This window comes from Streptomyces sp. NPDC043738 (assembly GCF_056436545.1).
In genome coordinates this window covers 56707-112914 of record NZ_JBWKCJ010000029.1, presented here as the reverse complement: position 1 = coordinate 112914, position 56208 = coordinate 56707, and the positions used below count along the sequence as shown (strand labels likewise).

The window sequence follows — 56208 nt, the reverse complement described above, 5'->3', positions numbered from 1 at the left end:
TGGCGCCACGGCGACCGGGCTGCCGGTGAGCGTGTACCACTCCTCGGCTCCGGTGTACTGGATGTGCACCGCCACCCGGCCGCCGGGCTGGAGGACGGTGGCGATGGTGAGATCACCGGTGATGACACCCACCTCGTCGGTCATCGCGCCGCCGGGTCCGGCGGTCACCTCGTCGACGTGCCGTCGAGGTCCGGGAGACATCAGGGGCAGGTGTCGAGCATCGAGGCGAGCCGGTCGGCCTCCGGCTGGGTCACCGACAGCTGGTAGATGTGTTTGACGTCCGTCCAGGCGCGGGCGTAGGTGCACCAGTAGCCGTGGCTGGGCGGTCTCCACTGGTCGGGCGACTGGTCGCCCTTGCTCCTGTTGGAGGCGGCGGAGACGGCGATCAGCTGCGAGTGGGCCAGGTCGTTGGCGAACTGCTTGCGCCGGTCCGTCGTCCAGTCGTCGGCGCCCGACCGCCAGGCGTTGGCCAGGGGCACCATGTGGTCGATGTCCACCTGCGACGCCGACGTCAGGGTCTTGTCGTCATAGAGGCTGCGCCAGGAACCGGAGACGGCTCGGCACTGCGCGTCCTGGGTGACGTTCTCGCCGTCACGCTTCAGCACGACCTCACGGGTGTCGCAGTTGTTTCCCTGCTGGCTCCAGTGCGGGAACTTCGCGCGCGAGTAACCGTTCATCGAATGCGGTGCCTCGATGGTCAGGTCCGCGAGCTCCGTGCGGACGACCTCCACCGAAGGCGGCTCGGGCATCTGGGCAGGTACCGCGGCGGCCGGAGTGACGCCGACCGGGCCGAGCACCGCGCCCAGCGCAAGTGTGACGACCCCGACTAACCACCGAACACGTGTATTGATCATGCGTCACAAGTACCGGACGCTCTCCTGCAACGGAGTGCCATCACCCGGTCGGTGGCGTGTCCCCCCTGCGCCGGCTCCGGACCCGGGCCGTGGTGCGGCCGAGCGCGCCTGTGCGCGGACACGCAGTTCGGTGTATGGGCCATGGATAGCCTTCCGGCGGCGGCGTAGCCCGCGCCGCAAGGCCGCCCTGACGCTGCGGGCACGGTCGAGGGCCCGGCTCGCGTGATGCTGAGCAGTTAAGCCGGCAGACGGCGAGCAACCGCCGGAGACGTGATCCTCCACATGGCACATGAGGAGCCCAGCGGTCAAGAGAAGCCGTCGTTTTTTAGGCATGATGCCTCATCGACCGGAGCGCTGAACGCGGCCTCAGTGCGTCTCGTACTACGGGCTACTTGTGCCCGGGCAACACCGGGCGGTCAACTCAGGCCGCCTGGAGTCGCGTTGTACGGGCCTACGGACGAGACCACGGCGATCCCGACGGGGAGACCGCCGGAAGGGAACGAACGACCGTGACAACCCAGCGCACCGCTCGCCTCGCCGCCGTCCTCGCTCTGCCTGTCGCCCTGGCTCTCTCGGGTCTGACCGCCGCTCCGGCTCTCGCCGGGGACAAGGCGTACCAGATCAATCTCAAACCCCTGAACAACTCGGGGAGCCAGGGCACGGTGATGCTCAGCCTCGACGGCGACCGGCTGAACGTGAAGATCGAGGCGGACGGGCTCGTCCCGGGCCAGCCGCATGCCCAGCACCTCCACGGCTCCACCGACGGTCACGACTTCCAGTGCCCGGACGCGAGCGCCGACACGGACGGCGACGGGATCATCAACAACACCGAAGCCACGGTGCATTACGGCGACATCAACATCTCGCTCACCACCGACGGCGACACCAGCCCGGACAGCGGGCTCGCCGTCGACCGCATGCCCAAGGCGGACGCCCAGGGCCACCTCTCCTACGAGCGCAGCATCCCCGTGTCCCAGGACGTGGTCGAGCACATCAAGGACCTCCATGTGGTGGAGCACGGCATCGACCCGAACGGCAACAAGCAGTACGACTTCGGCGTGGGCAAGAGCGAACTCGATCCCAAGCTGCCCCAGGAAGCCACCGCCCCCACGAACTGCGGAATCGTCGAGGGTGCCGCGGTCGGATCCATCCCGGTGGGCGGCGTGGAGACGGGTGGCGGAACGGCCGGGAGTCAGGAGATCCCCAGGGCGTTGGTGGGCGCCGGCGGACTCGCCTTCGTGGCGGCGGCCGGGGCGCTCGTCCTGGGCCGCAGGAAGCGCTCGGCCGCTGCCGCCGAGTCGGCCGGACGGAGCGCCGCGTGAGGAACTGGGGAAGGCGCGAAGCTCTGTCCTGCGCCGCGGCTGCGGCGTTGCTGCTGCTCGGCGGGTGTGCGGGCGGGGACCCCGCGTCGCAGGCACCTCCCGCCGGTAAGCAGCAGCCCGCACAGGGCGGCCAGGCCGCGTCCGGAACGGAGAAGGGGACGGGAGCGGAAGCCGGGAGCGGTCAGGGCGGTGAGGCGGCGACGGGGGGTGCGCGGAAGGCCGCTCCGCAGCGGATCTCCGTTCCGTCGCTCAACATCTCCTCCACCCTCGAGGCGTTGGGGAAGAAGAAGGACGGGACGATGGAGACGCCCGTCGACCCCGACAAGGCGGGCTGGTACACGCCCGGCCCGGCGCCCGGCGAAAAGGGCCCGGCCGTGATCGCGGGCCATGTCAGCTGGAACGGCAAGCCGTCGGTGTTCCACCGGCTGTCCTCCCTGAAGGCCGGTGCGGCGATCGAGGTCGAGCGGGCGGACGGGAAGTCCGCGAAGTTCACCGTCAGCCGTGTCGCGCAGTACCCGAAGAACAAGTTCCCCACCATCGAGGTCTACAAGAACATCGACCACGCGGGGCTGCGCCTGATCACCTGCGGTGGCGACTATGACGCGTCGCAGCACTACTACCCGGACAACGTGGTGGTGTTCGCCGAGCTGAGCCAGGCGGAATAGCACCAACGGGCCGGGAACAGCAGTGAAGTTCGGGGCGACGGCACGGCCGCCGCCCCGGGTGGCCGAGTCCGAGTCCGGCGTCCTAACGGGGCGCCGGGCTCCGGCCGTCCGGCAGTCACTCCGATGTGGGGGCCCGGCGCTCACGCCTGGCCCGGTGGCGGCGTACCGCATCCCGGTTGGCGCAGCCTCGATGAGCACGTCCGCCGTGTACGCCCGCGCGCTGCACGCGGTCTTTCGCACCGCGACAGCCATCGCCCTGGCCGGCGGCCTGGCCGCGTTCCGGCTCCTGGGCCGCCGGCCGGGTGGGGACGTCGGGCGGTGAGCGTCAGCCGGTGAGCGTCACGCAAGGAAGGCCCACGCTCTCGCCGCCGCGGAAGCCTTCCGCGCACAGCCGGGTGCCGGCGGGGAAGTGGCGTTGCGGGTAGGCCTGGTCGCGGTAGGTCCGGAACTTGTCGACGTCCTCGACTTTGGTGCGGGCGCTCCACAAGTCGGCGCTGTCGTTGGTGACCCACACGCGTGCGGAAATCCTGTGCGGCTGGTTGGTGTTGACGACCGACACCTCCACCCTGCCCAGGTAGGTCCCCGTGTCGTAGGTCTCGATGCAGACGGAGTGGTTGCACCACTTGCCGTCGGCGGTCGCGGGCGGCCCCGCGCTGAAGACGATGCCGACGGCCGCAGCCGTCGTTCCCATGGCTGTGACGATCTTCCGAAGGGTAGTCATGCCTGCTCAACGACCGCCCCTGGCCCCTGTTACGCGCGGTCGGCCGCCCCTGGGGACAGGTGTCCGGCCGCCCGTGGGGCGGTGGTTGCCGTGCCGCCGAGAGGGCTGGTCCCCTACTTGTCACGCCTGGGCCGGAGTTCACTCCTCCGAGTGAAGAGCGAGGGGGTGAAGGGAGAAGTGGTGCTCAGGGCTCGTCAGAGGGGCGAGGACGCGCACCGCGTCCCAGGCCAATAGATGGAGACCACATACATGACGCCGTTCTTGGAGTGGACCGGGTACGTCTCGGCCGCCGTGAGCGCGGTGAACGCGCTGGGCACCCTGGTGCGCCTGCGTCGGAAGCGCAGCCCTGACGACGGGGGGACGCCTCGGTCCAGAACGGCCGGGCGTCCGCGAACCATCGTGGGGCGCTGCCGGTGCGCCGCCCGTCCGCCGATCGCGGAGTCGTACACGATCGGGGAGGCCTACGCGATCGGGGAGGCGTACGCGATCGGGGATCACCGGATGACGGTGCGGATCACGATCTGCGCCGATCCCGCCGGCGGCGGTTCGGCGGGCAGGGGGCCGGGCCCGTGGTAGGCGACGGCCTGTCCGGGGAGGTCGTGGCGTTGGGCTCGGACGTGGGTCCGCGGTTGCTGGAGTACTACTCGGACTTCATTGCGACCGAGCCACAGAAGCTGCGGCGCTCCTATCCGGTGCTGTCGCTGGCCGCATGCGAGGACATCGCGCAGGAGGCCTTCCTGCGTGTGGGGTCCAAAGCGGCCGCTGGAGGGCTCGCGGCGGACACGAACATCGTGGCGTATCTGCGGCGCGCGGCCCGGAATCTCGCCGTCGACCGAACCCGCGATCAGCAAGGTGCGGGCCGGCGGCTGGTGTTGATGGGCGGCGATTCACTGGCCGCCGTGCCGGAGCAGCGGGCGTTCGCGGAGGAGGACCGACTGGTCCTGCAGGATCTGGTGCTCCCCGCGATCGAAGGGATGCCGGAGAGCCTGCGGCGGCAGGTGGTGGACCTGCAGAGCCGGGGGCTGAGCGATCCGGAGATCGTCGCCGAGCTCGGTATACCCGCGGTCCGTCTCCACAATCTGCGGAACAAGGCGGTTACGCATCTAAGGCGCACACTCGCCGGGCATATTCGCGAAGGGCACCGAAAGAAGCAACAGCACGGAAAGAAGGACAGGTGAGGGATGTGAGCAGGTACGACGACCACCGCGACGGGGCGGGGCGCCCGGCGCCAGTGGTCCCGTCCGCGCTCGCGGAACTGCTGGACCGGCTCACCGGAGCACCCGACTTCTGGGACCGTCCCTGTGGCGACTTCGGCCCCCTGACCACCGAGTACGCGCTGTCCCTCGAGAAGCGGGCGCACGCCAACTCGCTGTACCGGCTGGGGTCGAAGGCCTTGGCCCGGGACGAGCTGCTGTCTGCCGCCGACTGGTTGGGCGCGGCGGCCGAGGCCGGTCACCCGGGGGCGCTGTTCCGGCTGGCCGCCCTGACCGCGCGGGTGCGTGGTCAGGGACATGAGAGCGTACGGTTCCTGGTCGCGGAGGCCGCGCGGCACGGGCACGGTGACGCCCGTGAGCTGTTGGCGGCGTCAGCACGCCCCACGGGGGCCGAGTCCCCGGCGCATACCGCGCTCGAAGATCCGCAGTTCGTCGACGAAGTGCGCGCCGGACTCGGGTGTGGCTCGCCGGCCGAGCCTGCGACGAAGCAGGAAGGCGTGGGAGCGGGTGAGCGACCCGTGGTGGCAGCCGTGGAGGGAGCGGAGACGGCCGGCACCGATCTGGTCTGGGTACCGGCGACCGGGCTGGGCCGTCAGGGCGCTTCCGAGCGGGTACGGCCGGCGCAGCCTTGGCCGGCCGACGAGACCGTGGTGGCCGAGCAGCCGCGGCGCACACCGGCATGCGGCGCCACGGGCTCCGCCAACGGCCTGCTGCTGCCGCTGCCACCTGAGCAGCCCGTGTGCGCGTCCGCCGCCACCATGCACGACGACGGCGGCGGCGAGATGACGGACGGCAGCGGCTCCATGAACGACGGCGGCCAGGAGGAGCCCTGGTGGTCGGCCCATGCGCTGCGTCCCGCAGTGCTGACGGAGATGGCCCGCCGCACTCCCGTACACATCGACACCCCGCAGCAGTGGCGGGCAGCGGCCCAGGCCTTGGACATCCTCTACCTCGTCGACGCCGCGGGCGGGATCACCACCAGGGCGCTGGCCACCCGGACCCGGCTCTCCCCCGCCGCGGTTGCCTGGCTGCTGCACTGGCTGCGCGGGCAGCATCTGATCTCCACCATCGCCGGCGCGCACTTCCCGGGCCCCCTCATGGCCATGACCCGCCACCCTGAGCAGCGCGCACAGCTGCTCCAACGGACCCTCACCAGCCTGCGGGACCGCCTCGGTGCCGCCGTCTACGTCAGCGGCTACATGTCCGGAGACGTCAGGGTCCTCCAGTCCGCCTATGGCCCGGACGCGCCGGCGGTGACGGAGTACGTCGCCTTCCGCGACACCGCGCACGCCAGCGCCGTCGGCAAGAGCCTGCTGGCCCAGCTCGACTTCGACGGCCGGATGGACCATCTCGCGCGCTACCGGCCGATCAAGCTCACCGACCGCACCATCACCAGTCCCCGAGCCCTCTTCGAGGCCCTCGACGGACACGGTCCGCATGCCGCCCAGTTCGACCTCCTGGAGTACTCCCAGCACGAAGTCTGTGTGGCGTTCCCGCTCGGCATTCCCGGACGCGCCACGTGTGTGGCCCTGTCCCTGCCCGCCGGACAACGCCACCGGCTCCTGTCCACCGCCCATGCCCTCAGCGAGCGCTCCGCGGCACTCCTGCTGACGCTCCTGCTGACCGAGGACCCTGTGACCGGCAGGCAACCACGAGCCACTCGCGCTTCGCCGGAACCCGGCCCGGCCCCCGTGCACTCCGGGGCCCGTGCCTTGCCGTTACTCGCCACCCATCACCGCTGACAACCGCGTTCCTCGTACGCACTTCGTCGAAGCCTGGTGGCCGTTTCGGCCGTCCGCCGCGCGATCCTTTGCGCGGCGGACGGGCTGCCGATGCACCGGCCTTGCCGGCTGCGCGCATCTGCTCATCAGGCCAACAGCGCCAACACCCGGTCGGCTTGCCGTTCCACGGTGCCGGGAGGGTTCCTGGGATGCTCCGCTGCCTCTCTCGCCAACAGGAACAGCCAGACCAGGGCGAGCAACCGGCGGCACTCCTCCAGGCGTACGGTCTCCGCGGGGGAGAGTTCGAATCGCTCCAGGAAGGCCGAGACGTCGAACGGGTTCTGCACCCAACTGCCCACGTGTTCGGTGATTTCCGCCAGCTCGAAGGCCCGATCACTACGGCCCGAGTCCTCGAAGTCGACGACCCGGACTCGGAAGCCGTCCCACAGGTAGTTCGCGAGATTGCCGTCCCCCGGCCCGAAGACCGGTGATCCCTCCCACCGGGCGTCGGCCCCCAGGCCCGACCGGGCCAGCCACTTCAGCCCGGCGTCCATGGCCTGCCGCACCGGGCCGCCGGTCTGGGGACGAACTGTCACGGCCCACTCACCGAGGCGGTCGACGAGCTCGCCTTGGTGTCCCGGCCTGAGCGGGAGCTTGTGTACGACGTCGGCAGGCACGGCCTCGTACAGAGTGGTCACCGCCTCGGCCAAGGCAACGATCTTCTCGCCCTCGACAGCGTCGTCACGCAGGGGAACCCCGGCAAGTCGGGACATCACCACAACCGGCGCGGGAGCTGCGAGGTCGGCCTCACGGGGCTCCGGAGCCAGCCCCGGAGCGTACATGGCCAGCAGGGACAGAGCCCGCCACTCCCGCTCGGCGCGACCACCGTCCTTCCTCGGGAACCGCTTGATCACACGGTCAGCGGTCATCTCGATGGCGTGAGTGCCCCATCGGCCGGCGCTCATGAGCAGGGCTCAACGGATTCGTCCCCGGACACCGGCCCATCCTTCCTGACCCGGCCGCCGACTTCGATCAGGCCTCCCGACCGCGGGGCCGTCAGAATCTGCGAGCCGCGTCCCTGCGCGACGCGCAGGGGTCGGCCCAGGCGTGCGGTCAGCAGCAGTGCCGCCGCGCCGGTTGCCTCGTCCTCGTCGATTCCGTCGCCGCGACCGGGGAATCCGCGGGCCCTGACTTCGCCGGCCGCCTCGTCCTGCCATGCCCACGCGTAGATCCACTCTCCGGGCTCCGGTACGGCCAGTTCGTCGACCTCCGCCGCGGAGGAGTACCGCCGCAGCACGCGCGGTGGCGCCCACTCGGCCCGCGCCTCGACCCAGGTGAAATCGCCTTCGGTCCGGGTCCGCACCACCCCCGCGGGCGTGACCAGGGAGGGCACGCCGAGCAGCCAGGCCGAGCCCACGCACGGGTACCCCGCAAAGGGAAGTCTCGAGGTGGGCGTGTAGATGTCGATGACGCCCCGCTCGGGCTCGTCGATGAACACGGTCTCGCTGAAACCCGCTCTCCTGGCGAAGGCCAGCCGCTCGGCCTCCGTAGGGACGGCGGTTCCATCACGTACGACTCCGAGCGCGTTGCCGTATCGGCCGTCGGCACCACAGAAGACGCGCAGCACGTCACAATCAGTCACCCACGCAGTGAACCACGCCGGTCCCGGTCGGCTGACCGGCCTCTTCAGTTGCGGCGGGCGACCACGCGGTAGGCGTTCGACAGACGGGTGCGCCGGGCGAGCGGCGCAAGGAGCGTGTCGAGCCCGAAAAGGACGAGGAGCAAGGGGGCGGCCATCAGACATGCCAGGGCACGGGTGAGGCGGCCGAGCCGCCCGGGTGCCGCGGGCAGCCAGGGGAGGTCTTCTGGGGGGAGTGCGGAGTTGAGCAGGTTGAGGGCGGCGGCGACGAGGTCGGTGGGGACGTGGGGTGCGCGGCGGTCGACGGCCTTGATGGTGAAGTCGTGCTGTTCCAGCGCGCGGCGGAGGTTGCGCAGCGGGATGAGGTGCAGGTGCTGGGGCTGAAGCCAGGGGACCCACCAGCGGCCCAGTAGCCGGGCCGAGAGGCACTGGGGGTCGGGGACTTCGATGAGGAGATGGCCGCCGGGGCGCAGCGCGGTGTGGGCCGCGGCGAGTTCCCGGCGCGGGTCGGTGGTGTGTTCAAGGTAGTGGTGCATGCTCACCACGTCGTACCGGCCGGCGAGTTGAGCGGACAGTTCGGTGAACGAGCGCTGGTAGGCGTGGCTGATGCGTCCGGTGCGGGCGGCGATCTCGACGCCCTTCCCTCGGTCGAGGCCGTGGAATTGTGTGGTGGGGTGGATCGATCGTGCCTCGGCGCAGAAGTGGCCGTGGCCCGTGCCCACGTCGAGCCAGCGGGAGGGGCGCCCGAAGGGCACCAGTGCCCGGGCTCGGGACCGGTAGAGCTTTCGGAAGATGTGCGAGGACGCGAGCCGGTCCATGGCCCGTTCGTTGAGGCCGTCGTAACAGTCGCGGTAGTAGAACTCCAGGCCCTGCGTGCTCAGCCGGGGGTTTTGGAAGACATGGCCGCAGCCGCGACACTGCTCCAGCGTGAAGGCTCCCGGTTTGTGCTGGATGAGGTCGGTGGTGTGCAGGCGCCGGCGGAGGTCGCGGCAGGAGCACCAGGGGCAGTCTCCTCGGCGGGGCTCGAAGAACCTCTCCAACCCCTGCGCCAGGTCGCGTAGGTACGGAGGCCGTTGGGCGGCGATGCGGGCGCCTTTCGAGGGCATCGGGTTTCTCTCTCCACCTGGCGGACGGCATTCGTCGTGGCACTGGAGTCGGTGGGACCGGAGTCGGTGGGACTCGGGCCGGTCGGGAGCAGGAGTAGATTAACATCCTTTTCGTCCGGTTTTGGGGAGGTGGATTCGTGCGTGCGCAGTCGCCCTCGCATGGATGCAGCAGGCCGGGTTCGAGGCGGCGCGTAGTGGCACGCCTCCGGCCGCGAAGGCGACGCCGATGCGGTGGAGCGAACCGCCGATGACGGGCGGGAAGCGGCACGGTCACGGCGAAGGGGCCGGCTCGGGGCGGCGACGGGCAACGGGTCCCGATACGATCAAGGCCTCCCCGTGGCGCATCGCGCCGCCGTGGACCACGGAGTCCCGGCCCACCCGTGCCGGCCCCGTCAGAACCGCATCCGGATCCGCATAAGGACAACCCACCCGTGAAGAAGAGCGTGATAGCCGGCGTCGGCGCCCTCGGCCTCCTCATGGCCGCCGGCATCTACGAAGTCAGTGCCGCCACCAGCGACCCGCTGACCCTCGCGGAATACTGGAAAATCAAGGCCGGCAGCAGCCAGAAGACCCTCTTGAAGTATGCCAACACATGCCAACAGGAAACCGACGCCGAACCCGCCCAGAACTACCCCGTCACCTGGACCTGCTACGGCGTCGACGGAATCAGCAGTGCGGTGTTCTTCTACTCCGAAGGCGAATTGTTCAGCAAGACGGAGACCGGGCTCCAGTAGGTCGTACTCCCCGGCGGCCGGACCGCCCTCGTCGTCGCCTCGTCGTGATCGTGGCCGATTGCCAGCACCCCGCGCCGCAGGGCACCCTTACGTCATGTCATACGTAAGGCTCGAAGCCTGGATCGGCGGAGAGTGGATCGAAGTGGACGCCGTGAGCGTCAGCCTGACGGAATCCGCACTCACCCTCTCCTTTGAACGCCAACGGTCCGAGGCCGGATACCGGAGCCTCATCTGGGAACCGCTGGAGAACTTCCTCCGGGAATACCGCAACGAGCCGCTCGTCGTCGTCCCGCAGGGACGCAACCTCCCCGTCATGTTCGGCCCCGGCGCCGCGGGGCCCTTCCGGCTCGCGGAGATGCCGGAGGGCTGACCGACACACCGGTCCCACGCACCTCCGGTGGCCGTGGAGTCGGTCGTGCGGCGGTAACAAGCCGTCACCCGATGCGGTCGCCTCCGGCGGACGACGTTGCGGCGACTGGCATCGGCGCCTGTGACGTGATCGGCTGGTCCGCCCGTCGCCGTCGGCCCGTGCCGACAGCAGCGTGAAGGAGGCGGATGATGACCGGTCAGCGCGTTCGATCGTCGGACGGGGCACCGGCGGTCGGACGGCCGGCGCGGTGAGCCGCCGCACCACCACCGCACCGGCCGGGCGGGCGGAGGTCGTCGTGGTGGGGGGCGGTGCGGCCGGGCTGAGCCTCGCGCACTGCTTGACGCAGACGGGTACCACCTCGGTGACCGTGGTGGAGGCGCCCGACGGACCGCTGCGCCCCGCCGAGCGCACCTGGTGCTACTGGGACGACGCGCCCGGGGATTTCGAGGAGGCGGTGGTGGCCTCGTGGCCGCGGCTGCGGGTCCGCGGCCCGGACGGCCGGCATGTCACCACCGACACCGCACCGCTGCGCTACCGGATGCTGCGGTCCGCGGCCTTCGAAGAGCTGGTGCACTCCCGGTTGGCGCGGTACCCGCAGGCGCGTGTTCTGCGGGCGACGGCCCAGGCCGTGCGCACCACCACCGGCGGGGCCGAGGTCCGCTGCGCCACCCCCGACGGCCGGGTCCTCCTCCTTCGGGGCCGGTACGTCTTCGACTCCCGGCCCCTGCGCCGTCTGCCGCCGGCTCGTACGACACTGCTTCAGCACTTCCGCGGCTGGTTCGTGCGCACGGCGGGTGAGTGCTTCGACCCCGAGGTCGCGGACCTGATGGACTTCCGGGTGCCGCAGCCGCGCCACGGGCTCGCGTTCGGCTATGTGCTTCCCCTCGCGCCCGACCGCGCGCTGGTCGAGTACACCGAGTTCTCCCGCACGCCGCTCACCACGACCGCGTACGAGGCCGCACTGCGCCACTACACCGGCGAGGTGCTGCGGCTGGGGGCGCTCACCGTGGAGTCGGCCGAGCAGGGCGTCATCCCCATGACCGACGCACGTTTCCCCCGCCGGATCGGGCCGGCCGTCTTCCGGGTCGGGGCGGCCGGCGGTGCCACCCGGCCGGCGACCGGCTACACCTTCGCCGCCGTGCAGCGGCAGAGCCGGGCGATCGCCGCCGCGCTGCGCGACGGAGGCGATCTCGCGCCCCGTCTCCACGGCCGGCGGGCGCTCGCCATGGACGCCGTGCTGCTGCGGGCGCTGGACACCGGCCGGATCGACGGCCCCGGGTTCTTCACCGAACTGTTCCGTCGTGTCCCGACGGCGCGGCTGCTGCGCTTCCTCGACGGCGCCACCACGCCCTGGGAGGAGTTCGGCATCGGTCTGCGCACGCCCGTCGGCCCCATGCTCCGCACCGCGGCGGAGCTGCCCTTCCTGCCCCGCCGCCCCGTCGCCGGGGTGACCGCGACCGCCCCGTCCGAGGAGAGCCGCCGATGACACTGCTGCACGACCACGACCTCACCCGCGCCTTCGACCACGCGTCCCACAGCTACGACCGCCTCACGGCGCTGAACCCCGGCCACCGGTCCGGACTGCTGCGGTCGGCCCGCCGGCTGTGCCTGCCGCGCGAGGGCGCCGGTCTGCACGTACTGGACCTCGGCTGCGGTACGGGCGCCTCCACCCGGGCCCTGCTGCACGCCGCTCCGCGCGCCCGGGTCACGGCCGTCGACGCCTCCGCCGGCATGCTGGAACGCGCGCAGGCCAAGCAGTGGCCCGCCACCGTCCGGTTCCTGCATCTGACCGCCGAGGAACTGCGCACCGTCGACGAGGGTCCCTTCGACGCCGTCTTCGCCGCCTATCTGCTGCGCAACGTCACCGACCCGGACGGCACGCTCGCCGTCGTGCGGGCCCTGCTGCGTCCCGGCGGCCGGCTGGCCGTGCACGATTACAGCCTCAGCGGATCCCCGCTCCACCGGGCACTGTGGACGGCGGTGTGCCGGACACTGATCATCCCGGCCGGAACCCTGAACGGTGACCGGGCGCTCTACCGCCACCTGTGGCACAGCGTCCTCGCCTTCGACACCGCCCCGGTGTTCGCGGCCCGGCTCGTGCGGGCCGGCTTCACCGGTGTGCGCACCGCCCCCGCTGCCGGCTGGCAGACCGGCATCGTCCACACCTTCCTCGGTCGCAACGGTGCCGCCCGGTGACGGGTCCCGCCGTATGAGCGCCTTCAGGCGCGCCGGGGCCGCCCGGAGGGGCCGCGACCGCAAGGCGCAGGTGCTGATGCCCGTCCCGGGCCGGGCGCGCTTCAGCGACGGCGACGCCCCCCGTGTGGCGGTGGTGGGCGGGGGCATCGCCGGCATCGCCGCGGCCACGGCCCTCGCCGAACGCGGTGTGCGGGTGACGCTCCACGAGCGGGAGGCGTCGCTCGGCGGGCGCCTCGCCGGATGGCGGACGTGTCTGGCGGACGGCTCCGAAGTGACCATGAGCCGCGGCTTCCACGCCTTCTTCCGCCAGTACTACAACCTGCGCGGTTTGCTGCGGCGGACCGACCCCGCTCTCACCTGCCTCGTCCCCCTGCCCGACTACCCCCTGCGGCACAGCGGCGGCCTGACCGACAGCTTCGTCCGGGTGCCCCGGACACCGCCCTGGAGTGCGCTCGGATTCGCCGCCCTGAGCCCGACGTTCGGCTGGCGCGACCTCGCCTCGATGGACCCGCGCGCCGCCCTGCCACTGCTCGACGTACGGGTGCCCGAGGTCTACGGGCGCTACGACGATGTCAGCGCGACCGACTTCCTCGCCCGCGTCCGCTTCCCCGAGGCCGCGCACCATCTCGCGTTCGAGGTGTTCTCCCGCAGCTTCTTCGCCGATCCGCGTGAACTGTCCGCCGCCGAGCTGCTGGTGATGTTCCACATCTACTTCCTCGGCTCTTCCGAGGGCCTGCTCTTCGACGTGCCCGGCGAGCCCTTCCCGCGGGCTCTGTGGGATCCGCTCGGCGGCTATCTGGCGAAGCGCGGGGTCGACATCCGTACCGGCACTCCGGTCGGTGCGGTCCGCCCGGTCGACGGCGATCTGGAGGTCGAGACCGACGGGACGAGGGAGCGGCACCAGGCGGTGGTCCTCGCGCTCGACACGGCGGGACTGCGCGGGATCGTGGCGAGGTCGCCGGGCCTGGGGAGCGCGGGGTGGCGCGACGACGTCCAGGGGCTGCGCACCGCACCACCGTTCCTCGTCTCGCGCCTGTGGCTCGACCGGCCGGTGCGCGAGGACCGCGCCGGCTTCCTCGGCACCAGCGGATTCGGGGGTCTGGACAACGTCGGCGTCCTCGACCGCTGGGAGGGCGAGGCGGCCCGCTGGGCGGCGCGCACCGGCGGTTCGGTGGTGGAGCTGCACGCCTACGCGATCGATCCCGCCGCGGAGCCGAAGCGGGTGCAGGAACGGCTCGTCGACCGGCTGCGCGAGGTCTACCCGGAGACCCGGGAGGCGCGGATCGTGGACGCGCGTCATGAATGGCGGTCCGACTGCCCGCTGTTCGACGTCGGTGGCCACCATCGCCGGCCGCTCGTTCGGACCCCGCATCCGCGCGTGATGGTCGCCGGCGACCTGGTCCGCACCCGGCTTCCGGTGGCCTTGATGGAGCGCGCGGCGACCTCGGGCTTCCTGGCGGCCAACGCCCTGCTCGCCGATTGGGGAGTCCGCGGCCAGGTGCTGTGGACGGTGCCGAGGGCGGGCCGCTCCCGGGTTCTGCGGGCGCTGGCGGGTGCGGCGGCCCGCCGCTGAACGGCCGGGCGGGCCGGGCACGTCCGCTCAGCCGGGGAAGCGCCCGGTGCTCCGCAGGGCCCAGCGGCGCTCGGCGTAGGCCAGGTCGTCGCGCCACAGCCGGCCGGCCGCCCGGCGCATCAGGGGGCGCAGCATCGGTGCGGCGGCGCGCGCCAGGGCGAAGCCGCGCCGGTCCGACGCGGCGACGACGGCCTCGGTCACGGCCGTTCTCGGCTCCGCCGCCGCGCTCGCGGTCAGCGGCGTCGCATGCGTCTCGACCACGGACGTCGCCCCTTCGCCCTCGGTGATGCGCATGACGACGGTGCGCGGTTCAGGTGCGGTGAACTCCGCGCGCACGGGCACCACCAGGCGGCCCGCGACGCGGAACGACACCTCCACGGCGAACGCGTCGTCCTCGTCGTGCCGTGGTACGCGGACCACCCGGAGGTCGACGAACGAGTACGGGTGGAACCACGAGCCGTGCCAGGGGTCGAGCCGGTTCGCGACCACGTCCTGCGGCTCGCACCGTCCCACCGCCGTGCACACCGCCTCCACCGCCCCCGCCGGCGGTCGGGCGGGCACCACGGGGCGCTCTATCGGCTCCTCGCCCCCGACCTCGTCCAGCCGCACCCACAGCAGCACGCCGTCGTCGTGGACCGGGAACGGCTCCCAGCCGGCGAACGGGCCGCCGTCCAGGGCCAGTCCGTGCCAGTGGCACACCAGCGTGCCGCACACCACCCGGCCGTCGCGCAGCGGAGCCCCCAGGTGCGGGCACGCTCCGGGCCCGGCCCGCAGCGCACCCGCCGCGGTCCGCCACAGGACGACCTCCTCGCCGGCCACCGTCCTGCCGCGGGGGCGGCCGCCGGCGGTCACGTCCCGGGAGGCTCCCACGACGAACCAGTTGCCCGACGGCCGCGCGCCGGCGCGTTTGAGGGCGTCGGCGATCAGCGTGGGCCGCGCCGCGCGCCAGGTGGGCGGCTGCGCCTCCCACTTCGGTCCGCGGCGCAGCCGCAGCGGTGAGCTCCAGCCCGCCCGTTCCCTGCGACCGGTCACCGCCGGTCCCCCGCCCGTTGGGGGGCCGGCTCGCCGCGTAGCGGGGCCGTGGGGCGCGGCGGGGTCGTGCGGGCGCGGGCGCCCAGGATGCGTACGATGCCGGCCGCGGCCGTCACCGCCCGGCGCCGGCGCGGCACCACGGAGCGGCGGTGCAGTACGGCGTAGTCGTCGGCGGCGATCGCGTCGAGGATGCCTCCGTACAGCGTGTAGGCGGTACGGATGCAGGGCCGCACCCGGGGGTCGAGCATGGCGATGCCCGGTTCCGCCTCGCGGTACACCGCTCTCGTCAGGGCCTCGGCGGCGGCGAACGCGGCGCGGATCCGTGGGTCGCGGCGTCCGGTGCGGCGGCTCCATTCCAGCAGCGGCCGGTCCGCCCCGTGGGCGGCGAGCAGGTCCGCCGGCAGGTAGACGCGGCCGCGGTCCAGGTCCTCGCCCACGTCCCGCAGGAAGTTGGTGAGCTGGAAGGCCACTCCGAGGGCCGCCGCGTGCGGCGCCGCCGTCTCGCGGGGCACCACGGTCCCGAGGACCGGCAGCATCTGCAGTCCGATCACCGCCGCCGAACCGTGCATGTAGGCGCGCAGGTGCGCGTAGGTCGGGTAGTCGGTGACGCTCAGGTCGTCGCGCATGGAGGCCAGGAAGTCGGCGAACAGCCGGGGTTCGATCGCGTACCGTGCGGCGGTGTCCGCCACGGCCCGCACCACGGGCTGGTCGCCGCCGCCGGTGCGCAGGCCGTGGGCGAGGTCGTTCTCCAGCAGCCGCAGCAGCCGGTCCCGCTCGGGGGGCGTGCGCCGCCGGTCGAGGTCGTCGACGATGTCGTCCGCCCAGCGGGCGAAGCCGTACAGGGCGTGGACGGCGCAGCGGCGTTCGACCGGCAGCAGACGGGTGGCGAGGAAGTACGTCCTGCCGTGGCGGGCGTTGAGCTGCCGGCAGTGTGTGTAGGCCGTGCGCAGGGCGGGGTCGGTGATGCCGGCGGCAGCCAGTTCGCGACGGGTCATCGCGGCCGCCGTTCCTGGCCGGGGCAGCGCGGGGCGGCCGGCACCGCGGCGCCGCGGCGGGCGGGGCGGCCGCCGGTGATGCGGGCGGCGGCGAGCTTCCCGCTGATGAGCACCGTGGGCACCCCGACCCCGGGCGTCGTCCCGCAGCCGGCCAGTACGACGTTGTCGAGGTCGCGCACCAGGTTGCGCGGCCGGAAGGGGCCGGTCTGGGCGAACGTGTGCGAGACCGAGAAGGGCGTGCCCGCCGCGTGTCCCTGCGCGGTCCAGTCGGCCGGAGTCACCAGGAGTTCGTGCTCGATGTGGTCCCCGAAGCCGTGCAGGCCGCGACGTTCCAGCTCGGTCACCAGGCTGTCGCGGTAGCGCGGCCCGAGTTCGCGCCAGGAGGCGGCGGACGGCCCGGTGGCGGTGTTGGGGCAGGGCGCGAGGACGTAGTGCAGATGCCTGCCCGGTGGGGCGAGCCGCGGATCGTGGGTCGTGGGGCGGGTGATGAGCAGGGACGGATCGCTCATCGGCTGCCCCGTACGGGTCAGTTCGTCGAAGGTGCGCTCCCAGGCCGCGCCGAAGGAGATGGTGTGGTGCGCGAGGTCCGGCCAGGTGCGGTCGGTGCCGGCGTGCAGGATCACCGCGGAAGGGGAATGGCGCAGCCGCAGCGGGCGCCGTGGTGCGCGCCCCATGAGTCGGTGTGCCACCGGCAGATCGGGGCTGAGGACCACCGCGTCACAGGCGACGCGTTCCCCGGAGCCGAGGCGCACGGCCCGTACCCGGCCGGCCGAGCGCTCGAGTTCCGTCACCTCGGCCGACCAGTGGAACGTGGCGCCCGCGTCACCGGCCGCATCGGCCATCGCCTGCGGCAGCGCGTGCATGCCGCCGCGCGGGAACCACACACCGGCCACCGTGTCCATGTAGGCGATCACGGCGTACGCGGCGAGCGCCCGGGCCGGGGCCAGGCCCGCGTACAGCGACTGGAAGGAGAAGACCCGCCGCAGGCGGGCGTCGGAGAGGAACCTGCCGATCCGCGGATCGAGCCGGCCGAATCCGCCGAGCGCCGCCAGCCGGGCCAGGTCCGGGTGCAGGAGCTGGCGGGGCGAGTCGAAGTTGGTGTCGATGAAGCGGCGCATCTGGGCTCGGTAGAGCCGTTCGAGCCAGGACCGCAGACGCCGGTAGCCGTCGGCTTCGGCGGCGCCAGCGAAGCGCCGCACCTCCGCCTCCATGGCGTCGCCGTCGGTGTGGACGTCGAGGTGCGAGCCGTCGGCGAAGCGGGCCCGGTAGGCGGGGTGCAGCGGGATGAGGTCCACCCGCCGGTACAGGCTGTCGCCGACGGCGGCGAAGGCCTCGTCGGCGAGGTGCGGCATCGTCAGCACGGTCGGGCCGGTGTCCAGGTGGTACCCGCCGAGTGCGCGCCGGCCGGCTCGTCCGCCCGGCCCGGCGTCCCGTTCGACCACGGTGACCCGGCGGCCCGCCCCCAGCAGGTGCAGGGCCGCGGAGAGGCCGGACAGCCCGGCACCGACGACGACCACGTGGTCGGTCGGCCCCGATACGGTCTTCACACGCGCTCCTTCGTCCGGTCCGGGGGCCGCCGGCCACCCGCGCCGGGGGGGGCCTCGCCAGGGCGTCCCGGACAGCGCCCCCGGGCATGCGGTGATCCCTGCCCGGTAGGAGCCCTCGCCGGAGCACGGCTCACTCCGACGGCTCAGCGCGCGCCGCCGGCCGCCCGTGGCGTGCGCGGTGCGTCAGCCTCGGCCCCGGGCGTGTCGGAAGCGCGCCAGGCCGTCCGCGAGGTCGATGAGCGGCTCGGGGTAGTCCAGGCGGGCGCGTTCGGGCGCGGGGAGCCGCCAGGGTTCGTGGACCGCCTTGCCGTGCACGTCCCGCAGCTCGGGCACCCAGCGGCGTACGTACGTCCCCTGGGCGTCGAAGCGTTTGCCCTGGACCACCGGGTTGAGCACACGGTGGGGGCGGGTGTCGGTGCCGGTTCCGGCGACCCACTGCCAGTTGAGCTGGTTGTTGACGATGTCGCCGTCCACCAGCAGGTCCAGGAAGTGCCGGGCGCCGATCCGCCAGTCCACGTAGAGGGTCTTGGTGAGGAAGCTGGCCACCAGGAGGCGGGCACGGTTGTGCATCCAGCCCTCGTGCCGCAGCTGCCGCATCGCGGCGTCGACGACGGGGTAGCCGGTGCGGCCCTCCTGCCACGCGGTGATCTCCTCGGCCGCCTCGTCCCGCGTCCGCCAGCGGTCGTCGCGTGTGCGGTAGTCGTTCACGGACGAGCCGGGCCGGGCCGCCAGTACCTGGTGGTGGAAGTCGCGCCAGCACAGCTGGCGCACGAAGGCGTCCGCCCCGGGGCCGCCGTGCGCGCGGGCCCGCTGGACGAGCTCGACGGGCGAGAGGGCCCCGAAGTGGAGGTAGGGCGAGAGGCGGGAGGTTCCGTCGCCGGCGAGGTCGTCGTGCCGCTCTTCGTAGGCGCCCAGGCCGGACCGCTTCCAGTTCGAGAACCGCTGTCGGCCGGCGCGTTCCCCGCCTGCGGGCAGGCCCGGTGAGGTGCCGGGCACCGAGTCGCGGGACACCAGCGGCTCGGAGCACAACCCGGCGGGTACCCGCACGGTGCGGGGCGCCGGGCAGGTGTCCCGCAGTCGTTCCGCGGACCAGCGGCGGTAGTAGGGGGTGAAGACGGCGTAGTGGTCGGAGCCGGCCGGGGTCACGGCCCCGGGTGTGAGGGCCGTGATCACCGCGTCGTGCACATGGAGGTCCACCCCGCGTTCCTGGAGCTCCTTGCGGACGCGTTCCTCCCGCCGGTGGGCGTACCGGGTGACACCGGCCGCCATGTGCACCTCGCCGGCTCCGCATGCGGCGGCGATCCGGCCCACCTCCCGCGCCACCTGCCCCGAGCGCAGCACGAGCCGGCCGCCGCGCTCGCGGAGCCCGGCGTCGAGGTCGGCCAGGCAGTCGGCGAGGAAGGCCCGCCGGTTGGGCGCGTCGAAGCCCGCCGCGCGGATGCCGGGGTCGAGGACGAACAGGGGGACCACCTCGTCCGCCGCGCGCAGCGCGGCCCGCAGCGGGGGATGGTCGTGCAGCCGCAGGTCCGCGGTGAACAGGACGACCGCGACGGTCATGGCGCCTCTCCTGGTGTCATGTCGGGGCTGTTACGGGGCACTTCGTCCGCCGCGGGCGTCCGGGCGGTGGTCCGCCGGCGCGGGTGTCCGGTGCGCGCTCATGCCCTTCGCGGCGGCCTGCGAGATGTTGCGCGCCATCCCGCCGAAGACGACGGCGTGGAACGGGGAGACGCTCCACCAGTAGACGTGCCCGGACAGTCCGCGGGGGTGGAACACGGCGCGCTGCCGGTAGCGGGTGCGGCCCTCGCCGTCGTGCTCCGCGTACATCTCCAGCCAGGCCAGGCCCGGCAGCCGCATCTCGGCGCGCAGCCGCAGCAGACGGCCCGGTTCGATCTCCTCCACCCGCCAGAAGTCCAGCGAGTCGCCCACCCGCAGCCGCTCGGCGTCCCGCCGGCCGCGCCGCAGGCCGACGCCGCCGACGAAGCGGTCCAGCCACCCCCGCACCGCCCAGGCCAGGGGGAAGGAGTACCAGCCGTTGTCCCCGCCGATGCCTTCGATCACCCGCCACAGGGACTCGCGCGACGCGGCGACGGTCAGCCGGCGTTCGTCCTCGTACAGGCTGCCGCCGGCCCAGTCCGGGTCGGTGGGCAGCGGATCGCTCGGCGCGCCGGGCACCGAGGCCGACGACCAGCGGGTGGCGACCTGGGCGTCGCGTACCCGGCGCAGTGCGAGCGTCAGCGCCTCGTCGTAAGGCAGCGGTTGTCCGGGGGCGTCGGGGACGTACCGGGCGATGTCGTGCTCGTGGCAGACGACCTCATGGCGCAGCGACTCGGTGAGCGGTCGTGCGATGGATGCCGGTACCGGTGTCACGAGCCCGACCCAGTGGCTGGACAGGCCCGGGGTGAGCACCGGCACGGGCACGATCAGCCGGCGGCGCAGTCCGGCGACGGCGGAGTACCGGCGCATCATGTCCCGGTAGGTGAGGACATCGGGGCCGCCGACGTCGAAGGTGCGGTTGACGTGGTCCGGCATCGCCGCGGAGCCGACCAGGTACCGGAGCACGTCGCGGACTCCGATGGGCTGGATGCGGGTGCGCACCCAGCTCGGGGTGACCATCACCGGAAGGCGTTCGGTCAGGTAGCGCAGCATCTCGAAGGACGCCGAGCCCGACCCGATGATCACCGCGGCGCGCAGCACCGTGGCGGGCACCGGACCGTCGAGGAGGATGCGCCCCACCTCGGCCCGCGAGCGCAGGTGCCGGGACAACTCCCGTTCCGGTACGCCTTCGGGCGTCAGACCGCCCAGGTAGACGATCCGCCGCACCCCTGCGGCGTGCGCCTGCTCGGCGAAGATCCGCGCGGCCGTGCGGTCCTTCTCCTCGAAGTCGCGTCCGGTGCCCAGCGCGTGCACCAGGTAGTAGGCGACGTCGATGCCGCGCATGGCCCGGGCGACCGACGCCGGGTCGGTGACGTCGCCCTCGACCGCCTCGGCGTCCGGCGCCCAGGGGTGGTCGCGCAGCTTGCCCGGGGTCCGGGCGAGACAGCGCACCCGGTGGCCCGCCCGCAGCAGCTCCGGAACCAGCCGTCCGCCGATGTAGCCGGTGGCACCGGTCACCAGGCAGTGCCGCCCGTTGGTGTCCTGCTTCGTGCCCGTGTCCACGGTCGGCTCCTTCGCGGCTCGTTCGGCGCGCGTCGTCGCGCGCCGCTGTCCGATCACGCCGCGTCAGGGAAACCGTACCTGTCGCACCCATGTGGCTACCCGCTGCGACGAGCACGTACGGCCCCTGGCGTCCCGCGCCACCTCCAGCACAGCACCGCCGCGCGGTGCCCGCAGCTCCGCGCGCGGACCGGCGACGGGCGGGGACGTCAGGGGCGGGGCCCTCGCCTCCGGCTCAGCCGACCGGGACCGAAGAGGCCGCGCGCTTCTCCATGGGGCCGGACCAGACCCGTCGCGGCGGGCGGCCGACGAACTTGCCGAACAGCAGCGCCGCCGCCGTGGCCGCCAGCACCCCCGGCACCATCTCGTACACGCCCGACTGCAGCGGTCCGAGGAGGGGATCGATGTGCTTCCACAGCACCACGGTGACCGCCCCGGTGAGCATGCCGGCCATCGCCCCCGCCCGTGTCATCCGCGGCCAGTACAGCGACAGCAGGATCACGGGACCGAAGGCGGAGCCGAAGCCCGCCCAGGCGTAGGCGACGATGTCCAGCACGGCGCCCCCGCTGAGCGCGATGACGTACGCCACCACCGCGACGGCCACCACCGCCACACGGGACGCCAGCACCATCGACGCGTCCGTGGCCCGCCGTTTGACGAAGGCCCGGTAGAAGTCCTCGGTCAGGGCCATCGCCGAGACCAGCAGCTGACTGTCGGCGGTGGACTTGATCGCGGCCAGCACGGCCACCAGCAGAATGCCGGCGATCCACGGATTGACCAACTGGGCGCACAGCGCGATGAACACGGTCTCGGGGTTCTCCAGTGGCTGGTCCAGCGCGGCGACACCCACCAGCCCCACCAGCGAAGCACCCGCCAGCGAGACGACCACCCAGCCCACACCGATACGGCGGGCCAGGGGGATCTCCCGCGTACTGCGGATACTCATGAAGCGGGCCAGAATGTGCGGTTGCCCGAAGTACCCCAGCCCCCAGGCGAGCAGCGAAATCACCGCCACCGCGCCGAGCGGCCCGCCCGATGCCCAACGCGCGCCGTCGAAACCGGCCTTGGCCCCCATGTCCAGCAGGTCCGGGCTCTTGCGGGTGAGCGCCTCGTGCACCGCGCCGAAGCCCCCCAGCAGCCCGATGCCGATCGTCGGGAGCGCCACGGCCGCGCAGAACATCAGCGTGGCCTGCACCGAGTGCGTCACGCTGACCGCGCGGAAGCCGCCCAGGACGGTGTAGACGACGATCACCACGGCGAAGACGGTGAGCGCGAACTCGAAGCCGCCTCCGAAGATGCCCTCGAAGAGGACGCCCCCGGCCAGCAGGCCGCTGGCGACGTAGACGGTGAAGAACACGACGGTGACGGTCGCCGAGACCACCCGCAGCATCCTGCTGCCGTCCTCGAACCGCTCCTCGAAATACGCCGACAACGTCTTGGCGTCGCCGGCCAGTTCCGTATACGTACGCAGGCGCGGCGCGACCAGGCGCCAGTTCAGGTACGTGCCGACGGCCAGGCCGACGGCGATCCACGAGGCGCCGATACCGGCGGCGTACACCGCGCCCGGCAACCCCAGGAACAGCCACCCGGACATGTCACTGGCCCCGGCGGAGAGGGCCGCGAGCGGCGCGCTCAACCGGCGGCCGCCCAAAGCGAAATCAGAGAACGTCAACGTGTCCTGATAGGTCGCGATACCCACGGCCACCATGGCCAACAGGAAGATCCCGAATGTGATCATGACCGGTACGATCAGGGATGTCACCACTGCTCCCTCGGCGCAAGCACTGCCTCATGGTCCAGGAGCCAAGGGGCAGATCCCACGAAGAATCCCCAGAGCAGGCTCCGGCGCCAGCCGACACTACGGACCCACCACCCGCAACGACAGCCCTTTCACACAAGTCCCCAACAAACACAGCCCGCTGCCCCGCGCACCGGACCGCTCCCCGCCCCGGCTCGACGCGCCCAGGGACCGCACCCGACGTACACCCGGCAGATCATCAGTTCCCCCACTCCCCCGCTCCCCTCGGCCTCCGTGTGCCCCGTCCCTACCCGCATACCTCACCAGACCCTGGCGGATCGTCATAGGCCAGTGCCATAAGTCACCCTTTAGGAAACGCAAAGTAGTGTTATGAGGGCGAATCTGGTCGTATATGGGATGCCATGTGACGCCGAGTGACATGCCGCGACGTCGATGGAATGACTAATTCCGCTATGCCGACGCGTGGTACCGGCGGCACGACGCCGCGTAGTCGCTCAGGCATACGGACTTGCGCATCCAGTTCGGCGAGCGTTTCAGGCCGCACCCCGGCGGACGGTCGGTTGCGGGCCCGCGGAGCCCGACAACACGATCGGTTCGTTCCCGCGTGCCGTCGGCCCCGCGCCGGTCGTTCGGCATGCCTGTGTGCGAGGAGGTCCTGTGAACGACCAGATGAGTCTCAGCCCGAATGCGGCACGGCAGCTCGCGACCACCACCAAGACCACTCCGCAGATGCGCGGCATCACCCCGCGCTATCTGCTGCGCGCCCTGCCCTGGGTGGACGTCGAAGCAGGTGTCTTCCGCGTCAACCGCCGCCGTACGTACGTCCTCGGAGACGACCGCATCAGCACCCACGCCGACGGTGGCTCACCCCGCATCATCCCAGGCGACCTGCGGGAACTGCCCTACCTCAGGGAGGCCGACGACGCGCTGCTGGCCGAACTGGCGGGCGCCTTCACGGAAGTTCCCTTCGAGACCGGGCAGCTGCTCGCGCAGGACGGGGACGCGCACGACCGGCTGTGGGTGATCGCCCAGGGCCGCGCCGAGAAGCGGGTGAGCGGCCGCTACGGCGAGGACGCCCTGCTCGAAGTGATCGGCGACGGCCAGTTCTTCGACCTCGACGCCTGGACCCGCGGCGAGCCCCTGTCGTACCGCGTCAAGGCGCTCACCCCCGGCGTGGCACTGTGCGTCGAGCGCGGCGTGCTCGCGGGGCTGTGCGACCGCGACGCGACGGTGCGCGGGGCGATGGACGCCTACCTCGCGGCGGACGGCGTGCTGCCGGGCGCCGAGGTGCCGGTCGACCTCAAGGCCGGGCACGACGGCGAACCGGACCTCCCCGCGACCTTCGTCGACTACGAGGACACCCCCCGCGAGTACCACATGACCCTCGCCCAGACGGTGCTGCGCGTGCACACCAGGGTCTCCGATCTCTACAACGGGCCGATCGACCAGACCCGCGCCCAGTCCAACCTCACGGTCCACGCGCTGCGCGAGCGGCAGGAGGCCTCGCTGCTCAACCACCCGGAATTCGGCCTCTTCAACAACGTCGCCCCCGGCCAGCGGGTGCAGGCACGCACCGGCTCTCCGACCCCCGACGACCTCGACGAGCTGCTCACCCGCGTCTGGAAGCAGCCCGGCTACTTCCTCGCCCACCCCAGGGCCATCGCGGCGTTCGGCCGGGAGTGTACGCGCCGGGGCGTGCCCCCGATCATCGACAAAAGCTTCGGCAGCCCCCTGCTGACCTGGCGCGGGGTCCCCCTGCTGCCCTCCGACAAGGTGCGGTTCTCCGGCGGTGCCGGCATCGGCACCACCGAGATCCTGCTGATGCGCGTGGGCGAGGCCGAGCAGGGCGTGGTGGGCCTGCGCCCGGCGAAGGTCGAGGACGAGGTGGAGCCCGGCCTGTCGATGCGCAACATGGGCGTCGACCAGAAGGGCATCACGTCGTACCTGATGACGGCGTACTTCAACAGCGCGGTGCTGGTGGAGGACGCCCTCGCGGTGCTCCAGAACGTCGAGGTCTCCAACTACCATGACTACTCCTGACGTTACGCGGGGTCGGTGGCCCGGCACGGTCCCGCAGGCGACCACGGATCCGGCTGCGGCACTGCACGCGGTCACGGCTCCCACCACCGCGCCGACGGCGACCACGGCCGCCATGACGACTCCGGCGACCGCTCCGGCCCCGGCCACACCGCCGGTCGCCGAAGGGGCACCGTCCGCCACCTCCCCACCCGGCACTCCCCCACCCTCGCCACCCGCCGGTCTCCCCGGTCAACCGGTCGCCTTCTCGCCCGAGTTGGCGCGGCGGGACTTCCCGATCCTGCACCGGACCGTGAACGGGCACCCGCTGGTCTGGCTGGACAACGGGGCCACCACGCAGAAGCCGCGTCAGGTCATCGAGACGCTGGCCGGCTTCTACGGATCCGCCAACTCCAACATCCACCGTGGTGCCCACACCATGGCCCGGGAGGCCACCGAGGCGTACGAGGCGGGCCGGGCGGCGGTCGCCCAGTTCCTCGGCGCGTCGTCACCGGACGACGTCGTCTTCGTACGCGGCACCACCGAGGCGATCAACCTCGTCGCCCAGAGCTGGGGACGGGCCAACCTCGGCCCCGGGGACGACATCCTCGTGCCGGTGCTGGAGCATCACTCCAACATCGTCCCCTGGCAGTTGGTCGCCAAGGAGACCCGGGCCCGGGTGGTACCCGTACCGCTGCAACCGGACGGGCAGATCGACCTCACCGCGTACGCGGATCTGCTGTCGATGCGCACCCGACTCGTCGCGGTCAGCCATGCGTCGAATGTGCTCGGCACCGTCCCGCCGGTCCGCGAGATGACCGCGCTCGCGCACCGCTACGGGGCCAAGGTGCTGGTGGACGGGGCGCAGGCGGTGGCGCACTTCCCCGTCGACGTGCAGGACCTGGACGCCGACTTCTATGTGTTCTCCGGCCACAAGCTGTTCGCGCCCACGGGGATCGGCGCTCTGTACGCCAAGCCCGAGATCCTGCGCAGCATGGCGCCGTGGCAGGGCGGCGGCAACATGATCGAGTCGGTCGGCTTCGCCGGCACCTCCTATGCACCGGTGCCGCACCTCCTGGAGGCCGGTACCGGGCACATCTCCGGCGTGGTCGGTCTGCTGTCCGCGCTCAACTGGCTGACGTCCTTCGACCGGGACGCCATCGCCGCCTACGAGACCTCGCTCATGGCGCACGCACAGCAGGCCATGTCCACGGTTCCGGGGCTTGAGCTGCTGGGTTCGGCGCCCGAGCGGATCGCCGTACTCACCTTCACCCTCGCCGGTCACGATCCGTCACAGGTCGCTGACTGGCTGGACCGCGACGGCATCGCCATCCGGGCCGGCCACCACTGTGCCCAGCCCGCGCTGGCCCACTACGGCGTGGAGAGCGCGGCCCGGGCCTCCCTCGCGCTGTACAACACACCCGAGGAGGTGGACAAGCTGGTGGCGTCCTTGCACCGACTGCAGCAGGCCGCCTGACGCCGGGTCCGTCCGACGCCGCCGACCCGAGCGCGGTCGGCGGCGTCAGCGCGTCGCCGACCGTCTCCCGCGGCCCGGCACGGCGGCAGGGGTCCGGCCCGTGCGGGCAGGTCCCCTGCGGTGGAAGGTTTTCGTCGGTCCCGCGACTCGGATGATCAGCCGATGACGATCACGCTGATTCCGTAGTCGTCGAAGCCGAAGTGGTCGTGGCAGTCGCCCCAGCCCCAGTCGTCGTCACAGTCCCACCCGTGGGCGGAGGCGTGGGTGGGTGCGGCCGCCGGTGCGGCGGCGGGAGCCGCGCCGGCGGCGCCGGCCCCGGCGAGCACGAGGAAGGGCACTGCGCACAGTGCCGCGGCTATGCGGTGGGTCCTGGTCTTCGCGCGCATGATCGTCGTCCCCTCTCGGGGTTGGTGCGTTGCCGATGCATCGGCATGTCGATGTGGAGTTCTCCTGGGCTCACCGCCGTGCGCCGGGAACGCGCGAGGCCCTGACGCACCGTACGGGGGCGACTTAGCAGGACTCCGACCTGCTTCGCGGACATCGTTGCAACCTCAAACAGATGTCACTTCCGAGCGTAGGCACGGCGCCCCGGCAGGTCAAAAGATGCGCTCTCCGCATAGGCCCGGCCACAATGCGGGGCCGCCGGCGGGCCACCCGGGCGGTGTCCGGCAGGTCGACGCCGAAATCCAAGCGATTGCTTGGGCAGGGGCAAGAAAACCCTGGGATTGACTCGGATTTGAGGCATCCTCGATGATCACCGCAGGGCCAAGGGCGGCAACCACGCCCCTCTCCCGCACCAGGCCGGAGGGCCGGCGCGGGCCGGGGCAGGTGCCGACCCGTCAAGCACCGAGAGGAGCCCGAAGCCCATGTTCTCCGTACCTCCTGACGTCAATGGTTCAGGCAGCAATGATCCAGGAGCCGCTCCTGATAGCGGTTCAGGCATCGAATTCGAGATCGGTGCAAAGAGCGGTTCGGATTTCGATTCCGACAGCGGTTCAGATATCGGTCCGGTCATCGCCCGCGTCACCGACATGGCGCGCGAGTTGGGCGCCGACACGCTCGGGCATCCCGGTGGGACGCTGCTGGCCCACCTCCACCGCGTGCAGGAACAGCTCGCCGCGTGGGGCGCCCGGCCCGCCCTGCGGCTCGCCGGCCTGTGCCATGCCTTCTACGGCACCGACGGCTTCGCCACATCCCTGCTGCCGCTCGAGCGCCGCGCGGAGCTGGCCGCGGTCATCGGCGCCGAGGCCGAGGCGCTGGTGTACTTCTACGCCGGCTGCGACCGGGACGCCTCGTACCCCACGCCCGCGGACCCCGACGCCACCTTCCGGGACCGTTTCACCGGTCGTACCCACACGCCGGCCCTCGCGCTGCGGCGGGACTTCGCCGAGCTCACCGCCGCGAACGAACTCGACATCGCCCGCGTCGACCCCGCGTTCCGGGCGGCCTCGGGCGCCGGCCTGCTCAGCCTTTTCAGCCGCCTTCGACCACTCCTGAGCACGTCGGCGTGGCGGGACTGCCAGGCGGTGCTCTCCGCGCCGTCGGCCGCCCGCGGAACCGGAGCCGGGGCGGGGGACGCGACCGGAGCCGAGGCCGGTGCGGCGCCCGCGACCCGACCCGCCGCACGACCCTGGAGCGTGGCGGTGCTCGGCCCGGGCGGAGTCGGAGGTCTCCTGGCGGGCGTGCTGTCCCGCGCCGGACACCGGGTGATCTGTGTGGCGGGCGAGGCGACGACGCAGATGCTGCGGCGGGACGGCATCACGGTGCGCAGCCCGCAGTTCGGCGCCTTCACCGCGCGGGTCGAAGCCGACACCGAGCTGCGGGAACCGGTCGATCTGTGCCTGATCGCCGTCAAGCACACCGCTCTGGCCGCGGCACTGGAGCGGATCCCACCCGGCGTCGTCGGTGACGGCTGGGTGGTTCCGCTGCTCAACGGCATCGAGCACCCGGACGTGCTGCGCGGGCGCTACGGCGCGCGGTGCGTCGTGCCGGGCGTCATCCGTGTCGCCTCGACCCGGACCGCGCCGGGGACCATCGAGCACGGCAGCCCGTTCACCGAGATCGATCTGGCCGGAGCACCCGAGCGCCTCGGGGCGCTGGCGGCGGTGCTGGAGGAGGCGGGGGTGCGCACGCGTGTGGCCGACGACGAGACCGCCGCGCTCTGGGCCAAGCTGGCGTTCCTGGCTCCGTTCGCACTGCTCACCACCCATTACGGTCTGACCATCGGTGAGGTGCGGACCGAGCGGCGCGCGGAGCTGTCGGCCCTGGTGGCGGAGGCCGCCGCGGTGAGCGGGGCCTGCGGTGCGCCGGCCGATCCCGACAAGACCCTGGAGCTGTACGACGCGTTCCCGGGCGACAGCAAGTCGTCGATGCAACGTGACGCGGAGGCGGGCCGTCCACTGGAGCTCGACGCGATCGGCGGCGCGCTGCTGCGGGCGGCCGACCGGCACGGAGTGCCCGTGCCGGTCGCCGCCCGGTTGGTGGCCGCGCTGCTCACCGACGCCGACGGAACTCTTCGGCGTGGTCGAGGGCCCACTGGCGCAGGGTCCGCGCCGGTGCGCCGGTGATCTCCTCGACCGTGCCGGTGGTGACGGGGCGGGGCCCGTCGAGCATCTCGGCGTACCCGTTCAGCAGGACCTCCACGAAGGAGTCGGGGATCGCCGCATCGGCCAGCAGCAGCTGCCGAGCGGCTTCCCGCGACAGCTCCTGCCACGTCAGGGGCCGGCCGAGCGCCTCGCCGATCACGCGGACCTGCTCGGCCTGGGTCAGGACGTCCGGGCCGGTCAGCGTGTAGGTGGCAGCGTCGTGGCCGTCGTCGGTCAGGGCGCGTACCGCGACGGCGGCGATGTCCGCCTCGTGCAGGGGTGCCATGGCCGCGGCCCCGAAGGCGCCGCGTACCGCATCGCCGGTGCGGATCTGCTCAGCCCACCACAGGGCGTTGGCGGCGAAGGTGCTGGGCCGCAGGTGCGTCCAGCGCAGGCCGGAGTCCTCGATCAGCTGCTCCACCGCCCGGTGGGAGCGTCCCACCGGGTGTGGCTGCCGATCCCAGGGAAGCCCGCTCTGGACGGCGCCGGAGGACAGGAAGACCACGCGGCGCGCGTGTCGCTGGACGGCCTCCACGACGGCGGCGGCCGGCTCGGCGCTGTGGAAGGGCCACAGGAGGAAGACCGCGTCCACCCCCTGCAGGGCCGACTCCAGCGCGCCGGAGTCGGCCAGGTCGCCCTGGCGTACTTCGGTCTTCGGCGGAAGCCGGGCCGCGTCGGGGGTGCGGGTCAGTGCCCGCACGTCGCCCGCGTGGGCCGCCAGGAGCCGGGAGACCATCTGTCGGCCCACGTTCCCGGTCGCTCCCGTGACGAGGATCTTTCTGTTGGCGTTCATCGAGTTCATCGAAGCCTTCCGTGTGGGGAGGGGTGTGCCCAGGCCTGCCGGGACCGGCGGCGGGTGTCCACGATCACCGTGACGGGCATGGGAGGGCCATACAGCGTCGTCAGGACGCAGGAAGCCGTCACGAAGTAGCGTGATGCGATGGATACCGTCACCGATGTCGTGGGCATGGATGAGGTGGACCGCGGGCTGGTCCATGCGCTCCAGATCGACGGACGCGCATCGTTCCGCGCCGTCGCCGAGGTCCTCGACGTCTCGGAGAACACGGTCGCCCGCCGCTACCGCCGACTGCGGTCGGCCGGTGTCCTCCGGGTCGTCGGCGTCGTCAACGGCGTGCCGCTCGGCCACACGTCGTGGACTCTCCGGCTGCAGTGCACCCCGGATGCGGCCGGTGCCATCGCCGGCGCTCTGGCCGCCCGGTCCGACACGTCCTTCGTGTACCTGCTCTCCGGAGGGACGGAGATCTCCTGCAACGTCCAGACGCCGTCCGCCGCCGAGCGCGATGCCCTGCTGCTGCACAAGCTCCCCAGAACCAGCCGGGTCACCGCGGTCTCCGCGCACCTGCTGCTGCGCGCCACCGCTCTGCCGGACGCCTGGGCGGGGGCCGCCCGGCTCTCCACGGAGCAGGTCGACCGTCTGCGGCCCGCCCCGCCGTCCCCGGGCGACGGGCCGGTGGTCCTCGACGAGCAGGACCGGACGATGCTGGAGATCCTCGCGCGTGACGGCAGGGCCGGCTACGCCGAGCTCGCGGCCGCCATGGGCGCGGCGGACTCCACGGCGAGGCGCCGCCTGGAGGTGCTGCGGCGAGCCGGCGTCCTCACCTACGCCGTCGACATCGCTCCGGCGGCTCTGGGGTTCCCCACCGAGGCACGGCTGTGGATGTCCGTGCGGCCCTCCGCGCTGGCCGACGTCGCGGGTGAGCTGGCCGCGCATCCCGAGGTGTCGTTCGCCGCCATGACCACCGGCCCCAGCAATCTCGTCGCCGCGGTCAACTGCCGCAGCGCCGATGATCTGTGCCGGTATCTGACCGAGCGGGTGGCCGCGCTGGACGCCGTCCGGTCCCTGGAGACCGCGCCGGTGATCCGCACGCTGAAGCGCACCGGGAGCGGCCTTCCCGCCGCACGCTGACGGCGGTTCCCCCGGCGTCCCCAGGGCGTGCGGCCCGCCGGGGCGACGTCCCGCCCGATGGAGTGCGGCGCCCTTCGGCCACGCTCCTGTCGCTGCTGGTGAGGGCGGCCGACCAGGTGCCCGGTGGCCATGTCTTGACGAATCGGCGGGGTTCGATCTTCACTGCCAGAGTCCCCAGCACGACCAGGGCCCCACCCCCGGGCGATGCCCCCCTCACCGAAGGTCACGAACATGACGGTTGACGCCTCCGCCGCCACTGAAGTCGGGCAGTTCCTGCTCGGCAATGCCTTTCCCTGCCTGGCCGGCCGTTCGGCGTGGCGGCAGGGCGGTATCGCCCATCATCACTACACCTGGCTCGGGGACGACGGGGCCGCCCGGCAGATGACCGAGGACCTGCACGCCTATGTGAAGTCGGTGGACTGGGAGGCCAAGCCCTTCACCAGTTTCGTCGCCACCTTCTCGGGTCCGCTGAACGTGCCGGACACCGAGTTCGAGGACCTCATGTGGCAGCAGCTGCAGGCCGTTCACGATCATGACAGCCTGACCCACACCTGGGCCGACGGCTATGACCGCGACCCCTCGTCCGGCGCCTTCGCGTACAGCGTGGCCGGGCACCCGTTCTTCGTGATCGGGTTGCACGAGACGCACAGCCGCCTCGGCCGCCGCCCGCCGTTCCCGATGCTCGCCTTCAACTCCCACGCCCAGTTCAACCGGATAAAGGCCGCCGGCCTGTGGGACCGGCTCCAGGAGAAGATACGCAAGCAGGACATCGAGCTGCAGGGCGACATCAACCCGAACCTCGTGGAGTACGAGCAGCTCTCCGAGGCGCGGCGCTACTCGGGCCGCCGCAAGCCGGCCGACTGGAAGTGTCCCTTCACCGCCCGGGTCTGAGCCCGAAGACGTGCGGCGGGCCGCGTGGCGCTGGTGCGCCGGGGGGGGGGGGGGGGGGGGGGGGGGGGGGGGGGGGCCGGCCCCCCCCCCCCCCCCCCCCCCCCCCCCTCCGGGCAGTGGGAGGTCAGCCGGTCTGCAGGGCCGCGTCGTCGAGGACGAAGCTGGTCTGGAGGCTGGCGTCCTCGGTGGCGGTGAAGGTCAGGGTGATCTGCTGTCCGACGTAGCGGCTCAGGTCCAGGGTGCGCTGGGTGTAGCCGTTGGACGCGTCGGTGTTGGACAGGGTCGTCAGGGTGGTGCCGCCCACCTTGACCTTGAACGTGTCGTAGGCGGTGTTCCCGGTCTCGTCGGTGTCGATGTGCAGCCAGTAGGTCAGCGTCGCTCGGCTGCATCCGGCGGGCACGGTCACCGGCTGGCTGAGGGTGTCGGCGGCGGAGTAGCCGTAGCCGCCGAGCCAGGCGGACCTGCTGCCGCTGTGGGCGGGCTGGCCCGAGTGGGCGCCGATCGCGCCGGTGTCGCCCGTCCAGGGGGTGGTGCCGTTCTCGAATCCCCCGTTGCCGAGCAGCTGCTGACTGGTGCAGCTGCCGGTCCCCTTGACCGTCAGGGCGAAGGTCGTGGAGTGCGTGACGGATCCGGTGCCGGTGACCGTGAGGGAGTAGGTGCCGGGGGCCGCGCTCGCCGATGCGGCGACGGTCATGGCGGAGCTGTCGCCGGACGTCACCGAGGCGGGGCTGAAGGAGACGGTCACGCCCGCCGGGGCGCCCGACGCCGACAGCTGCACCGTCTGGGCGGAGCCCCTGGTGGTCGCCGTCGAGATCGTGCTGGTGACCGACGATCCCGGGTCGACGGTGCCGGAGGACGGGGCGGCGGCCAGGGAGAAGTCGTTCGACGGGGTGGTGTCGGAGACGGCGAGCTTCCACAGGGTGTAGGCGATGCCGTCCGCGCTGCGGTTCAGTCCGGTGCCGTTGATGTTGCCGGTGGTGTCACAGGACTGGTGGTAGCAGGGGTCGTAGGAGCGGTTGGCGGTGCCGCCCCACTTGGCGGCCTGGGCGGAGGTCTTCCTCGCGCCGGCGCCCATCGCGTATCCGGAGGTCGGGATGCCGGCCTGCTCGAAGGAGTAGTCGTCGGAGCGGCCGGCGCCCTCGGTGTTCTCCTCCGGCTGGAGGCCGAGGGAGTCCCAGTACGCCTTCATCGGCGCGGCGGCGGCGGAGGTGACGTGGTTGATGAAGTAGCCGCCGTTGGTCGAGGCGACCATGTCGAAGTTGTAGTACGCCTTGATCTTCGAACGCTCGGTGCTGGAGAGGGAGTTGACGTAGAAGTCGGAGCCGTTGAGGCCCTGCTCCTCGTCCGTCCACCAGCCGAAGCGGACGCGGGCGGCCATGGCGGGGTTCTGCTCCGCCAGGGTGAGTGCCGTCTCCAGCAGGGCACTGGAACCGGAGCCGTTGTCGTTGATGCCCGGTCCGGCGCCGACGCTGTCGAGGTGCGAGCCGAACATGTACACCGTGCCGGTGTCGCCCTTGGGCCATTCGGCGATCAGGTTGGGGCCGGCCCCGCTGGCGCAGCCGGAGGTGCAGGGCTGCTCGGTGACGGTGTAGCCGGCCGCTTGGAGCTTGCCCTTGACGTAGGCGACGGAGTCCCGGTAGCCCTGTCCGCTGGATTTGCGGTTGCCGCCGTTGCGGGTCGCGATGTTGTTCAGCTCGGTGAGGTGCGCCTGGACCTTGGCCACATCGATGTCGGGGGCGGCCAGGGCCGGGGCGCCGGCGGTGGCGGGCCGGAGGGCCTGCGGGGTGGCTGCGGCCGTGGGGGCCGCGGCGAGGACGGCTGCTGCGAGGGTGGCGGCGAGGGATATGCCGGCCACCGAGAGTCTTCGTAACACCATGGCTCCTTGAGGGGGTAGCGCGTTCTGCCGACGGGGATCTGGTGGGACGCCGGGTCGGGGCAGCGTGGTGTCGTCGTCCGGCCGGTTTCCGACGAGTGGGGGCCTTGCACGGCAGGAGGACGACATGTCGAGGACGGCATGTCCATGACCCAGGCGGCCGTACTGTCACATCAGGACGGGCCCGGCGTCAACGGAAGTTCCTGCGCAGGGCGTTGATTGTCGGAAAATGGCAGGCGCTGCCCGATATCCGGGCACTCGCCGGCGGGGTACGGCGGGGTCCGGCCGGGTGCGCACCACACCGACGGTGCTCGTCGATCCGAAGCACCTGCCGTGGGCGTCAGGCGTCGACCACGTCCACGGGCACGCCCAGGCGGCGCAGTTCGGTCAGCTCGCCGGGCGGCGTGGCGTGATCGGTGACGACCCGGTCGTAGCGGCTGATGTCGCCGTAGGCGTGCGTGGCGGTCTTGCCGAACTTGGTGTGGTCCACCAGGAGCAGCGAGCGCTGTGCGCAGTCCAGCATCGCTTCCTTGATCTCCGCGTATTCGCGTACGGGGTGGAAGAGCCGGCCGCCGAGGACGGACACGGCCGACATCACCGCGAGGTCGGCGCGGAGACGGCCGAGGGAGCGCAGCACGTCGGGGCCGACGCAGGAGCCGAACTCCCCGCGGTAGCGGCCGCCGAGGAGGGTGACGTCGGCACCCGGCGTCTCGTCGAACAGCCGGGCCACACCGAGGGAGTTGGTGACCACGGCGACCGCTTCGGTGCGGGCGATCCGGGCCGCGAGCGGGAAGACCGTGGTGGAGTCGTCCAGGACGACGGTGCTGCCCGGGCGGATCTCGTCGGCGACGGCGGCGCAGAGCGCCTCCTTCAAGGGACGGTTCGCGGCGATGCGGAAGCGCGTCGCGGTCTCCATGGTGAGGGACGGGAACGGCGCGGCCCGGCCGCGTTCCTTGCGCAGCAGCCGGCGTTCGGCCAGCTGGTCCAGATCGCGGTGCATGGTCGCGAGACTGACCCCGAAGTGCCGGGCCAGAGCGTCGATGCGCACCTCTCCGTGGTCGACGACGTGGGCCAGTACGTCCTGCCGTCGCCGGTCGACCTCGGCCAGCGACGACCGTGCGGAAGCCATCGGGGCCGCCTTTCCGGTCGGGCAGCGGCGGCGCGGCCTACCGCTGCGGATAGATGACGGCCTTGACGGCGGTCTCGTCGTGGGTGGCGACGGTCAGTGCGCTCTCAGCCTGGGCAAGACCGTAACCGTGCGAGACCAGGGAGTCGAGCCGGACCGCCCCCGACTCCACCAGCGCCGTCGCGGTGGGCCAGGTGTGTGCGTAGCGGAAGGTGCCGGTCAGTTCCAGTTCGTAGTTCTGCACCCGGTTCAGGGGCAGCGGGACCTCGTCCCCGCCCATGCCGACGAGGACGACGCGTCCGGCCCGGGCCACGGTGCGGATCGCCGCACCGCTCACCGCGGGGACGCCGGAGCACTCCAGCAGGACGGTGGGTGCGTACTCCGCCGCGCGCAGCGGTGTGCGGGAGACGTCGAGGGTGGTGGCGCCGGCGGCCCGGGCGAGTTCGAGGCGGTGCGGCAGGACGTCGGTGACGAGCACGTCCCGTGCGCCGAAGGCCCGTGCCGTCTGGGCGGCGATCAGTCCGATGGGCCCCGCACCGGTGATCAGGACGCGGTCGCCGGGGCCGACGCGGCCCTTGCGGCAGGCCCAGACCGCCACCGAGAGCGGCTCCAGCAGCGCGGCCTCCTCGACGGTCAGGGAGTCGGGGACCTCGTGGGCGAAGTCCTGCCGCACGGCGAGGTATTCGCAAAAGGCGCCGTCGACCGGCGGTGTGGCGAGGAAGCGCATGTCGGGGCAGAGGTTGTAGCGGCCCGGACGGCATTCGCCGCAGCTTCCGCAAGGGGTGCCGGGCTCGATGGAGACACGCCGGCCGATCCGGCGGGCGTCGACTCCCGGGCCGCCGGCGACCACCGTCCCGGCCGCTTCGTGCCCCAGGACGAGCGGCTCCCGCACGACGAAGTCGCCGATGCGTCCGTGCCGGTAGTAGTGCACGTCCGAGCCGCAGGTGCCGACCGCCTCGACGCGGATCAGCACCTCACCCGGACCGGGGGCGGGAACGGGGCGTTCTTCGATGCCGAGGCGCTCGGGTCCGTGCAGTACGGCGGCACGCATGGTGGCGGGAATCGTGGGGGTGACGGTCATGGCGGGCTCACGGCTCCCTGGGGCTGGGGTGGGACGGGGACAGGGACGGGGGGACAGGGACAGCACGGTAACGCGTTCTGCTAGCAACATACCCTTGATTTTGCACAAAATAAGAGAAGAAACGTTGCCGGTTCGCGCGCTTCGCCACATCACCGGGCCGCCGTCCCGCACCCCGCCGCGTCCGCCCGCCCGCCCGCCACATGCCCTCTCCAGAACACCGTCAGCCGTTCCCGTGCCCGTGCCCGGCGGAAGGCGTCGGGAGACTTCATCATGAATACGGAGGGGAACCTGGAGTGACCTCCCGCTCACGAAAGGGGTCCCCATGCACCCTCGCCGCCTCGCGACGGCCGTCCTTCTGGCGCTCGCGATCGCCGCTCCCGCTCCGGCACGCCCCTCCTCCGCCGGCCCGCCCCCGGACGCGCCGGCCGCTCCCGCCCGGCCCGCCGGCCACACCGAGGTCCCCGTCCAGAGCGGCTCGGCCGTCGTGCGCATGCCCACCGCCCTGCTCGCCGCGCTCGCAGCCGACGGTGTGGCGATCACCGGGGTCGGCCCCGGCGGCGAGGTCGAGCCGCACGATTTCGGCCACTCCGACGGCGCTATGCGGCTGCGCGTCAAGGACGGCGCGGTCACCAACAGCGGCGGCACGGTCGGCGGCGAGCTGCACTTCGCCGACTCCGGTATGGCACTGGTCAACGGCGCAACCGACAAGACCGTCAAGGTCACCGGCTTCGAAGCCGACCTCTCCCAGGGCACCTTCCGGGCCCGCGTCACCGACGGCGTGCACGACGGCACCACGCTCACCCTGGGTACCTTCGCCCGGCCCGGCATCCGCTCGTCCCTCGACACCCGGACCGCGGTCCTGCGCCTGGACGTCGCCCTCGCGACCGCGGCGGGCGCCGCCGCCCACCTCAACGCGGCCCTCGGCACCAGCCGCTTCACCCACGGCGGACCACTCCTCCAGGCCCGCGTCGTCGTCTCACTCGACCCGACCGTGGACCTCGCCACGGCCCTCAACTTGGGCCGTGGAGGCCCTCTCCCGTAAGGCCGGTCCGAGCGTCAGGCCCCAGGGGTCGCCGTCAACGGGGGCTGGCGAAGTCCTGTGTCCACCACGGTCCGCCGGTGCCGAAGCGGATGCCGACGCCGATGTCCGCCAGGTCGCACTGCAGGATGTTGCGGCGATGGCCGGGGCTGTCCATCCAGGCGCTCATGACGGCGGAGGGCGTCGCCCGGCCGACGGAGATGTTCTCGCCGTACGAGGACCATGCATAGCCGGCCCGGGTGATCCGCTCCCCCGCGTCGGTGCCGTCGGGGTTGGTGTGGTCGAAGAAGTGACGGGTGGCCATGTCGTCCGAGTGGCGCTGCGCGGCCCGCTGCAGCACGGCGTTCCACCGGACGGGCGGGCACCCGTGCCCGGTGCGCTCGGCGTTCACCAGCCGTACGACCTCGCGCACGTACTCGGACGGGTCCTGCTCTGCCGGATCGCGGTCTGCCGGGGCGGCAGCGGACGTGGGCCACGCGGCAGGCGCCGGAGTGGGGCGGGCGGCGTCCGCGGGCCGCGGCGGCGGGGCCTCGACGGCCGTCGCCACATCGAGTCCCACGGCGCCCAGGACCACGCCCACAGCGGTGGCGATCGCGGCCCTCGCGGTGCGGCGCTCGGGACGGCGCCGGTGCTTCCGGTGCTTTCCGGGCATGCCGAACCTCCAATCTGCCCCTCTGCGCGAAGGGCCGGCGCGGAGCGGCCGGGCGGCCCGCCCACGGGGGACTTGGGTGCGGTGGGCGGGTGATGCCTTGCCAGGGACGGTGTCGTCCATGCCCTGGGGAAGGGCTTCGCCGGGGCATTACCGGGCGCGCGGGCGGCCTGCGCCCGCCATGCCCGGCTCCGTCACGCCCCCGTCGCCCCCCGCCTCTGCTCCTCCTCCGCACCTGCGCCCACTCCGGCCGTCAACCGGCCCTCAACGCGGCGCGGTTGCGGTCTCCTCCGGCAGCAGGGTTTCCAGTCCCGCCGGCAGCGCCCGGGTATGGATCACACCCAGCCGTTGCGTCGCCCGGGTGAGCGCGACGTACAGGTCGCTCGTCCCGAACTCCTCCGGTGCCGCCACGATCACCGTGTCGAACTCCAGGCCCTTGGCCTGCCGGGGGTCGAGCAGCACCACCGGGCCGGTCAGGTCCGGCGAGGGGCCGGCGGAGGCGGCCGGGAGGGCGGTGCGCAGCGCCGCATGGTGCGGGCGCGGGGCGATCACCGCGAGGCGGCCGGACGCGTCGCGGGTCTCGCGCCGGACGGCCTCGGCCACCGCGCCGGCCAGGTCGTCGGTGCGGTGCGCCCACGGCGGTCTGCCCGTGGAGCGGATCGAGCGCGGCGGTGCGAAGTCCGGGTCGACGGCCCGGGGAACCCGCGCGGCGAGCTCCATGATCTCGGTCGGCGTACGGTAGTTGACGCCGAGTCTGACGTGCTGCCGGCGCTCGCCGACGTACGGCTCGAGGATCGCCTCCCAGGTGCCGCAGCCGCCCGGCTCCGCGGTCTGCGCCGGGTCGCCGACCAGGGTCATCGAGCGGGTCGGGCAGCGGCGCATCAGCAGCCGCCACGCCATCGCGGACAGTTCCTGCGCCTCGTCCACGATGATGTGGCCGAAGGCCCAGGTGCGATCGGCGGCGGCACGTTCGGCGGCGCTGCGGTGGTCGGTCTCCTCCTGCCGGTCGGCGAGGCGTTCGGCGTCGATCAGGTCGTGCGCGGCCAGCACCTCCGAGTCCTCGTCGTCGCGGTCCTCGAACTCCTGGGTGCGCGAGCCGTAGGAGAGTTCGAGGACGCCCTGCGCGTAGGCGATCCGCTCCTGCCGCTCGGCCTCGGCCGCGGCACGGGCCGCCGAGTCGTCCTCGCCGAGGAGTTCGGCGGCCTCGTCCAGCAGGGGAACGTCGGCAGGGGTCCAGTCGTCGTCGCCGACCGCACGGCGGATCGCTCGGGCGTCCGCGTCGGGGAGGTGGACGGGGTCGGCGAGGAAGTCGCCGACCAGCTGCCGCGGCGTGAGGGAGGGCCACAACTCCTCGATGGCGCGGTGTACTTCGGGGTTGACGGCGACGGCCTTGCCTAGCTGGGCGACGTCGTCGGGGCCGAGCAGGTTCGGGCCGCCGTAGGGGTCCGCGCCGATCCGGTCGACCAACTGGGCGGTGAGCGCGTCGATGACGCGGAAGGCGAAGTGGGGGCGGGCGAGGTTGTGCGGCAGCCCGGTCTCCCGTGCCCGGCGCCGTGCCTCGTACGCGATGTCCGCGTCCAGTCGCAGTTCGCCGTCGTCGTGCTCGATCACGATCGCGGGGTCGGGCAGGGACTGCCGGTCGCGTACGAAGCGTGCCAGCGCGTCGGCCATCGTCGCGCCGCCCTTGACCTCGGCGGCCCTGGCGGTGTCGGTTCCGGTCGCGCGGATGCCGGGGAAGAGCTCTCCGATGGTGGCGAGCAGCACCCCGGTCTCGCCGAGCGCGGGCAGCACCTCCTCGATGTAGCTGAGGAACGCCGGGTTGGGCCCGACGATCAGCACGGCGCGGCGGGCGAGCAGCTCTCGGTGCGCGTAGAGCAGATATGCCGCGCGGTGCAGCGCGACGACGGTCTTGCCGGTGCCGGGGCCGCCCTCCACGACGAGCACGCCGTGGTGCGGGGCGCGGATGATGCGGTCCTGCTCGGCCTGGATGGTCTGCACGATGTCGTGCATCCGACCGGTGCGCGCCGCGTCCAGCGCGGCCAGCAGCACGGCGTCCGCGTCGGTGCCCTCGTGCCCGGTGCGTTCGGTGTCGGTCAGGTCCAGGATCTCGTCGTGGAGGCCGGTGACCCGCCGGCCCTCGGTCGTGATGTGCCGTCTGCGGCGCAGCCCCATCGGGGTGTGACCGGTGGCGAGGTAGAACGGGCGGGCGACCTCGGCCCGCCAGTCGATGACGAGCGGGGTGCGGTCGGCGTCGTCGCGCCGGATTCCGATTCGGCCGATGTGGTGGTCGCTGCCGTCGCGAAACGCCAACCGGCCGAAGCACAGGCCGTTCTCCCCGGCTTCGAAGGCGGCCAGCAGTCCGGCCTGCTCGGCCACCATGACATCGCGCTCCAGCCGCGCCTGGGCGTTGTTCCCCTCCCGCGGCAGGGTTGCCCGCACCGCCGCCGCGGCGCCGTCCCGCATTTCGGCGAGTCGCTCATGGAGCAGATCGGTGAATTCCTGCTCGCGCCGCAATTCCTCGTTTGACAATTGAACTCCGCTCGGATATGGTTCGGAATGAACATTGGGAATGTGCCTTCAACTGAGCTTCAGTTGGGTCAGGACACAGAAGCCCTCAATATACGCAGAGAAATACCCCGGCCGTCAATTCGGTCCGGGGTATTTCTCTATTGTGCGGCCCGTGCGGCAGCGGACCGTCCGAGGTGGCGCTCGGCGCGCCTTGGGAGCAGCTGGAACTGCTGCTCCAGCGGGACTCAGAAGGGCTTGGTCGGCAGGTACTTGCCGTCCAGCGTGATCACCGCGCGCTCGCCGCCTTCGGGATCGGCGACCTTCTTGACGTCCAGCGTGAAGTTGATCGCGCTGATGATGCCGTCACCGAACTGCTCGTGGACCAGCGCCTTGAGGGTGGTGCCGTAGACCTGGAGCATCTCGTGGAAGCGGTAGATGGTCGGGTCGGTGGGGATGCCGCCGGGGAGGGAACCGCGGGTCGGGATGGTCTGCAGCAGCAGCGCCGCGTCGCCGTCCAGGCCCAGGAGTTCGGCCACCGCACGGGCGGCGGGCTCCGGCAGGGCGTGCTGGCCGAGGACGGCGGCGGTGACGAAGGCGACGGACAGACCGGCGGCGTCGGCGATCTGCTGCCAGGACAGGTCCTTGCGCAGCTTGGCCTCGACGGCTTCGGCGGCCAGGGCCTGGCGGGCGGCGGGGTCGATCTGAGCGTGCTTCATGACAGAGGTGTCCTTTCGGTTCAGGGTTGCGGAGGTGCCGTTCGCCCGTGATTCGGCGGAACGGCGGGTGTGAGGACCGGTGGGCCGGCTCAGCCCGCGGGGACGGGCGTGCGGCCGGCGGCGCCGACTTCTTCGACGGTGCCGGTGGGAATGTCGTAGACCCAGCCGCTGAGGGTGAGCGCGTGGCGCGCCAGGGCGCGGGCGACCGACGGGTGGGTGGCGAGGTTCGCCAGTTGGGCCCGCACGTTCTCGCGCACGAGGGTGCTGACCTCCGCTTCGGCGGCCGAGGCCGAGGCGCGGGCGCGGGCCGCGTCCGCGTGGCGCAGCCAGTCGGCGACCGCCGGTGTCGCGGTCAGGTCGTGGCGCTCGGCGAGGGCGGTCATCGCGCCGCAGGCGGAGTGCCCGCACACCACGATCTCGCGTACGCCCAGGATTGCGACGGCGTACTCGATGCCGGCCGCGACGCCGTCCGGGCCGGGTGTGTGGGCGGGGACGAGGTTGCCGGCGGTACGGATGACGAACAGCTCACCCGGCTCGCTCTGGGTGATCAGCTCCGGCACCACGCGGGCGTCGGAGCAGCCGATGAACAGCGTCGTCGGCCGGTGGGTGGTCGCCAGGTGCGCGAACAGTTCCGCCTTGGCCGGGTGGACGTCCCGCTGGAATCGCGCGACGCCCTCGGTGAGGTCCTGCACGGATGAATCCCTTCGGTGGCTGTCGGCCCGCTGCGGGCTGACCCCATTCACCCTGCACGAACTGGACCTATAGCGTCCAAGACGAAATATCCATGACTTCCATTGATGCCATCTATGGCTGTCCTATAGTAGTCGTATGGCAGCCCTGGAACTGCGTCATCTGCGCTATCTGCTCGCCGTCGCCGAGCACGGCAGCTTCACTCGCGCGGCCGAGGACCTGCACATCTCCCAGCCCACCCTGTCCCAGCAGGTCAAGCAGCTGGAGCGCACGGTGGGCGTGCAGCTGCTGGACCGCACGGGGCGCACCGTGCGGCTCACCGACGCCGGCGAGATCTACGTCCACCACGCCCGGCGGGCCCTACGGGACCTGGCGGCCGCCGAGCGCGCCGTGCTGGACGTGGCCGACCTGTCCCGTGGGCACCTGCGGCTGGCGGCCACGCCGACCTTCACCGCCTACCTCATCGGGCCCCTGGTCGCCGAACTCCACACCCACCACCCCGGGATCACCCTGGACGTCAAGGAGATGACGCAGGACCGCATCACCTCCGGGCTGCTGGCCGACGAACTCGACCTCGGGATCGCCTTCCACGGCACCCACCCGCCCGGCATCACCGCGACCCCGCTGTTCACCGAGACCCTGGGTCTGGTCGTCGGCGGCCGCCCGCCCGCCGACGACCGGGCGCAGCCGCTGTCGGCGGGTGACCTCGGCGAGTATCAACTGGCCCTGCTCAGTGGCGACTTCGCCACCCGTGGCCATATCGACGCCTACTTCGCCGCCCATGGTGTGCGGCCGCGCATCGCCGTCGAGTCGAACTCCATCCAGGCGCTGACCGAGATCGTCCAGCGCACCTCCCTGGCCACGGTCCTGCCCGACGCCGTCACCCATGACCACCCGCGCCTCTCCCCGCTCCGCCTCTCCCCCGCCCTGCCGGCCCGCACCGTCGGCCTCCTGCGCCGTGAGAACGCCTACCGGAGCGCCGCCGCCCGCGCCTTCACGCGGCTCACCCAAGAAGTCGTGCACTCCCGCGGCTACCCGCCCGCCTGAGCGGAATCCCCGGCGGGCGCGCGGGGCCCGCATCGCCGCCAAGAGGGCAATCGCAGGCGGGCCGGCATGTGGGGCCGGCCCGCTGACGCCTCCCGTCAGGACAGCTTGTAGGAGAGCGTGTAGTGGGCACCGTCCTCTCGGAACTTCATCTCGCCGTAGCCGAGAAGCGGAACCTGCTCGCCGAGCAGATCGTCGGCGTCGGCGTCGTCGCTCTCGTACATGCGGACCTCCGCGACATCGCCCGCGAAGTGGAAGGACTTGTTGATGTGGCGCTTCTCGCCCTTCTCGATGCTGGTCGAGTAGACCGAACGCCCACCGTTGATGGTGAGGTAGATGTCGTCCGCCCCGTTCCAGTCCTCCTGCTCGACGCATTCGAGCGTGTAGAACGTCACGACGCCCACAGGTTTCCCCCTAAATGGTCGGTGTGTGCACTGCGGACCGATCTTGCCCGCCGGGGATCAACGGTTGCTGAACAGGCGACTGCCCGGGCCGCCACAGCTTCCGTGCCGCTGCCCCCTCCCCGGTGGCCTGGTGTCACGGTCATCGGGGCAGGGTCTGGGTGACGCGCCACAGACGACGGGGCAGCTCGCCCTCATCAAAGGCGTGGACCTCGTCCAGGGTCCAGCCGTGAGCGAGGGCGTCGACCAGGCCACGGTCGAAGAAGTGGACGGCGAAGCCGCCGTGCTCGTAGATGTCGTCGCCGTGCGCGGTGCCGGCTCCGTAATGGGCGTCGCCGGTGTGCCGGACGGTGTAGACGAGGATGCCGCCGGGCCGCAGGACGCGGCGGATCTCGCCGACCACCGCCTGGATCTCCTTCGTGGACAGGGCCATGCACAGCAGCATGTGCGCGAAGGCCGCGTCCACGGAGGCGTCCGGCAGCGGCAGCCGGTCGCGCACGTCGTGCACCACGGCGGTGATCTGCCCGGCCACGCCCTGCGCCTGGGCCGCGTCGCGCAGTTGCTCCAGCCCGGTGGGGCTGAAGTCGGTGGCCTGGACGGTGAACCCCTCGCGAGCGAAGTACAGGGCATCGCGGCCGTGCCCGGCGCCGAGCTCCAGCACATCCGTGGCCCCGGCCGTACGGAAGACATCGGCGGCGTGGACGGCCGGCGCCGAGGGTTGCTCCCCGTACATGCCGGGATGGGCGGCGTAGACGTCCTGCCAGTGCCGCTGCTGGATCTCGGCCAGCTCCTGCTCGTCCGCCACGGTCTTCGACCTCCCGTTCGTGGGATCGCGGCCCTGCGGCCGTTCGGAAACGCGCTCCCATTCACCGCCGAAGTCGCTCGTTGGCCTTGCCGCTGGCGATGTCCTCGAGCCGACGCCGACGAGCCCGCTGCCGTTCAGTCCTCCGGGCGGAGGGCCAGGGCGAGGAGGCCGGGGAAGCGGGCGTCGAACTCCTCGCGGCGCAGCCGGTTGAGGCGTTTGGTGCCCTGGTCGCGTTGTTCGACGAGGCCGGCGTCGCGAAGGACGCCGAAGTGGTGGCTCTTTGCGGCCCTGCCGACGGGTACGTCGAAGTTGCTGCAGCTGAGCGTCCAGTCGGAGTGGCCCGCCAGCTCGCGGATCAGCTGAATGCGCACCGGGTCTGCGAGTGCGGACAGGGCGGTGAGCAGGGGGACGTCGGCGGGGTGTGTGTGCACGGGCGCCGGTCGGTGCCCTCCGGCTTCGGTGTGCTCCGACATCCCTCTTCCTCCTGCGCGGTCATCACACCCGTTTGCGGAATGTTCGACTTCCATCTTACATTGCCGATGTTCGCTTCCGGTTGAACATTGGTGGAAGGGTGGTCCGAGGATGCGCGCCGTCGAGTTCCAGTGCCCCTGCCCGCCACCGCCGGTTCCCCCTCCCCGACGCAGGCGGCGCCCACCGGCTCATGGGCGGACGCACCTCTGCCGGCGAGCCGCTGCCGCGCGTCGCCGGCAGATCGCCCACGCCCCGGGACACGACCGCCCGACAGGCGGTCGGACCCGGTCGGCCCTCCGCACGACCACCGGCCCCGCCATCTGCCCGGGGCCCCGAAACCACGGACCGAGGAATGCAGCAACACAGCGCCGCCCAAGGACTGTCCGCCGTCGCAGGCAAGGTGCCCGCGCCCTGTCTCGTCCTGGCCGGCGTGTGCGGGCTCCAGTTCGGTGCGGCCCTCGCCCCGCGCGCATATCCGCAGGCAGGGGCCGCGGGCGTGGTGTTCCTGCGGCTGCTGATCGCCGGCGTGATCCTCTGCGTCCTATGGCGCCCGAAGCGCCGGGCGCTGAGCTCGACCAAGGGGGCCTGGAAGACCGTGCTCACCGCCGGGACCCTCCTCGCGGGACACCACATCGCCTTCTTCGAAGCCGTTGACCACCTCCCCCTGGGGATCGTCGCCACGATCGAATTCCTCGGCCCCTTCACCATCGCCCTGGCCGGCTCCCGCCGCGCGGTCGACCTGCTCCCCGCCTGCCTGGCCGCGGCCGGCGTGTTCCTGCTGAGCGGCACGGGCTCCGCCTCCCTGCCCGCGGTCGGCCTCGCCCTGGCCGCCACGGCGGCCTGCTGCTGGGCCGGATACATCCTCGTCTCCGCGCGCATGGCCACCCGCCTCAGCGGCGGCCAGGGCCTGGCCGTGGCCATCGCCTGGGCGGCCCTGCTCAGCGCCCCCTACGGCATCGCCCACGCCGGCAGCGCGCTGCTGGACCCACACGTCCTGGGGGTGGCGGCCGTCGTGGCGGTGGCCTCCAGCGTGCTCCCGTACTCGCTCAACCTGGAGGCCATGCGCCGTATCCCGCCACGCGTCTTCGGCGTGCTGACCAGCCTGGAGCCGGCCGCGGGCGCGCTGTTCGGCCTGCTCATCCTCGGCCAGTACCTCGCCTGGCCCCAGTGGGTCGGTATCGCCGCGGTCGCCTGCGCCTCCATCGCGGCCACGTACCGCGGTGCCGGGAAGCGCAGGACGTCCCGCGTCCGGGCCGCCGGCACCTCCCCGCTCGGTGAGACAACCGCGCGCAACGACGCCGAAGTCCCCCAGGGATGTTCCTCAAGCCCCTAAGCGGACCAGACCGACCGGCGATCGGTGTTCCGCGTTCCGGGCCCGTTCAACTGCCGGCCACGAGCCTCCCGCAGAGTTCGGAATGAGAGATTCCGAATCTTGGTGACACCGCTGTGGCCGGGTCCGCCCGCCACCGCAGGAGGGCCCCATGGCCGGCATTGACACCACCACCGACCGTCGTCGATTCCTCTTCACCTCCGGTGCCGCGGTCGCCGCGACCGGCGCCGCCTTCGCACTCCCCCACATCAGTCGCAGCGGCACGGACGCGGGCGCCGTGCCGGCACAGCGCGGCGGCACCGGCCCGTCGGCGGCACGCCCGCTCTCCGGGCGAGGCGCACCGTATGGGACCACCACCTTGGAGACGACCGCCCGGCTCGCCGGCCGTGGTGGCTACCGGCGCATCGCCCCCGGCCCCGGATGGCCCCTGGTCGTACGGGGCGAACTCGCCACCGCCAGGGCCGCTCGCCGGGACCGGCGCACCGCCCTGGCGTGCTTCGTCCAGTTCACCGATCTGCATGTGGCCGACGTCCAGAGCCCGTTGCGGACCGAATTCCTGCGCGCCGGGTCCCCGGGATCGTGGCGGGGGCAGGAGGCGCTGTCCGTGGCGGGCGCGGTGTCGCTGGTGGAGCAGGTGAACGCGTTGGGCGGCGGCCCCCACACCGGCCGGCCGCCGGCCTTCGTGATGTCCACCGGCGACAACATCGACAACCACTCGATGGTGGAGCTGGAGTGGTTCCTCACCGTGATGAGCGGGGGCCGGATCACTCCCAACACCGGCGACCCGGCGGCGTACGAAGGGGTCCAGAACTCCGGCCTCCCGCTGTACTGGCATCCCGACGACGGCCTGCGCGACCAGGACAAGCGGCGTGGCATGCCGCGGATACCCGGCTTCCTCGACGCCGCGATCCGCCCGGTCACCAGCCCCGGCCTGCGCATCCCCTGGTACTCGACGCCCGGCAACCACGACGACCTCCCGGGCGGTTGCCTGGCTCCGCAGGACCCTCAGCTCGTCGAGTACATCACCGGGGCGCGCAAGCTCTTCTCCGTGCCGGACGCGGACGTGGCCGCCTTCGCCAAGGTGCTGGAGACCGGCGACGATCCCAAGAGCACCGTGCTCAAGGACATCCTGCGTCGCAACTCCGCCAGGGCGCGGACGGTGACGGCCGACGACCGCCGGCGCCCGGCCACGCCGCACGAGTACCTGCGCGCGCATCTGGACCCGGCCTTCGCGGGTGCGGGGCCGGTCGGGCACGGCTACACCGAGAACCACCTGGACGGCGACCGGATGTACTACTCCTTCCCCATCGCGGACGAAGTGGTGGGCATCAGCATCGACACCACCTACCGCAGCGGCCACTACGAAGGATCACTGGGAACCGAGCAACTGCGCTGGCTGGAGCGGACGTTGGCCGCACACAGCGCGCGCCACTACGACGCGGACGGCCGGGTGGTGCGCAACCCCGGCGGCGACGACGCGTACATCCTCGTCTTCAGCCACCACCACAGTCCGAGCATGACGCGGCGCCCCGACGCGGCCCGCACCGACGAGACCCGGCACGACGGCGCGGAGGTCATCGCGCTGCTCAGCCGCTTTCCGAACGTGGTGGCCTGGATCAACGGGCACAGCCATGTCAATCGCATCACCCCGCACGCCCATGCCACCCCCGCCCGCTCCTTCTGGGAGGTCAACACCGCCTCCCACATCGACTACCCCCAGCACGCACGGCTCCTCGAACTGGTCGACAACCACGACGGAACGCTGTCGCTGTTCACCACGCTCATCGAATCGGCCGCGCCGTACCGCACGGACTTCGACGACCTGTCCGCCGTCGGGCTGGCGTCCCTCTACCGGGAGCTGTCCTACAACGCGCCCGGTCTCGCCGACCGCATGCCGGCGCCCGGCGCGGTCCACGAGGTGATGGCGGGCACGGCCGTGGATCGCAACACCGAACTTCTCCTGCCCCGGGCATGACGGCGGGCCGGAGGGCGGACCCCTACCCCCCATACCTGAGAGCCAGGCCGTAAGTACGCTCCCTGGCGGGACGTGGACCAAGCGGTGTGATCCATAGCTTCGGTACCGGAAGCACCACCGGCTTCCGGTACGGAAGGATCACCGCTCATGGCGTCCCGCCCGCGCGGCCAGCGTCTGCTGCGCACCCTGCTCGCCACTCTTGTCGCCGCCTCGGTGGCCGTGCCCGTCTCGGGTGCGGCGCGCCCCGCGGCCGTCCCGGCGCCCGCTCCGGCCGACCCCGGCCCGCTGCGCTCCACCACGCCGGGCGCGCTCGCCGCGCGGTACGCCGTCAACCGCGACGGCATCCGCGCGGCGGAGCGGATGGCCGCCGGCCACGGCGACCGGAGGCGGGCCGCCGCGCTGCGCGCCATGGCGGCTCCGGCGCGGCAGTTCCTGTCGTTCGACGGCCGCGGCGGGGGCCGCACCACCGAGGTCCTCGGCGACCTGGCGCGGGCCGAGCGGATCGCCGTACTGGTGCCGGGGTCCGACACCAGCCTCGACACCTACGAGCGCTTCCGGGCCGGTGCGCGGGCGCTCCACCACGAACTGGACTCCCGCACCGCCGTCATCGCCTGGCTGGGCTACGAAACGCCGGGCACGCTGAGCACCGAGGTGCTGACCCCCGCCCTCGCGGCGGATGCCGCACCGCAACTCGTGCGATTCGTCGGCGAGTTGAACAGGGCACGGCCGACCGCGCGGGTCTCCGTCCTGTGTCACTCCTACGGCTCGGTCGTCTGCGGGCGGGCCGCGCCGGGCCTCGCCGTGGCGGACATCGTGCTGTACGGCAGTCCCGGTGCCGGCTCCGACGGTGTCGCCGCGCTGCGCACCCGGGCGACGGTCTGGGCCGGGCGCGGCGCCGACGACTGGATCGCCGACGTGCCGCACGGGCAGATCCCGCTGCCGTTCGGCACGCTCGGGCTGGGCGAGGACCCGCTCTCCCCGGCCTTCGGCGCCCGGATCTTCCCGGCCGGTTCCGGCGGCCACAGCGACTATCTCCGCCCGGGATCGGTGTCGCTGGAGAATCTCGCGCGGATCGTCTCCGGACGCCTGCCGGCCGAGAAGCGCCACCGTGCTGCGTGATCTCGTCCAGCGGATCGACTCCGCGACCCCGGTCGGCCGCGACCGCACCATCGACGCACTCCGCGCGCTGGCCATCCTCGGTGTGGTGCTCGGGCACTGGCTGGTGACCGCCCTCGTCGTCGACAGCGGCACCGTGCACGGGGCCAGCCCGCTGCAGTATCTGCCGCAACTGGCCCCGGCTTCCTGGGTGCTGCAGACCCTGGCGGTCTTCTTCCTGGTGGGCGGGCAGGCGGCGGCGCGCGGTTACGCCGCCGCCCGGGGCCGGGGCGGGTCCTACCGGCGGTGGCTCGGCGCCCGGATGGCGCGGCTGTTCCGGCCGGTTGCCGCGGTGCTGGTGGTCTGGAGCGCTGCGGCGGTGGTGATGCTGGCATCCGGGGCCGGTGTGGAGACGGTGCGGACGCTGGCCAAGCTGGTGCTGTCGCCGATGTGGTTCCTGCTGGTCTTCGCCGCGCTGACGGCGGCGACGCCGCTGGTGACCAGGCTGCACCCGCTGTGGGCTCTGGCCGTCGTGCTGCACGTCGACCTGGTCCGGTTCGGTCTGGGCGGGCCCGCCTGGCCGGGCTGGATCAATGTGGTGGCCGGGTGGCTGGTCCCGTACTGCCTGGGGGCGTTCTGGGCGCGGGGCGAGCTGCGGGAACGCCGGACCGGATGGGCGCTGCTGGTCGGGGGCGCCGCCACCGCCGCCGGGCTCGTGCTGTGGGGCGGCTATCCGGCCGCCATGGTCGGGGTGCCGGGCGCCGGGATCTCCAATCTCAACCCGCCCACCCTCGCGGCCGTCTGCTTCGGTCTCGCGCAGTGCGGGGCGGCGCTGCTGGTGCGTGATCGGCTGCGCCGGGCGCTGCGGCGTCCCGCGGTGTGGGCCGCGGTGGCGCTGCTGAACCTGTCGGCGATGACGGTGTTCCTGTGGCATCAGACCGCGATGATGGCGGTGACGGCGGTGGGCCTGCTGGCCGGCCGGCCGTTGCCCGGTCTGCACACCGTGCCCGACGGCGCCGGCTGGGTGCTCGCCCGGCTGGGCTGGCTGCCGGTGTTCGCGGTGGCGCTGGTGGTGTGCTGGGCCGCGTTCCGTACGTACGAGCAGGGGCGGCGGGCGAGCCGTGGCGGCAGCCGGGTGGTGCGCGAGCAGCGCTCCGTTCCGGTGGCAACGGGGCGGGGCTAGGGTGGATCTTGTGAACGAGGGGGCCGGGGACGGCGGGGGACGGCGGCTGCGGGCCGCCGCGGGGACGGCGTTGCGCACGCTGCGCGGGGATCTGTGGACCGTGGCGCGGGATCCGTTGCCGCGCATGCGCTGGCTCGGACGGCTGCCGCACGCCCATGTGGTGCTGTTCGCGGTGCTGATGTTCCTGCTCAATGCAAATGACTACCAGGAGTTGCTCGGCGGGGAGGCACACCGGGACGAGACGTTCCCGACGCGGGTGCTGCTGCTCCTCGTGCTCCAGACGGCGGCGGCCGTCCTCGCGTTGAGCCGCCCGGTCCTCGCCTGGTGGCTGTCGACGCTCGCGCTCTTCCTGACCGCACAGGTCGCGGAGCCCGTCGTCGACCACGACAGTCTGTGGCCCTGGAGTGTCGCGGGGGTCGCACTGCACACCCTCGTGCTGCTCCTCCTCGCGCTGCGGGTCCGCCCCCGCGTCGCGGTCGAGGCGCTGGTGGTCACGCTCCTGGCGGGGATGGTCAACATGGCCTTCGCCTCCCCCGTCGCCCCCGCCCCGGCACCGGGCGGGCACAACGACGACCTGACCCGCGGCGCGGTGAGCTTCGCGACCGCGGTGGTGGTCGGCGCCTCGCTGCGCATCAGCCGGGTGGCCCGTAACCGGCTCGTCGTACAGGAGGAGCTCACCGCCGAGGAACGGGCCCGCCGCACCCTGCTGGAGGAGCGTGGCCGGATCGCCCGCGAGCTGCACGACGTGGTCGCCCACCACATGTCGGTGATCTCCATCCAGGCACAGGTCGCTCCGCATCTGGTCGACAACCCCTCGGACGCGCTGAAGGAGAACCTCGCGGGCATACGGGAGAACGCCGTCGAGGCGCTGACCGAACTGCGGCGCGTACTGGGCGTGCTGCGCTCGGAGGAGGCGCCGTCGCAGGAGGTGCGGCACGCCCCGCAGCCCACCCTCGACCGGCTGGACGAGCTGATCGGCAAGGTGCGCTCCGCCGGGGTCGCAGTCACCGTCGAGACCACCGGAGAGTCGCGCCCGCTGGCTCCGGGCGTCGAGCTGTCGGCGTTCCGCATCGTGCAGGAGGCCCTGAGCAATGCGATGCGGCACGCGCCGGGGGCGGCGGTGCGGGTGACGATCGGATACCACGCCGACGGGCTCGCGCTCCGGATCTCCAATGCCGCGGCGGACGGCCCCGCCCCACCTTCCCCCGGATCCGGGCACGGCCTGCTCGGGATGCGCGAACGCACCGCCATGCTCGGCGGTGAACTGGCCGCGGGTCGCACCCCGGACGGCGGCTACGAGGTGACCGCGCTGCTGCCCGACAACGCCCACCGCCCCTCCGCCGCCCCTGGTTCCCCTGATTCCCCCGTTGAGGACACCCGATGACGACCATCCGCGTGCTGATCGCCGACGACCAGGTGATGGTCCGTCAGGGCTTTACGGTGCTGCTCAACGCCGAGCCCGGCATCGAGGTGGTCGGCCAGGCCGTCGACGGCCTGGACGCCGTCGCCAAGGTCGCCGAACTCGCCCCGGACGTCGTCCTGATGGACGTCCGAATGCCCCGGCTCGGCGGTATCGAGGCGACCCGCCGGCTCACCGAACCGGACGGCGCCACCGTCAAGGTGCTGGTCCTGACGACCTTCGACCTCGACGAGTACGTGTACGAGGCGCTGCGCGCGGGCGCCTCCGGCTTCCTGCTGAAGGACGCCTCGGCCGCCGAACTCGCGCACGCGGTACGGGTGGTGGCCGCCGGTGAAGCACTCCTCGCCCCGAACGTCACCAAGCGGCTGATCGCCGAGTTCTCCCGGGTCACCAGGACCCCCCGCACCCCGCTCAAGGACCGCGTCGGCGACCTGACGGAGCGGGAGACCGAGGTGCTGTCGTTGATCGCGCAGGGACTGTCCAACGGCGAGATAGCCGAGCGGCTGGTGGTGGCGGAGCAGACGGTGAAGAGTCATGTGGGCCGGATCCTGGTCAAGCTGGGACTGCGCGACCGGACGCAGGCGACCGTCTTCGCCTACGAGACGGGGCTGGTGCGGCCGTCGGGGTACTGAGCCGAGGGGCCGGTCACACGACGAAGAGCGACGGCTGCCCGGGTGCGCGTTTCACGCACCAAGGCAGCCGCCGCGTCTCGTGCCCGGAAGGCCCCGTCAGGTCCCGGAACTCATCGCCCGGCGACCGCCGCGGCCAGCGCGAGGATCCGGCGGGCGTCCTCGACGTGCAGATTCTCGATCAGCCGCCCGTCGACGGTGGCGACTCCGCGTCCCTCACGGGTGGCTTCGTCGAACGCGTCGATGATCTTCCGTGCGCGGTCGATCTGGTCGGCGGACGGGGCGAACACCCGGTTGCACGGCTCGACCTGCGAGGGGTGGATGAGCGTCTTGCCGTCGAAGCCGAACTGCCGTCCCTGAACGCATTCGGCCTCAAAGCCCGCGGCGTCCTTCACGTCGTTGTAGACGCCGTCGACGATCACCTTGCCGGCGTCGCGGGCACCCAGCAGCGCCAGCGACAGTCCGGTCAGCAGCGGGGCGCGGCCGGGGACGTGTTCGGCGTGGAGCTCCTTGGCCAGGTCGTTGGTGCCCATCACCAGTACGGTGAGCCGCTCGCTGGCGAGGGCCACCGCACGGGCGTCGAGCATCGCACGGGGCGTTTCGACCATCGCCCAGATGGCGGTGTGGTCCGGGGCGCCGGCCGCTTCGAGCGCGCGCTCGACCTCCCGCACGGTGTCGGCGGAGTCCACCTTGGGCACCACCACCGCGTCCGGGCCGGCTTCGGCGGCGGCCCGCAGGTCGTCGGCGTGCCAGGCGGTGCCCGGTGCGTTGACCCGGATCGTCACCTCGCGGTAGCCGTACTCGCCCGAGGCCGCCGCGGCGGCGACCCGCTTGCGGGCATCGGCCTTGGCGTCGGGGGCGACGGCGTCCTCCAGGTCGAGGATGAGGGCGTCCGCGGGGATGGACTTGGCCTTCTCCAGGGCGCGTTCGTTGGCGCCCGGCATGTAGAGCACGGAGCGGCGCGGCCGCAGGGTCGCGTCGGACATGGGAACTTACTCCTTGTTCTGCCGGGTGTCGGCCGCCGCGTAGGCGTCGCGCAGCTCGGGGTCGCGGGCGGCGAGGGTGTCCGCCAGCTGGGCGACCACCTGGCACTGCTTGTACGTGGCGTCGTCCTGCATCTTGCCGTCGATCATCACCGCGCCGGTGCCGTCGCCCATCGCCTCGATGACCCTGCGGGCCCAGGCGACATCGGCGGGCGCGGGCGAGAAGACCTTCTTGGCGATCGCGATCTGCACCGGGTGCAGGCTCCAGGCGCCGACGCAGCCGAGCAGGAAGGCGTTGCGGAACTGGTCCTCGCAGGCGGTGGTGTCCTTGATGTCGCCGAACGGCCCGTAGTACGGGAGGATGCCGTGCGCCGCGCAGGCGTCGACCATGCGCGCGAGGGTGTAGTGCCACAGGTCCTGCTGGAAGGTGGCCCGCGGCGCGGCGTCGTCCTGGCCGTGCGGGTCCTCCCGGACGAGGTATCCGGGGTGTCCGCCGCCGACGCGGGTGGTCTTCATCCGACGGCTGGCGGCCAGGTCGGCGGGGCCGAGCGAGATGCCCTGCATCCGGGGGCTGGCTCCGGCGATCTCCTCCACGTTGGCGACGCCGGTGGCGGTCTCCAGGATGGCGTGCACCAGGATCGGCCGCTGGATCTGCGCCTTCGCCTCCAACTGCGCGAGCAGCCGGTCGACGTAGTGGATGTCCTCGGCGCCCTCCACCTTCGGCACCATGATCACGTCCAGCTGGTCACCGATCTCGGTGACCAGCGTCAGCAGGTCATCCAGCGCCCACGGCGAGTCCAGGCTGTTGATCCGGGTCCACAGCTGCGTCTCGCCGAAGTCCGTTTTCTTGGCGATCTCCACCAGGCCCGACCGGGCCGCCTCCTTGCGGTCGGCTGCGACGGCGTCCTCAAGATTGCCGAGCAGTACGTCCACGGTGGGGGCGATGGCCGGCACCTTGGCCGCCATCTTCTCGTTGCCCGGATCGAAGAAGTGGATCATCCGGGACGGCCGGAAAGGTACTTCACGCACGGGTGTCGGCGCGCCGACGGCCAGCGGGCGGAAGAAGTCCTTCGGAGAGCGCATGCAGTCTCCCTGGTCGGATCGAGGGGTGCGGGGCCACCGCCGGGTGTCCGGCGGCGCCATCCGGCCTCACTTTAGGCCCGCCGGGCGGTGACGCTACTGATCAGTATGTGTGCTGTTGGTCACCGAACGGCTCAGGTGAGCGCGGTCGGACGGCTCGGGCGAGGGCGCGGCCGGGCCCTGCCGCGGTGCCGGGTCTCGTCGGTGGCTTCGGCGACGGTGTCGGGCCTCCTCGTGCCTTTGGCCGTGGCGGAACCGACCGGCCGCTCGACCAGGGCCGCATACCCGGGGCGATCTCCGCAGCGGGGGCGACGCACGTACGATGCCAACCAGCGGTGTCATGAACGAGGACCCTACGGTTCGGAACGCCGTTCAGCAATACCGAATCGAAAAGGGAGTGTTCATGGTCCAGGCGGTGCACAGGGCGATCCGCGTTCTCCGGGAACTCGCCACGGCGACACCGCGCTTGGGCGTGACGGAACTGGCCGACCGCGTCGGGGTGGCGAAGCCGACCGTCCACGCCCTGCTGCGCACCCTGGAGGCGGAGGGGATGGTCGTCCAGGACCGCGAGACGGGCAAGTACCAGCTGGGCCCGGGCCTGGTGACGCTGGGCAACGCCTACCTGGACTCGCATGAGCTGCGCACCCGCGCGGTGACCTGGGCCGATCTGCTCGCCACCCAGGTCGGTTCGGCCGTGTGGGTAGGTCTTTTGACGGGCAGTCAGATACTGGTCGTCCACCACGCCTTCCGGCCCGGGGGGTCGGTGCAGACGCTGGAGACCGGAGCCACCCTGCCCTGGAACGCCTGCGCCCTGGGCAAGGCCGTCGCGGCGTTCCTGCCCGCCGAGCGGCGCGCGGGGCTGCTGGCGGGCGAGCTGCTCCGGGTCACCGGCTCCAGCATCGACGACCCGGAGCGGCTGGCGGCCCAGCTGGACCGGGTGCGGGAGAGCGGATTCGCGGTGGACGACCAGGAGTTGACCCTGGGCGACGCCGGCATCGCGGCGCCCGTGTTCGACCGCACCGGCGATGTCGTGGGGGCCCTCGGACTGGTCGGCCCCGTCGAACACCTGCTGACCGACACGGCGCGCCAGGAGTGCGCGATCGCGGTCCGCCAAGTCGCCCGCAGCCTGTCGCGGGACCTCGGCGCGCCGCGCAACGCGGGCCTGCGCGCCTGCGACTGACGCCCCTTCCGCGACCCCTCGGGGTTCTCATCGGCGGTTCATCGACTCGCCGCCCCGGAGGGGTGGTTCACACCCGGATCCGCTACCCGTACGACCACTGCGCCGGAATCCCTTGACGGGGCCGGGGTCGCTGCGTTTTGCTTCTAGGGCATTCGGCAATGCCGAACAGCTTTCGGAAATGCGTCGGCTATCCGGCTCGCTGCGCAACGCTGCGGCACGGGGGATAGAAGGAGCGCCTGCCATGCAGGACCCTGCCAAAAAGTTCGACAACCTACCGCGCCCTGACGGCGCACACGCCGGAAGTCCGGTGGACGTCCCGTTCGTTCTGAACTGGATGCACCGCACCACCGCGGCCATGGACCGGCAACAGGAGCACCTCACCCGGCTCGATGCGGCCATCGGGGACGGGGACCACGGGACCAACATGGCCCGTGGCTTCGCCGCGGTGCGCGCCGCACTCGGCGGGGCCCCGCCGCCCGCGGCCCCGGTCGGCGCGCTGCTGGTGACCGCGGGCAACTCACTGGTCTCGGTGGTCGGGGGCGCCTCCGGTCCGCTCTACGGCGGGGCGTTGCGGGCCCTCGGCGAGGCCCTCGGCGCCTCGCCGGAGGTCGGGACGGGTCGGTTCGCGGCGGGACTCGCCGCGGCCCTCGCCACGATGCAACGGCTGGGTGCCGCCGTACCCGGCGACAAGACCATGGTCGACGCGTTCTCCCCCGCGGTCGGCGCGTTCCGCGACGCGGCGGACTCCGGCGCCGGCCTCCCCTTCTGCGCACAGGCCGCGGCCCGGGCGGCCGAGGCCGGTATGCGGGCCACCGTTCCGCTGCAGGCCAGAAGGGGCCGGGCGGCGTACCTGGGGCTGCGCAGCATCGGCCACCAGGACCCCGGTGCCACCTCGACCGCCGCCGTCTTCCACGCCCTCGCCGAGGCGGCGGGGGCGACTCCCCCTTCGCCCTGACGCCATAGCGACCTCCCTCCCCCCCGCAGCCATCCGCCGCCGGGTCGGTCCGGCGTGCCCGTACCCCCTCCCGAACGAGAGATTGGATCACTGTGACCGCGCATTCCATCGACCACGTGGAGTTCTTCGTAGGGGACGTCAACCAGGCATCCCACTACTACTGCGCGACCTACGGCTTCCGGGTGGTGGCCGAGGCGGGCCCGCTCACCGGGCTCGCCGGCGCCCGCTCGCTGGTGCTGGCGCACGGCGGGGTCCGCCTGGTGCTGACCTCCGCCCTGCACGCCGACCACGCCGCCTCGCACTTCGTCCGCAGGCACGGCGACGGCGTACGCGATGTGGCCCTGCGGTCCACCGACGCGGTCGGCGACTTCGAGCGGGCGGTGGCCGCCGGGGCCGACCCCGTCGCGACGCCCGAAACGTTCGAGGCCCGCGGGGGGCGGGTCGTCCGGGCCACCGTCGCCGCGACCAACGACCTGGT

At 72.3% G+C, this 56208-nt stretch carries 53 protein-coding genes and 1 pseudogene (2 of these 54 cut by a window edge); 28 read left to right on the top strand and 26 right to left on the bottom strand.

The genetic code is table 11. The features are described 5' to 3' along the window. Window positions 1-201 carry the 5' portion of a hypothetical protein gene (locus AC0680_RS30460; RefSeq protein WP_478635070.1) on the bottom strand. Its footprint begins 87 nt before the window's first position, so 201 of the gene's 288 nt are visible here — the first part of the coding sequence; it begins with the start codon at window positions 199-201; the stop codon falls past the left edge of the window. Further along, window positions 201-749: an HNH endonuclease family protein gene (locus AC0680_RS30455; RefSeq protein ID WP_478635067.1), complete on the bottom strand. Its 549-nt coding sequence runs from the start codon at window positions 747-749 to the stop codon at window positions 201-203. The genes AC0680_RS30460 and AC0680_RS30455 overlap by 1 nt, the downstream gene beginning before the upstream one ends. A gap of 614 nt (window positions 750-1363) precedes the next feature. Between AC0680_RS30455 and AC0680_RS30450 the strand changes: the two genes are divergently transcribed. From AC0680_RS30450 to AC0680_RS30440, 3 genes are all read left to right on the top strand, one after another. Continuing rightward, the gene (locus AC0680_RS30450) at window positions 1364-2176 is read left to right on the top strand and encodes a hypothetical protein (protein WP_478635064.1); all 813 of its coding nucleotides are present in this window, start codon (window positions 1364-1366) and stop codon (window positions 2174-2176) included. Continuing rightward, window positions 2173-2841, top strand: coding sequence for a class F sortase (locus AC0680_RS30445; protein ID WP_478635062.1), 669 nt, complete (start codon window positions 2173-2175; stop codon window positions 2839-2841). The genes AC0680_RS30450 and AC0680_RS30445 overlap by 4 nt, the downstream gene beginning before the upstream one ends. 190 nt (window positions 2842-3031) lie before the next feature. Continuing rightward, window positions 3032-3163, top strand: a complete 132-nt coding sequence (locus tag AC0680_RS30440; protein ID WP_478635061.1) for a hypothetical protein — start codon at window positions 3032-3034, stop codon at window positions 3161-3163. Between the two features lie 3 nt (window positions 3164-3166). Here AC0680_RS30440 and AC0680_RS30435 read toward each other — a convergent pair whose 3' ends face one another. After that, window positions 3167-3532 (bottom strand): hypothetical protein, encoded by a 366-nt coding sequence (locus AC0680_RS30435; protein WP_478635058.1) that lies wholly within the window; start codon window positions 3530-3532, stop codon window positions 3167-3169. Between the two features lie 279 nt (window positions 3533-3811). On the opposite strand from AC0680_RS30435, the gene AC0680_RS30430 reads away from it, so the two are divergent. Genes AC0680_RS30430 through AC0680_RS30420 form a run of 3 tightly spaced genes read left to right on the top strand, consistent with a single transcriptional unit; the run spans window position 3812 to window position 6518 of the window. Beyond that, complete coding sequence (locus AC0680_RS30430; protein WP_478635056.1) at window positions 3812-4138, top strand: hypothetical protein; 327 nt, start codon at window positions 3812-3814, stop codon at window positions 4136-4138. A 53-nt stretch (window positions 4139-4191) separates the two neighbouring features. Then, window positions 4192-4740 carry an RNA polymerase sigma factor gene (locus tag AC0680_RS30425; RefSeq protein WP_478635053.1) on the top strand — a complete coding sequence of 183 codons (549 nt, stop codon included), beginning with the start codon at window positions 4192-4194 and terminating at the stop codon, window positions 4738-4740. A 5-nt stretch (window positions 4741-4745) separates the two neighbouring features. Further along, a complete protein-coding gene (locus tag AC0680_RS30420) occupies window positions 4746-6518 on the top strand; it encodes an IclR family transcriptional regulator domain-containing protein (RefSeq protein ID WP_478635051.1) in 1773 nt (590 codons plus the stop codon). Between the two features lie 125 nt (window positions 6519-6643). Here AC0680_RS30420 and AC0680_RS30415 read toward each other — a convergent pair whose 3' ends face one another. The 3 genes from AC0680_RS30415 to AC0680_RS30405 are packed head-to-tail and all read right to left on the bottom strand — an operon-like array spanning window position 6644 to window position 9242. Then, on the bottom strand, window positions 6644-7426 hold the full coding sequence (locus tag AC0680_RS30415) for a phosphotransferase family protein (protein ID WP_478635048.1): 783 nt from the start codon (window positions 7424-7426) through the stop codon (window positions 6644-6646). Between the two features lie 32 nt (window positions 7427-7458). After that, window positions 7459-8139, bottom strand: coding sequence for a PhzF family phenazine biosynthesis protein (locus AC0680_RS30410; RefSeq protein WP_478635046.1), 681 nt, complete (start codon window positions 8137-8139; stop codon window positions 7459-7461). 44 nt (window positions 8140-8183) lie between these two features. After that, window positions 8184-9242, bottom strand: coding sequence for a class I SAM-dependent methyltransferase (locus tag AC0680_RS30405; protein ID WP_478635044.1), 1059 nt, complete (start codon window positions 9240-9242; stop codon window positions 8184-8186). Between the two features lie 431 nt (window positions 9243-9673). Here AC0680_RS30405 and AC0680_RS30400 point away from each other — a divergent pair, with 431 nt between their 5' ends. The 5 genes from AC0680_RS30400 to AC0680_RS30380 all read left to right on the top strand — a co-directional run bounded on the left by AC0680_RS30400 (window position 9674) and on the right by AC0680_RS30380 (window position 14115). Beyond that, window positions 9674-9976, top strand: a complete 303-nt coding sequence (locus AC0680_RS30400; protein ID WP_478635041.1) for a hypothetical protein — start codon at window positions 9674-9676, stop codon at window positions 9974-9976. A 94-nt stretch (window positions 9977-10070) separates the two neighbouring features. After that, the gene (locus tag AC0680_RS30395; protein WP_468979544.1) at window positions 10071-10346 is read left to right on the top strand and encodes a hypothetical protein; all 276 of its coding nucleotides are present in this window, start codon (window positions 10071-10073) and stop codon (window positions 10344-10346) included. A 247-nt stretch (window positions 10347-10593) separates the two neighbouring features. Further along, complete coding sequence (locus AC0680_RS30390; RefSeq protein WP_478635039.1) at window positions 10594-11832, top strand: lycopene cyclase family protein; 1239 nt, start codon at window positions 10594-10596, stop codon at window positions 11830-11832. Next, window positions 11829-12542 (top strand): methyltransferase domain-containing protein, encoded by a 714-nt coding sequence (locus AC0680_RS30385; RefSeq protein ID WP_478635036.1) that lies wholly within the window; start codon window positions 11829-11831, stop codon window positions 12540-12542. Before AC0680_RS30390 ends, AC0680_RS30385 begins: the two co-directional genes overlap by 4 nt. A 13-nt stretch (window positions 12543-12555) precedes the next feature. Beyond that, the gene (locus AC0680_RS30380; protein WP_478635033.1) at window positions 12556-14115 is read left to right on the top strand and encodes an FAD-dependent oxidoreductase; all 1560 of its coding nucleotides are present in this window, start codon (window positions 12556-12558) and stop codon (window positions 14113-14115) included. Between the two features lie 27 nt (window positions 14116-14142). Here the strand turns inward: AC0680_RS30380 and AC0680_RS30375 are convergent, their stop codons facing one another. The 6 genes from AC0680_RS30375 to putP form a co-directional block, all read right to left on the bottom strand. Continuing rightward, window positions 14143-15147 (bottom strand): DUF5914 domain-containing protein, encoded by a 1005-nt coding sequence (locus tag AC0680_RS30375; RefSeq protein WP_478635030.1) that lies wholly within the window; start codon window positions 15145-15147, stop codon window positions 14143-14145. Next, the gene (locus AC0680_RS30370; RefSeq protein WP_478635027.1) at window positions 15144-16142 is read right to left on the bottom strand and encodes a phytoene/squalene synthase family protein; all 999 of its coding nucleotides are present in this window, start codon (window positions 16140-16142) and stop codon (window positions 15144-15146) included. Before AC0680_RS30370 ends, AC0680_RS30375 begins: the two co-directional genes overlap by 4 nt. Further along, entirely contained in the window at window positions 16139-17689 is a 1551-nt protein-coding gene (gene crtI / locus AC0680_RS30365; protein ID WP_478635025.1) for a phytoene desaturase family protein, read from the bottom strand. The genes AC0680_RS30370 and crtI overlap by 4 nt, the downstream gene beginning before the upstream one ends. A gap of 183 nt (window positions 17690-17872) precedes the next feature. Then, window positions 17873-19246 carry a cryptochrome/photolyase family protein gene (locus AC0680_RS30360; protein ID WP_478635023.1) on the bottom strand — a complete coding sequence of 458 codons (1374 nt, stop codon included), beginning with the start codon at window positions 19244-19246 and terminating at the stop codon, window positions 17873-17875. A 30-nt stretch (window positions 19247-19276) separates the two neighbouring features. After that, window positions 19277-20845 (bottom strand): SDR family oxidoreductase, encoded by a 1569-nt coding sequence (locus tag AC0680_RS30355; RefSeq protein ID WP_478635021.1) that lies wholly within the window; start codon window positions 20843-20845, stop codon window positions 19277-19279. Between the two features lie 232 nt (window positions 20846-21077). Further along, entirely contained in the window at window positions 21078-22580 is a 1503-nt protein-coding gene (gene putP / locus AC0680_RS30350) for a sodium/proline symporter PutP (RefSeq protein ID WP_478635018.1), read from the bottom strand. A 678-nt stretch (window positions 22581-23258) separates the two neighbouring features. On the opposite strand from putP, the gene AC0680_RS30345 reads away from it, so the two are divergent. Beyond that, window positions 23259-24641, top strand: a complete 1383-nt coding sequence (locus tag AC0680_RS30345; RefSeq protein ID WP_478635015.1) for a family 2B encapsulin nanocompartment shell protein — start codon at window positions 23259-23261, stop codon at window positions 24639-24641. Continuing rightward, on the top strand, window positions 24628-26094 hold the full coding sequence (locus AC0680_RS30340; RefSeq protein ID WP_478635013.1) for a SufS family cysteine desulfurase: 1467 nt from the start codon (window positions 24628-24630) through the stop codon (window positions 26092-26094). Before AC0680_RS30345 ends, AC0680_RS30340 begins: the two co-directional genes overlap by 14 nt. Window positions 26095-26249: 155 nt before the next feature. Here the strand turns inward: AC0680_RS30340 and AC0680_RS30335 are convergent, their stop codons facing one another. Next, the gene (locus AC0680_RS30335) at window positions 26250-26480 is read right to left on the bottom strand and encodes a hypothetical protein (protein WP_478635010.1); all 231 of its coding nucleotides are present in this window, start codon (window positions 26478-26480) and stop codon (window positions 26250-26252) included. A 645-nt stretch (window positions 26481-27125) separates the two neighbouring features. Between AC0680_RS30335 and AC0680_RS30330 the strand changes: the two are divergent. Together AC0680_RS30330 and AC0680_RS30325 are read left to right on the top strand one after the other, a co-directional pair. Next, window positions 27126-27635, top strand: a pseudogene (locus tag AC0680_RS30330) (DUF6817 domain-containing protein); the annotation flags it as partial. 96 nt (window positions 27636-27731) lie between these two features. Continuing rightward, the gene (locus AC0680_RS30325; protein WP_478635081.1) at window positions 27732-28661 is read left to right on the top strand and encodes a ketopantoate reductase family protein; all 930 of its coding nucleotides are present in this window, start codon (window positions 27732-27734) and stop codon (window positions 28659-28661) included. Here the strand turns inward: AC0680_RS30325 and AC0680_RS30320 are convergent. Further along, the gene (locus AC0680_RS30320) at window positions 28588-29472 is read right to left on the bottom strand and encodes an NAD(P)H-binding protein (RefSeq protein WP_478635008.1); all 885 of its coding nucleotides are present in this window, start codon (window positions 29470-29472) and stop codon (window positions 28588-28590) included. The genes AC0680_RS30325 and AC0680_RS30320 overlap by 74 nt on opposite strands. Window positions 29473-29619: 147 nt before the next feature. Here AC0680_RS30320 and AC0680_RS30315 point away from each other — a divergent pair, with 147 nt between their 5' ends. Both AC0680_RS30315 and gntA read left to right on the top strand, forming a co-directional pair. After that, entirely contained in the window at window positions 29620-30606 is a 987-nt protein-coding gene (locus AC0680_RS30315) for an Lrp/AsnC family transcriptional regulator (RefSeq protein ID WP_478635005.1), read from the top strand. A gap of 231 nt (window positions 30607-30837) precedes the next feature. Continuing rightward, window positions 30838-31497, top strand: a complete 660-nt coding sequence (gene gntA, locus AC0680_RS30310; protein WP_478635003.1) for a guanitoxin biosynthesis heme-dependent pre-guanitoxin N-hydroxylase GntA — start codon at window positions 30838-30840, stop codon at window positions 31495-31497. Between the two features lie 124 nt (window positions 31498-31621). On the opposite strand, the gene AC0680_RS30305 is transcribed toward gntA, so the two are convergent. The 3 genes from AC0680_RS30305 to AC0680_RS30295 form a co-directional block, all read right to left on the bottom strand. Next, window positions 31622-33373: a M28 family peptidase gene (locus AC0680_RS30305; RefSeq protein ID WP_478635001.1), complete on the bottom strand. Its 1752-nt coding sequence runs from the start codon at window positions 33371-33373 to the stop codon at window positions 31622-31624. Window positions 33374-33710: 337 nt separating this feature from the next. Further along, the gene (locus AC0680_RS30300; protein ID WP_478634999.1) at window positions 33711-34499 is read right to left on the bottom strand and encodes a DeoR/GlpR family DNA-binding transcription regulator; all 789 of its coding nucleotides are present in this window, start codon (window positions 34497-34499) and stop codon (window positions 33711-33713) included. A 37-nt stretch (window positions 34500-34536) separates the two neighbouring features. Further along, a complete protein-coding gene (locus AC0680_RS30295) occupies window positions 34537-35577 on the bottom strand; it encodes an NAD(P)-dependent alcohol dehydrogenase (RefSeq protein WP_478634998.1) in 1041 nt (346 codons plus the stop codon). A gap of 322 nt (window positions 35578-35899) precedes the next feature. Between AC0680_RS30295 and AC0680_RS30290 the strand changes: the two genes are divergently transcribed. Further along, window positions 35900-36619 (top strand): hypothetical protein, encoded by a 720-nt coding sequence (locus AC0680_RS30290; protein WP_478634995.1) that lies wholly within the window; start codon window positions 35900-35902, stop codon window positions 36617-36619. A 34-nt stretch (window positions 36620-36653) separates the two neighbouring features. Here AC0680_RS30290 and AC0680_RS30285 read toward each other — a convergent pair whose 3' ends face one another. From AC0680_RS30285 to AC0680_RS30270, 4 genes are all read right to left on the bottom strand, one after another. Beyond that, window positions 36654-37268, bottom strand: a complete 615-nt coding sequence (locus AC0680_RS30285) for a CAP domain-containing protein (protein WP_478634993.1) — start codon at window positions 37266-37268, stop codon at window positions 36654-36656. 261 nt (window positions 37269-37529) lie between these two features. After that, window positions 37530-39779, bottom strand: coding sequence for a HelD family protein (locus AC0680_RS30280; RefSeq protein WP_478635079.1), 2250 nt, complete (start codon window positions 39777-39779; stop codon window positions 37530-37532). A 239-nt stretch (window positions 39780-40018) separates the two neighbouring features. Then, complete coding sequence (gene cynS, locus AC0680_RS30275) at window positions 40019-40489, bottom strand: cyanase (RefSeq protein WP_478634991.1); 471 nt, start codon at window positions 40487-40489, stop codon at window positions 40019-40021. Between the two features lie 89 nt (window positions 40490-40578). Then, window positions 40579-41181 carry a carbonic anhydrase gene (locus AC0680_RS30270; protein ID WP_478634989.1) on the bottom strand — a complete coding sequence of 201 codons (603 nt, stop codon included), beginning with the start codon at window positions 41179-41181 and terminating at the stop codon, window positions 40579-40581. A 136-nt stretch (window positions 41182-41317) separates the two neighbouring features. Here AC0680_RS30270 and cynR point away from each other — a divergent pair, with 136 nt between their 5' ends. Continuing rightward, complete coding sequence (gene cynR / locus AC0680_RS30265) at window positions 41318-42226, top strand: transcriptional regulator CynR (RefSeq protein WP_478634987.1); 909 nt, start codon at window positions 41318-41320, stop codon at window positions 42224-42226. 95 nt (window positions 42227-42321) lie between these two features. Here cynR and AC0680_RS30260 read toward each other — a convergent pair whose 3' ends face one another. The 3 genes from AC0680_RS30260 to AC0680_RS30250 form a co-directional block, all read right to left on the bottom strand. Beyond that, window positions 42322-42618 (bottom strand): hypothetical protein, encoded by a 297-nt coding sequence (locus AC0680_RS30260; RefSeq protein ID WP_478634985.1) that lies wholly within the window; start codon window positions 42616-42618, stop codon window positions 42322-42324. 148 nt (window positions 42619-42766) lie between these two features. Further along, on the bottom strand, window positions 42767-43429 hold the full coding sequence (locus tag AC0680_RS30255) for a class I SAM-dependent methyltransferase (protein ID WP_478634982.1): 663 nt from the start codon (window positions 43427-43429) through the stop codon (window positions 42767-42769). Between the two features lie 134 nt (window positions 43430-43563). Further along, entirely contained in the window at window positions 43564-43902 is a 339-nt protein-coding gene (locus tag AC0680_RS30250; RefSeq protein ID WP_478634979.1) for an ArsR/SmtB family transcription factor, read from the bottom strand. Between the two features lie 350 nt (window positions 43903-44252). Here AC0680_RS30250 and AC0680_RS30245 point away from each other — a divergent pair, with 350 nt between their 5' ends. From AC0680_RS30245 to AC0680_RS30220, 6 genes are all read left to right on the top strand, one after another. Continuing rightward, on the top strand, window positions 44253-45233 hold the full coding sequence (locus tag AC0680_RS30245; RefSeq protein ID WP_478634977.1) for an EamA family transporter: 981 nt from the start codon (window positions 44253-44255) through the stop codon (window positions 45231-45233). Between the two features lie 148 nt (window positions 45234-45381). Next, on the top strand, window positions 45382-47205 hold the full coding sequence (locus AC0680_RS30240) for a TIGR03767 family metallophosphoesterase (RefSeq protein WP_478634974.1): 1824 nt from the start codon (window positions 45382-45384) through the stop codon (window positions 47203-47205). Between the two features lie 147 nt (window positions 47206-47352). Further along, window positions 47353-48324: an alpha/beta hydrolase gene (locus AC0680_RS30235; protein ID WP_478634973.1), complete on the top strand. Its 972-nt coding sequence runs from the start codon at window positions 47353-47355 to the stop codon at window positions 48322-48324. Next, window positions 48317-49483, top strand: a complete 1167-nt coding sequence (locus tag AC0680_RS30230; protein ID WP_478635077.1) for an acyltransferase family protein — start codon at window positions 48317-48319, stop codon at window positions 49481-49483. Before AC0680_RS30235 ends, AC0680_RS30230 begins: the two co-directional genes overlap by 8 nt. 10 nt (window positions 49484-49493) lie before the next feature. Beyond that, window positions 49494-50867 (top strand): sensor histidine kinase, encoded by a 1374-nt coding sequence (locus AC0680_RS30225; RefSeq protein WP_478634970.1) that lies wholly within the window; start codon window positions 49494-49496, stop codon window positions 50865-50867. Next, window positions 50864-51535 (top strand): response regulator, encoded by a 672-nt coding sequence (locus tag AC0680_RS30220; RefSeq protein WP_478634968.1) that lies wholly within the window; start codon window positions 50864-50866, stop codon window positions 51533-51535. The genes AC0680_RS30225 and AC0680_RS30220 overlap by 4 nt, the downstream gene beginning before the upstream one ends. Before the next feature lie 110 nt (window positions 51536-51645). Here the strand turns inward: AC0680_RS30220 and AC0680_RS30215 are convergent, their stop codons facing one another. Both AC0680_RS30215 and AC0680_RS30210 read right to left on the bottom strand, forming a co-directional pair. Further along, complete coding sequence (locus tag AC0680_RS30215) at window positions 51646-52518, bottom strand: HpcH/HpaI aldolase/citrate lyase family protein (RefSeq protein ID WP_478634965.1); 873 nt, start codon at window positions 52516-52518, stop codon at window positions 51646-51648. Between the two features lie 6 nt (window positions 52519-52524). After that, entirely contained in the window at window positions 52525-53598 is a 1074-nt protein-coding gene (locus AC0680_RS30210) for an HpcH/HpaI aldolase/citrate lyase family protein (protein ID WP_478634962.1), read from the bottom strand. Between the two features lie 400 nt (window positions 53599-53998). Here AC0680_RS30210 and AC0680_RS30205 point away from each other — a divergent pair, with 400 nt between their 5' ends. The 3 genes from AC0680_RS30205 to hppD form a co-directional block, all read left to right on the top strand. Next, window positions 53999-54775 (top strand): IclR family transcriptional regulator, encoded by a 777-nt coding sequence (locus AC0680_RS30205; protein ID WP_478634960.1) that lies wholly within the window; start codon window positions 53999-54001, stop codon window positions 54773-54775. Window positions 54776-55016: 241 nt separating this feature from the next. Beyond that, on the top strand, window positions 55017-55730 hold the full coding sequence (dhaL, locus tag AC0680_RS30200; protein ID WP_478634958.1) for a dihydroxyacetone kinase subunit DhaL: 714 nt from the start codon (window positions 55017-55019) through the stop codon (window positions 55728-55730). A gap of 92 nt (window positions 55731-55822) precedes the next feature. Beyond that, window positions 55823-56208 carry the 5' end (the start) of a 4-hydroxyphenylpyruvate dioxygenase gene (gene hppD / locus AC0680_RS30195; RefSeq protein WP_478634957.1) on the top strand. Its footprint extends 724 nt past the window's final position, so only the first 386 of its 1110 coding nucleotides appear in the window; its start codon is at window positions 55823-55825; its stop codon lies beyond the right edge, outside the window.

Coding starts and splice junctions, on each gene's coding strand:
- AC0680_RS30455 (WP_478635067.1), bottom strand. CDS start 749: ATGCCCGAGCCGCCTTCGGTGGAGGTCGTCCGCACGGAGCTCGCGGAC.
- AC0680_RS30440 (WP_478635061.1), top strand. CDS start 3,032: ATGAGCACGTCCGCCGTGTACGCCCGCGCGCTGCACGCGGTCTTTCGC.
- AC0680_RS30435 (WP_478635058.1), bottom strand. CDS start 3,532: ATGGGAACGACGGCTGCGGCCGTCGGCATCGTCTTCAGCGCGGGGCCG.
- AC0680_RS30430 (WP_478635056.1), top strand. CDS start 3,812: ATGACGCCGTTCTTGGAGTGGACCGGGTACGTCTCGGCCGCCGTGAGC.
- AC0680_RS30415 (WP_478635048.1), bottom strand. CDS start 7,426: ATGACCGCTGACCGTGTGATCAAGCGGTTCCCGAGGAAGGACGGTGGT.
- AC0680_RS30405 (WP_478635044.1), bottom strand. CDS start 9,242: ATGCCCTCGAAAGGCGCCCGCATCGCCGCCCAACGGCCTCCGTACCTA.
- AC0680_RS30395 (WP_468979544.1), top strand. CDS start 10,071: ATGTCATACGTAAGGCTCGAAGCCTGGATCGGCGGAGAGTGGATCGAA.
- AC0680_RS30385 (WP_478635036.1), top strand. CDS start 11,829: ATGACACTGCTGCACGACCACGACCTCACCCGCGCCTTCGACCACGCG.
- AC0680_RS30380 (WP_478635033.1), top strand. CDS start 12,556: ATGAGCGCCTTCAGGCGCGCCGGGGCCGCCCGGAGGGGCCGCGACCGC.
- AC0680_RS30370 (WP_478635027.1), bottom strand. CDS start 16,142: ATGACCCGTCGCGAACTGGCTGCCGCCGGCATCACCGACCCCGCCCTG.
- AC0680_RS30360 (WP_478635023.1), bottom strand. CDS start 19,246: ATGACCGTCGCGGTCGTCCTGTTCACCGCGGACCTGCGGCTGCACGAC.
- putP (WP_478635018.1), bottom strand. CDS start 22,580: ATGATCACATTCGGGATCTTCCTGTTGGCCATGGTGGCCGTGGGTATC.
- AC0680_RS30340 (WP_478635013.1), top strand. CDS start 24,628: ATGACTACTCCTGACGTTACGCGGGGTCGGTGGCCCGGCACGGTCCCG.
- AC0680_RS30335 (WP_478635010.1), bottom strand. CDS start 26,480: ATGCGCGCGAAGACCAGGACCCACCGCATAGCCGCGGCACTGTGCGCA.
- AC0680_RS30320 (WP_478635008.1), bottom strand. CDS start 29,472: ATGAACGCCAACAGAAAGATCCTCGTCACGGGAGCGACCGGGAACGTG.
- AC0680_RS30315 (WP_478635005.1), top strand. CDS start 29,620: ATGGATACCGTCACCGATGTCGTGGGCATGGATGAGGTGGACCGCGGG.
- gntA (WP_478635003.1), top strand. CDS start 30,838: ATGACGGTTGACGCCTCCGCCGCCACTGAAGTCGGGCAGTTCCTGCTC.
- AC0680_RS30305 (WP_478635001.1), bottom strand. CDS start 33,373: ATGGTGTTACGAAGACTCTCGGTGGCCGGCATATCCCTCGCCGCCACC.
- AC0680_RS30300 (WP_478634999.1), bottom strand. CDS start 34,499: ATGGCTTCCGCACGGTCGTCGCTGGCCGAGGTCGACCGGCGACGGCAG.
- AC0680_RS30295 (WP_478634998.1), bottom strand. CDS start 35,577: ATGACCGTCACCCCCACGATTCCCGCCACCATGCGTGCCGCCGTACTG.
- AC0680_RS30290 (WP_478634995.1), top strand. CDS start 35,900: ATGCACCCTCGCCGCCTCGCGACGGCCGTCCTTCTGGCGCTCGCGATC.
- AC0680_RS30285 (WP_478634993.1), bottom strand. CDS start 37,268: ATGCCCGGAAAGCACCGGAAGCACCGGCGCCGTCCCGAGCGCCGCACC.
- cynS (WP_478634991.1), bottom strand. CDS start 40,489: ATGAAGCACGCTCAGATCGACCCCGCCGCCCGCCAGGCCCTGGCCGCC.
- cynR (WP_478634987.1), top strand. CDS start 41,318: ATGGCAGCCCTGGAACTGCGTCATCTGCGCTATCTGCTCGCCGTCGCC.
- AC0680_RS30250 (WP_478634979.1), bottom strand. CDS start 43,902: ATGTCGGAGCACACCGAAGCCGGAGGGCACCGACCGGCGCCCGTGCAC.
- AC0680_RS30245 (WP_478634977.1), top strand. CDS start 44,253: ATGCAGCAACACAGCGCCGCCCAAGGACTGTCCGCCGTCGCAGGCAAG.
- AC0680_RS30240 (WP_478634974.1), top strand. CDS start 45,382: ATGGCCGGCATTGACACCACCACCGACCGTCGTCGATTCCTCTTCACC.
- AC0680_RS30235 (WP_478634973.1), top strand. CDS start 47,353: ATGGCGTCCCGCCCGCGCGGCCAGCGTCTGCTGCGCACCCTGCTCGCC.
- AC0680_RS30220 (WP_478634968.1), top strand. CDS start 50,864: ATGACGACCATCCGCGTGCTGATCGCCGACGACCAGGTGATGGTCCGT.
- AC0680_RS30215 (WP_478634965.1), bottom strand. CDS start 52,518: ATGTCCGACGCGACCCTGCGGCCGCGCCGCTCCGTGCTCTACATGCCG.
- AC0680_RS30210 (WP_478634962.1), bottom strand. CDS start 53,598: ATGCGCTCTCCGAAGGACTTCTTCCGCCCGCTGGCCGTCGGCGCGCCG.
- AC0680_RS30205 (WP_478634960.1), top strand. CDS start 53,999: ATGGTCCAGGCGGTGCACAGGGCGATCCGCGTTCTCCGGGAACTCGCC.
- dhaL (WP_478634958.1), top strand. CDS start 55,017: ATGCAGGACCCTGCCAAAAAGTTCGACAACCTACCGCGCCCTGACGGC.